55 protein-coding genes (1 of these 55 cut by a window edge) are annotated in these 57,109 nt (G+C 52.3%); 25 read left to right on the plus strand and 30 right to left on the minus strand.

All coding sequences use genetic code 11. The annotated features are described in order from the left end of the window. The 5 genes from J2I46_RS23040 to J2I46_RS23060 all read right to left on the minus strand — a co-directional run. The coding region (locus J2I46_RS23040) for an SdrD B-like domain-containing protein (RefSeq protein WP_207331437.1) at window positions 1-1,803 on the minus strand (1,803 nt) is incomplete at its 3' end. A gap of 925 nt (window positions 1,804-2,728) precedes the next feature. Further along, window positions 2,729-5,983, minus strand: a complete 3,255-nt coding sequence (locus J2I46_RS23045) for a hypothetical protein (protein WP_207331438.1) — start codon at window positions 5,981-5,983, stop codon at window positions 2,729-2,731. Window positions 5,984-6,022: 39 nt separating this feature from the next. Beyond that, window positions 6,023-7,084, minus strand: coding sequence for an NAD(P)/FAD-dependent oxidoreductase (locus J2I46_RS23050; protein WP_207331439.1), 1,062 nt, complete (start codon window positions 7,082-7,084; stop codon window positions 6,023-6,025). Further along, the gene (gene cmk / locus J2I46_RS23055; RefSeq protein ID WP_207331440.1) at window positions 7,081-7,797 is read right to left on the minus strand and encodes a (d)CMP kinase; all 717 of its coding nucleotides are present in this window, start codon (window positions 7,795-7,797) and stop codon (window positions 7,081-7,083) included. The genes J2I46_RS23050 and cmk overlap by 4 nt, the downstream gene beginning before the upstream one ends. 45 nt (window positions 7,798-7,842) lie before the next feature. Continuing rightward, on the minus strand, window positions 7,843-8,391 hold the full coding sequence (locus J2I46_RS23060) for a GNAT family N-acetyltransferase (protein WP_229379908.1): 549 nt from the start codon (window positions 8,389-8,391) through the stop codon (window positions 7,843-7,845). A 291-nt stretch (window positions 8,392-8,682) separates the two neighbouring features. Between J2I46_RS23060 and J2I46_RS23065 the strand changes: the two genes are divergently transcribed. Together J2I46_RS23065 and J2I46_RS23070 are read left to right on the plus strand one after the other, a co-directional pair. After that, complete coding sequence (locus tag J2I46_RS23065; RefSeq protein ID WP_207331441.1) at window positions 8,683-9,243, plus strand: cupin domain-containing protein; 561 nt, start codon at window positions 8,683-8,685, stop codon at window positions 9,241-9,243. Between the two features lie 13 nt (window positions 9,244-9,256). Continuing rightward, entirely contained in the window at window positions 9,257-10,102 is an 846-nt protein-coding gene (locus J2I46_RS23070) for a helix-turn-helix domain-containing protein (protein ID WP_207331442.1), read from the plus strand. A 69-nt stretch (window positions 10,103-10,171) separates the two neighbouring features. Here the strand turns inward: J2I46_RS23070 and J2I46_RS23075 are convergent, their stop codons facing one another. From J2I46_RS23075 to J2I46_RS23105, 7 genes are all read right to left on the minus strand, one after another. Then, the gene (locus J2I46_RS23075) at window positions 10,172-10,372 is read right to left on the minus strand and encodes a helix-turn-helix transcriptional regulator (protein ID WP_207331443.1); all 201 of its coding nucleotides are present in this window, start codon (window positions 10,370-10,372) and stop codon (window positions 10,172-10,174) included. Next, the gene (locus J2I46_RS23080; RefSeq protein WP_207331444.1) at window positions 10,369-10,809 is read right to left on the minus strand and encodes a hypothetical protein; all 441 of its coding nucleotides are present in this window, start codon (window positions 10,807-10,809) and stop codon (window positions 10,369-10,371) included. The genes J2I46_RS23075 and J2I46_RS23080 overlap by 4 nt, the downstream gene beginning before the upstream one ends. A gap of 121 nt (window positions 10,810-10,930) precedes the next feature. Continuing rightward, window positions 10,931-11,260: an L-rhamnose mutarotase gene (locus J2I46_RS23085; protein WP_207331445.1), complete on the minus strand. Its 330-nt coding sequence runs from the start codon at window positions 11,258-11,260 to the stop codon at window positions 10,931-10,933. A gap of 72 nt (window positions 11,261-11,332) precedes the next feature. Beyond that, on the minus strand, window positions 11,333-12,619 hold the full coding sequence (gene fucP / locus J2I46_RS23090) for an L-fucose:H+ symporter permease (protein WP_207331446.1): 1,287 nt from the start codon (window positions 12,617-12,619) through the stop codon (window positions 11,333-11,335). 111 nt (window positions 12,620-12,730) lie between these two features. After that, window positions 12,731-13,513: an L-fucose dehydrogenase gene (locus J2I46_RS23095; RefSeq protein ID WP_207331447.1), complete on the minus strand. Its 783-nt coding sequence runs from the start codon at window positions 13,511-13,513 to the stop codon at window positions 12,731-12,733. Window positions 13,514-13,561: 48 nt separating this feature from the next. Further along, the gene (locus J2I46_RS23100; RefSeq protein ID WP_207331448.1) at window positions 13,562-14,386 is read right to left on the minus strand and encodes an amidohydrolase family protein; all 825 of its coding nucleotides are present in this window, start codon (window positions 14,384-14,386) and stop codon (window positions 13,562-13,564) included. 82 nt (window positions 14,387-14,468) lie between these two features. Continuing rightward, the gene (locus J2I46_RS23105; RefSeq protein ID WP_207331449.1) at window positions 14,469-15,323 is read right to left on the minus strand and encodes a fumarylacetoacetate hydrolase family protein; all 855 of its coding nucleotides are present in this window, start codon (window positions 15,321-15,323) and stop codon (window positions 14,469-14,471) included. 114 nt (window positions 15,324-15,437) lie between these two features. Between J2I46_RS23105 and J2I46_RS23110 the strand changes: the two genes are divergently transcribed. Beyond that, complete coding sequence (locus J2I46_RS23110; RefSeq protein ID WP_207331450.1) at window positions 15,438-16,118, plus strand: hypothetical protein; 681 nt, start codon at window positions 15,438-15,440, stop codon at window positions 16,116-16,118. Here the strand turns inward: J2I46_RS23110 and J2I46_RS23115 are convergent. Further along, window positions 16,115-17,035 (minus strand): hydrogen peroxide-inducible genes activator, encoded by a 921-nt coding sequence (locus J2I46_RS23115; RefSeq protein WP_207331451.1) that lies wholly within the window; start codon window positions 17,033-17,035, stop codon window positions 16,115-16,117. The two genes, J2I46_RS23110 and J2I46_RS23115, sit on opposite strands and share 4 nt — an antisense overlap. Window positions 17,036-17,242: 207 nt before the next feature. Between J2I46_RS23115 and J2I46_RS23120 the strand changes: the two genes are divergently transcribed. The 3 genes from J2I46_RS23120 (at window position 17,243) to hemH (ending at window position 20,159) form a co-directional block, all read left to right on the plus strand. Next, window positions 17,243-18,004 (plus strand): hypothetical protein, encoded by a 762-nt coding sequence (locus J2I46_RS23120; protein WP_207331452.1) that lies wholly within the window; start codon window positions 17,243-17,245, stop codon window positions 18,002-18,004. 61 nt (window positions 18,005-18,065) lie between these two features. Next, window positions 18,066-19,034: a hypothetical protein gene (locus J2I46_RS23125; protein ID WP_207331453.1), complete on the plus strand. Its 969-nt coding sequence runs from the start codon at window positions 18,066-18,068 to the stop codon at window positions 19,032-19,034. 48 nt (window positions 19,035-19,082) lie between these two features. After that, entirely contained in the window at window positions 19,083-20,159 is a 1,077-nt protein-coding gene (gene hemH, locus J2I46_RS23130) for a ferrochelatase (RefSeq protein ID WP_207331454.1), read from the plus strand. A gap of 143 nt (window positions 20,160-20,302) precedes the next feature. Here the strand turns inward: hemH and J2I46_RS23135 are convergent, their stop codons facing one another. After that, a complete protein-coding gene (locus J2I46_RS23135; protein WP_207331455.1) occupies window positions 20,303-20,701 on the minus strand; it encodes a Dabb family protein in 399 nt (132 codons plus the stop codon). Window positions 20,702-20,791: 90 nt separating this feature from the next. Here J2I46_RS23135 and J2I46_RS23140 point away from each other — a divergent pair, with 90 nt between their 5' ends. Next, window positions 20,792-21,838 (plus strand): zinc dependent phospholipase C family protein, encoded by a 1,047-nt coding sequence (locus J2I46_RS23140; protein WP_229379909.1) that lies wholly within the window; start codon window positions 20,792-20,794, stop codon window positions 21,836-21,838. Window positions 21,839-21,857: 19 nt separating this feature from the next. Here J2I46_RS23140 and J2I46_RS23145 read toward each other — a convergent pair whose 3' ends face one another. Then, window positions 21,858-22,730, minus strand: coding sequence for a sugar phosphate isomerase/epimerase family protein (locus J2I46_RS23145; protein ID WP_207331456.1), 873 nt, complete (start codon window positions 22,728-22,730; stop codon window positions 21,858-21,860). 80 nt (window positions 22,731-22,810) lie between these two features. Between J2I46_RS23145 and J2I46_RS23150 the strand changes: the two genes are divergently transcribed. The 6 genes from J2I46_RS23150 to J2I46_RS23175 all read left to right on the plus strand — a co-directional run bounded on the left by J2I46_RS23150 (window position 22,811) and on the right by J2I46_RS23175 (window position 28,250). Then, window positions 22,811-24,025, plus strand: coding sequence for a class I SAM-dependent rRNA methyltransferase (locus J2I46_RS23150; protein ID WP_207331457.1), 1,215 nt, complete (start codon window positions 22,811-22,813; stop codon window positions 24,023-24,025). Window positions 24,026-24,134: 109 nt separating this feature from the next. Beyond that, a complete protein-coding gene (locus J2I46_RS23155; protein ID WP_207331458.1) occupies window positions 24,135-25,223 on the plus strand; it encodes an AI-2E family transporter in 1,089 nt (362 codons plus the stop codon). A gap of 97 nt (window positions 25,224-25,320) precedes the next feature. Next, complete coding sequence (locus J2I46_RS23160; protein ID WP_207331459.1) at window positions 25,321-26,169, plus strand: sterol desaturase family protein; 849 nt, start codon at window positions 25,321-25,323, stop codon at window positions 26,167-26,169. 98 nt (window positions 26,170-26,267) lie between these two features. Continuing rightward, complete coding sequence (locus J2I46_RS23165) at window positions 26,268-27,362, plus strand: Gfo/Idh/MocA family protein (RefSeq protein WP_207331460.1); 1,095 nt, start codon at window positions 26,268-26,270, stop codon at window positions 27,360-27,362. 147 nt (window positions 27,363-27,509) lie between these two features. Continuing rightward, on the plus strand, window positions 27,510-27,752 hold the full coding sequence (locus J2I46_RS23170; RefSeq protein ID WP_207331461.1) for a hypothetical protein: 243 nt from the start codon (window positions 27,510-27,512) through the stop codon (window positions 27,750-27,752). Next, window positions 27,753-28,250: a GNAT family N-acetyltransferase gene (locus J2I46_RS23175; RefSeq protein WP_207331462.1), complete on the plus strand. Its 498-nt coding sequence runs from the start codon at window positions 27,753-27,755 to the stop codon at window positions 28,248-28,250. A 5-nt stretch (window positions 28,251-28,255) separates the two neighbouring features. On the opposite strand, the gene J2I46_RS23180 is transcribed toward J2I46_RS23175, so the two are convergent. From J2I46_RS23180 to eno, 5 genes are all read right to left on the minus strand, one after another. Then, a complete protein-coding gene (locus tag J2I46_RS23180) occupies window positions 28,256-28,825 on the minus strand; it encodes a hypothetical protein (RefSeq protein WP_207331463.1) in 570 nt (189 codons plus the stop codon). A 105-nt stretch (window positions 28,826-28,930) separates the two neighbouring features. Beyond that, on the minus strand, window positions 28,931-30,505 hold the full coding sequence (gene gpmI, locus J2I46_RS23185; RefSeq protein WP_207331464.1) for a 2,3-bisphosphoglycerate-independent phosphoglycerate mutase: 1,575 nt from the start codon (window positions 30,503-30,505) through the stop codon (window positions 28,931-28,933). 127 nt (window positions 30,506-30,632) lie between these two features. Beyond that, the gene (locus J2I46_RS23190) at window positions 30,633-31,121 is read right to left on the minus strand and encodes a low molecular weight protein-tyrosine-phosphatase (protein ID WP_207331465.1); all 489 of its coding nucleotides are present in this window, start codon (window positions 31,119-31,121) and stop codon (window positions 30,633-30,635) included. 106 nt (window positions 31,122-31,227) lie between these two features. Then, a complete protein-coding gene (locus tag J2I46_RS23195) occupies window positions 31,228-31,536 on the minus strand; it encodes a septum formation initiator family protein (protein WP_207331466.1) in 309 nt (102 codons plus the stop codon). A 108-nt stretch (window positions 31,537-31,644) separates the two neighbouring features. Next, complete coding sequence (gene eno / locus J2I46_RS23200; RefSeq protein WP_207331467.1) at window positions 31,645-32,922, minus strand: phosphopyruvate hydratase; 1,278 nt, start codon at window positions 32,920-32,922, stop codon at window positions 31,645-31,647. A 222-nt stretch (window positions 32,923-33,144) separates the two neighbouring features. On the opposite strand from eno, the gene J2I46_RS23205 reads away from it, so the two are divergent. Continuing rightward, window positions 33,145-33,735: a Uma2 family endonuclease gene (locus J2I46_RS23205; RefSeq protein WP_207331468.1), complete on the plus strand. Its 591-nt coding sequence runs from the start codon at window positions 33,145-33,147 to the stop codon at window positions 33,733-33,735. Between the two features lie 12 nt (window positions 33,736-33,747). Here the strand turns inward: J2I46_RS23205 and recG are convergent, their stop codons facing one another. Continuing rightward, complete coding sequence (gene recG, locus J2I46_RS23210) at window positions 33,748-35,856, minus strand: ATP-dependent DNA helicase RecG (RefSeq protein ID WP_207331469.1); 2,109 nt, start codon at window positions 35,854-35,856, stop codon at window positions 33,748-33,750. Window positions 35,857-35,959: 103 nt separating this feature from the next. Between recG and J2I46_RS23215 the strand changes: the two genes are divergently transcribed. From J2I46_RS23215 to J2I46_RS23230, 4 genes are all read left to right on the plus strand, one after another. Then, complete coding sequence (locus J2I46_RS23215; protein WP_207331470.1) at window positions 35,960-36,862, plus strand: DUF1338 domain-containing protein; 903 nt, start codon at window positions 35,960-35,962, stop codon at window positions 36,860-36,862. Between the two features lie 395 nt (window positions 36,863-37,257). Next, a complete protein-coding gene (locus J2I46_RS23220; RefSeq protein WP_207331471.1) occupies window positions 37,258-37,695 on the plus strand; it encodes a c-type cytochrome in 438 nt (145 codons plus the stop codon). Between the two features lie 93 nt (window positions 37,696-37,788). Continuing rightward, window positions 37,789-38,619, plus strand: coding sequence for a sugar phosphate isomerase/epimerase family protein (locus tag J2I46_RS23225; RefSeq protein ID WP_207331472.1), 831 nt, complete (start codon window positions 37,789-37,791; stop codon window positions 38,617-38,619). Between the two features lie 118 nt (window positions 38,620-38,737). After that, window positions 38,738-40,858, plus strand: a complete 2,121-nt coding sequence (locus J2I46_RS23230) for a S46 family peptidase (RefSeq protein WP_207331473.1) — start codon at window positions 38,738-38,740, stop codon at window positions 40,856-40,858. Between the two features lie 97 nt (window positions 40,859-40,955). Here the strand turns inward: J2I46_RS23230 and J2I46_RS23235 are convergent, their stop codons facing one another. The 4 genes from J2I46_RS23235 to J2I46_RS23250 form a co-directional block, all read right to left on the minus strand. Beyond that, entirely contained in the window at window positions 40,956-42,650 is a 1,695-nt protein-coding gene (locus J2I46_RS23235; RefSeq protein ID WP_207331474.1) for a S41 family peptidase, read from the minus strand. Window positions 42,651-42,761: 111 nt separating this feature from the next. Then, complete coding sequence (locus J2I46_RS23240; protein ID WP_207331475.1) at window positions 42,762-44,729, minus strand: acetoacetate--CoA ligase; 1,968 nt, start codon at window positions 44,727-44,729, stop codon at window positions 42,762-42,764. Window positions 44,730-44,804: 75 nt separating this feature from the next. After that, window positions 44,805-45,386: a YcxB family protein gene (locus tag J2I46_RS23245; RefSeq protein ID WP_207331476.1), complete on the minus strand. Its 582-nt coding sequence runs from the start codon at window positions 45,384-45,386 to the stop codon at window positions 44,805-44,807. A 240-nt stretch (window positions 45,387-45,626) separates the two neighbouring features. Next, the gene (locus J2I46_RS23250; RefSeq protein ID WP_207331477.1) at window positions 45,627-46,049 is read right to left on the minus strand and encodes a DUF4783 domain-containing protein; all 423 of its coding nucleotides are present in this window, start codon (window positions 46,047-46,049) and stop codon (window positions 45,627-45,629) included. 130 nt (window positions 46,050-46,179) lie between these two features. Between J2I46_RS23250 and J2I46_RS23255 the strand changes: the two genes are divergently transcribed. Then, window positions 46,180-46,683, plus strand: a complete 504-nt coding sequence (locus J2I46_RS23255; RefSeq protein ID WP_207331478.1) for a phosphoribosyltransferase family protein — start codon at window positions 46,180-46,182, stop codon at window positions 46,681-46,683. 124 nt (window positions 46,684-46,807) lie between these two features. Here J2I46_RS23255 and J2I46_RS23260 read toward each other — a convergent pair whose 3' ends face one another. Continuing rightward, a complete protein-coding gene (locus tag J2I46_RS23260) occupies window positions 46,808-47,878 on the minus strand; it encodes a glucose 1-dehydrogenase (RefSeq protein WP_310589075.1) in 1,071 nt (356 codons plus the stop codon). Between the two features lie 78 nt (window positions 47,879-47,956). On the opposite strand from J2I46_RS23260, the gene J2I46_RS23265 reads away from it, so the two are divergent. Beyond that, window positions 47,957-48,916 carry an esterase-like activity of phytase family protein gene (locus J2I46_RS23265; RefSeq protein WP_207331479.1) on the plus strand — a complete coding sequence of 320 codons (960 nt, stop codon included), beginning with the start codon at window positions 47,957-47,959 and terminating at the stop codon, window positions 48,914-48,916. Window positions 48,917-48,966: 50 nt separating this feature from the next. Here J2I46_RS23265 and J2I46_RS23270 read toward each other — a convergent pair whose 3' ends face one another. Further along, on the minus strand, window positions 48,967-49,269 hold the full coding sequence (locus tag J2I46_RS23270) for a DUF4286 family protein (RefSeq protein ID WP_207331480.1): 303 nt from the start codon (window positions 49,267-49,269) through the stop codon (window positions 48,967-48,969). Window positions 49,270-49,349: 80 nt separating this feature from the next. Between J2I46_RS23270 and J2I46_RS23275 the strand changes: the two genes are divergently transcribed. Further along, the gene (locus J2I46_RS23275) at window positions 49,350-49,784 is read left to right on the plus strand and encodes a cytochrome B (protein ID WP_207331481.1); all 435 of its coding nucleotides are present in this window, start codon (window positions 49,350-49,352) and stop codon (window positions 49,782-49,784) included. Between the two features lie 192 nt (window positions 49,785-49,976). Then, the gene (locus tag J2I46_RS23280; RefSeq protein ID WP_207331482.1) at window positions 49,977-52,058 is read left to right on the plus strand and encodes an IPT/TIG domain-containing protein; all 2,082 of its coding nucleotides are present in this window, start codon (window positions 49,977-49,979) and stop codon (window positions 52,056-52,058) included. A 74-nt stretch (window positions 52,059-52,132) separates the two neighbouring features. Here J2I46_RS23280 and J2I46_RS23285 read toward each other — a convergent pair whose 3' ends face one another. Next, the gene (locus J2I46_RS23285; RefSeq protein ID WP_207331483.1) at window positions 52,133-53,524 is read right to left on the minus strand and encodes a vanadium-dependent haloperoxidase; all 1,392 of its coding nucleotides are present in this window, start codon (window positions 53,522-53,524) and stop codon (window positions 52,133-52,135) included. Between the two features lie 229 nt (window positions 53,525-53,753). Here J2I46_RS23285 and J2I46_RS23290 point away from each other — a divergent pair, with 229 nt between their 5' ends. From J2I46_RS23290 to J2I46_RS23300, 3 genes are all read left to right on the plus strand, one after another. After that, the gene (locus J2I46_RS23290) at window positions 53,754-54,716 is read left to right on the plus strand and encodes an alpha/beta hydrolase (protein ID WP_207331484.1); all 963 of its coding nucleotides are present in this window, start codon (window positions 53,754-53,756) and stop codon (window positions 54,714-54,716) included. Window positions 54,717-54,827: 111 nt separating this feature from the next. Next, window positions 54,828-55,595, plus strand: a complete 768-nt coding sequence (locus tag J2I46_RS23295; protein ID WP_207331485.1) for a type III pantothenate kinase — start codon at window positions 54,828-54,830, stop codon at window positions 55,593-55,595. A gap of 372 nt (window positions 55,596-55,967) precedes the next feature. Then, complete coding sequence (locus J2I46_RS23300; RefSeq protein WP_207331486.1) at window positions 55,968-56,618, plus strand: hypothetical protein; 651 nt, start codon at window positions 55,968-55,970, stop codon at window positions 56,616-56,618. Between the two features lie 4 nt (window positions 56,619-56,622). On the opposite strand, the gene J2I46_RS23305 is transcribed toward J2I46_RS23300, so the two are convergent. Both J2I46_RS23305 and J2I46_RS23310 read right to left on the minus strand, forming a co-directional pair. After that, window positions 56,623-56,841, minus strand: coding sequence for a type II toxin-antitoxin system antitoxin (locus J2I46_RS23305; protein ID WP_207331487.1), 219 nt, complete (start codon window positions 56,839-56,841; stop codon window positions 56,623-56,625). 97 nt (window positions 56,842-56,938) lie between these two features. Beyond that, window positions 56,939-57,109, minus strand: the final stretch of a protein-coding gene (locus tag J2I46_RS23310) for an SPFH domain-containing protein (RefSeq protein WP_207331488.1). Its footprint extends 693 nt past the window's final position; 171 of the gene's 864 nt are visible here — the last part of the coding sequence; its start codon lies off the right edge, out of view; the stop codon is at window positions 56,939-56,941.

Consider the following 57,109-nt stretch of genomic DNA (forward strand, 5'->3'; position numbering starts at 1 on the left):
TGTAGTTGTTGTTTGAACGGTCGTTCCATTTAGATAGAGCGTTACAACTACGCCAGGAATTGGCGTGTCTCCGGCATCCTGAACGCCATCCCGATTTTTATCATTGAAGACGTAGTCACCCAGTGAAGCAGGTTTGTAGAAACCGGCGTCCACCGTTGGGTTGAACTCATTCGCCGTCAGTGAGTAAACACCAGTTAAGCCACCTATACCAGCATCAGAATCAATGGCATCATTGGTTCCAACATTAGCTGCAGTTGGCTGGAAGCCCGCAGGCTGACCAAAACCAACTACATACGGTGTAGATGGGGTCAGACCGGTGAAGCTATACAGACCATTAGCATCCGTGGTCGTCGTGCCAATGGCTGAACCGCTTGTGTACAAGGTTACCAGCACACCCGGGATCGGCACGTCGCCGGCATCCTGAATACCGTTGGCGTTCTTGTCTTCAAACACGTAGTCGCCCAGACCCGCCGTTGGCTGGTAGAAACCAGCATCAACTGAGGTGTTGTTTTCACCACTTGTTAGTGTCAATCCGGCCGTTAGCCCTGTAATCGGGTCAGCGTCTGAATCAAGAACGTCGCTTCCTATGTTAGCAGACGTTGACTCAAAGCCTGATGGCTTGCCAAATCCTACACTGTAGGTATTCGACGTACCCGGCGTCAGACCTGTAAACGAGTATAGTCCATTTGCATCCGTCAGCGTGGTACCAACCGCACTGCCATTTTGATAGAGCGTTACTAACACACCCGGAATCGGCACATCGCCCGCATCCTGGATACCATCCCGGTTTTTATCGTTAAATACGTAATCACCCAACGAAGCTGGTTTGTAATAGCCAGCATCGAGGGTGGGGTTGTTTTCACCGGGAGCCAGCGTAACTGAGAGGCTACGTCCAGTGAGGGGGTCAGCGTTAGCATCTGAATCTTTCGCTTTGTCGGTGCCCGACAATGGCGTCGTCGTTGTGTATCCAGCCGGCGCCGTAAATCCTACACTGTAACTGATGCTCGTCCCCGGCGTTAGGCCCGTAAATGAATAAAGGCCGTTTGCATCCGTCGTCGTTGTTGCTATTGCCGATCCGTTATCGTACAGAGTTACCAGAACGCCCGGGATCGGCACGTCGCCTGTGTCCTGAATGCCGTTGGCATTCTTGTCTTCAAACACAAAATCGCCTAAGCTGGCCGTCGCCCCTGGGTTAACCAGAATGTTACAGCAATTGCTAACATCGCAACCATTCAGCTTTCCAGTAAACGAAAATATACCGGGTGCCTTAATCGTAAGGTTACCGGCAGCGTCAACACTCGCTTCTGTAGTTGTTCCTGAGATCGGATTACCATTTACTAACCAAGTCACTGCACTAAAACCGGCAGGCTTATCAACCGTGTACTCATCGCCGGCATACCAGGTCAATGGAACAGAGAAGCAGGCGTTGTCATAGTCATCTTCCGCCAAGGAGCCGTTACCCGGAATCGAGTTGGCATCCGTACCGTCCATCGACGCAACCTCGGCGGAGTTGAACGAAACACCTTCGCCATCAACCTTAGCCGAAATTAACAACGTTACTGTTTGACCCGGATTCACCGAGCCGATCGTCCAGCTACCGGTGTAGCTCGTTGTGTTGAAGGTAAACGAACCAACAGACGCTGTAGATGACAGGAACGTTGACAGACCAGCTGTCATCGACTCACTGACCACTACACTGGTTGCCGTAGCAGACCCGGTGTTGGTAACGGCTACCGTATAAGTAATTACGTCACCAAGAGCAGGGGATGCATTACTTATCGATTTCTCGAGTTTAAGATTCACGCCTGATGTTTGCGCAAAAGCGCCTGCCGTCAGGCCTAATAGCAAACAAGTTGCTCCGGCGACTCGTCGGAGCACTGATGCGCTACTCAGGGAAGCTGAACCAGTGTACTTATGCAAAAACGCGAGCAAATAAGCCCAAAAGGAGCTTATTCGGCGTAAGAACTGGTTTTGTAGAAATAGATCATTCATTGCAAGCGGGGGAATTTGTAAGCTGGATAGATTGCCAAACAGAGGATATCTGGATCGTTTATCAGGTGGTTCGGCCCATCTGGGCGGCCTCTCCAGCCGATTGCCCATTACAAGTTGCTCCGAAAACCAGACAGGTTTATGATCAATAGTGATTTGCAGGAATCGTGACGCAAAGGTCCACGTTGCAAGCATACAGCCTAGTTGGAGTACTAACCGTTCGAAAAAGTAGAGCAACTGACCTGTAAGGGCTGGCTGGGTACGTTCATTCCGAAGATTATCCGGGGCTGAATGCGGCTGTTTAAGGCCAGTTTTCAGTGTAGAAGTCACGTTCATCTGCGATGGAATTATAACGATCAATGGGGTACCTCAGCCAACAAAAGCGTACCTCCTGTTATCTGTTGCCCGTGAGAAACTTCACGAACACAGGATAGGATAGAAACTAGGCTATGGTACGCTCTTTTTTCATCTAAAACTATGCCAAAGGCAGCCATGATCCTGGCAAATACCCTTATACACAATGTTACGGGCAAGTGACTCCTGATATGTTGCCGTTTTTCAGAACTGAGAACCTATATGTATTCTCATTTGAGGGCATGCGCGGCTGAAGGCACGGTTAGCTAAAACTATGCCAAACAGCGGTTCACCTAAGCAATAGCACCTAAGCAGTATGGTCCAATCAGACAAAAAAAAACCCCGTAATAACGGGGTTAAATTACTGGACATGTACCAAAAAAAGTTAGAAATCGTATCCTAACGTTACATAAGCGATAGGCTTATTAGTGACTTTGTTCTCAAGGCCCCACGCATAATCAAACTTCACATAATAACCAAGCAGCATCGTGCGTGCCCCAACGCCATAACCAATCAGGAAGGGGTTTTTGAAGTTTGTTAAAGTGACCCGGAAAGGCGTTGGCGGCCCGCCGAAACGCTCGGTATTCAGACTGTTTTCACGACTGAACGGCCCACTTGTTCCGTTCCAGGCGGTACCTATATCGGTGAATCCAACAAATTGAAGATTCCGGAGAAAATTCGACGTGATATTACCGCGATACAGATACCGAATCAGTGGGAAGCGTAACTCTGCGTTGAATAACAAGTGACTGTTGCCCACCAATTTGCCTTGCCGAAAACCGCGTAACGGAGCGGCAAAATCAAGAAAGAATACATCTCTGATATTGTTACGAACCTCAGAAACGAGCAGCGGATTTGTATTTGTTTGTTCTTTCTGGTTATTGATCCAGTTCTCCATTCCCCCAACGGCGCTCTGTTTAGGCGCATCGCCGCCCGATTGACCGTAGGATAACCGCAGGGCAAGAACCAGATCGCGGTGTATATGCTGGTAATGTCTTATATCAGCCGTCAACCGATTGAACGACTCCCCTACGCCACGCAACCCTGTATAGTTTTCGTACTTAAGCTTAAGCCGGGTTCCTTCAATCATATTCATGCCATTGACCTTCGTATTGTCGAAGACCACTTCAGCCCGGGCCCCTGCATAGTCAGACACGGCGTCGGGTTGCCCCTGCCCCTGAAACGACAAATCGATCTGACGCGTCAACGCATAAAAAGGAGACAATGAAAAACGGGTATTCACCGAAATCGGGTAAGAGGCCGTCAGAGAAACTTTGTTGTACCGGAACCGCTGACTAAAATCACCTGCATCTAAAAACAGCGTCTGCCGATCAACGCGGACGCCATAATCGATCCGATATTTCAGATTCTGGTATTCAGCCCATAAGTCACTGTTTTTCAGATTCGTAGTAATAAACAAGCCAGCCTTAACGATATGATTTTCGAGCAGGTCGTTGAGCGCAATATTTTGCACATACCCAAAGCCTCGAATCGGGTCGATGCGCCAGTTTGAACTGGCATCGTTCATAACAAACAAGCCTTTATACGGGAACGGCCCACGCACTGTGACGCTTTCGCGACGACGGTTCCGGAGCAACGGTGCATTCAGGCCTGGAACGGTGGCTTGCGCCGCAGTGGCTGCAGCGCGGCGTTGCCGATACTCAGCCGCTTTCAAAATATCAGGGTCAAACTCATACTGATCCGTATCGACCTCACCAGGCAGTAATGACATCCGCCGAACAACAGGTGGTGCTACCGTTGCCGATATCGCAGGCGTTGTTCTGGCTGTATCACGAACAGCAGTTGCACTATCACGAATGGTAGTGGGTTTCGGAACTGATTTTGCCACCCTCAGCCCCAGGTTAATTGCCCGTTGTGTAGTGGGAAGCGCTGACTCCGACTCGGGCAGTTTCGACCGGAAACCAATGTATAGCGTACCATCCTGAATACTGCTGTAGGCAAAACCGCCATTGGCAGGCAGGTAATCATAGTGCAGAATCCCCGTTGGTAATGCCGTAACTGCCGTTTCAGTTTGCTCATCGATCAGCCGCTTGTAGAGATTACGGATACCCGTTTGCTCGCTGATGTAATACAACACATTCTCGCTGGATGCAATGGGGGCCACAGCCCGGTGCGTTGAATCAGTTAACCGACGAACCGACGTCACGCGTGGATTTCCCTCAATTGTATAGATGCTAAACTGATCACGGATCGACTTGTACGTCCCCTTATCAACATTCAGTGTATCAAGCAACCGGTTCGATGAAAACACGATCTGCCGACCAGACCGACCAATAAACCGGGGATGCAGATCATCGTACAGGTCGTTGGTCAGCTGCTGGTAATTATTGCGGTTCAGGCTGTAGAGAAACAAATCGTTCTGCCCTTTCCGAACGGCGCTAAACACCAGGCTTCCGCCATCAGCCGAAGCGTCCATACTGGTCACCTGCGCCAAGCCGCTAATGGCCTGACTCAGTACCCGCTTCGGGCGCTTTTCCAGATTCCCATATATATATAGGAACGGACGTCCCTTTTCTTCGAGCAAAACAACCAGTTGGTTATCACGCTGCCAGGCCACTAACGGCATGTTCGGCTTGTAGGCCAACCCATCGAGCCGGTAACCGCCCGACATCAGGCTGTATTTCTTTTTTGTGGCCGTGTTCACCACCTCAACGTCGTACTTACCATCACGTACGGTGGTATAGGCAAGCAGTGACTTGTCGGGGCTTAATTTCAGGCTATTTAATTGAACGGGCGTTTTTGAACTGGATAGACTGATCCGGAAATCGTCTGGGTTCGTTTTAAACGCGCCGGCAAATGGAGCCGCCTGGCCGGCGTAATACTCGCGCCAGTCGCGCAGGAACCGGTTATACGGAATGCCTAGTGTGCTCTGAATACTATTTTGCTCATTTCGGATGATCCGGGTGAGGTTCAGGATATTAGAGATATTATCCCGACCATATTTCTGACCAATGTAATTCCAGATCGACTGCCCAACCCGCTCGGCATCCATACCGGTTAATGTCGACGGCTTACGAACGGGATCATTGATAGAGGCGTCGCGCATGTAATCATCCAGCTCGGGGCTCCAGCCTTCGGCTACATAGGCAGCCATACCGGGCATAAACCAGTCGGGCAGGGTTAGCAGCAACGAACTTTGCAGGGCATCTTTCAGGCTACCGCCGTAAAGCATGTCATACACAAAGAGCATCGTGACGTTACGCAGCAGTTCTTTCCGAAAACTGACCTGATCGCCCGAGAAGGCCAGTTCCACCCGCGACTTCGACAAGTCGAGTTCACGACGGGTTAGTTCGCCCAGCGTTGTAACGCCAATATTGCTCTGGGCGAGTTCCTGCGGTGAGTTGTAGAGGAAGATCTTGATCCGGTTGTAGGGGGTGTACCCAAGCAGCTCGGTTATCCGGTCGAAGTCAGATTCAGCATATTGAGCGGCCAGATTTGCCAGCTGCTCACCGTCTTCGTAGAAATAAATCTCGAAGTTCGACGTGCGCACCGTTTTCCAGCCGAACGTGCGGTATTGGATCCGGTTCTTGCCAAATTGTTCGAGCGACGGGTAGTTCTGAGCCACAGCCGACGTACCCAGCCCCAAACACACTAATGAAAGGATATATAACTGACGCATAAGCATCTTGAGAAGGAAACAAGTCAAACAAACTGCACTTTATAACGAATGAAAACGGCTAATATTCACGGCCGGATTGATTTCTTTACCCAATAGCAAATGGTCAGCGAAATCATGAGCAAGATACGGAGCCAATGACACGCCTTTTGTTCCCATTCCACCAAATATACCAACAGCCGGGTACGTTTGATGCCAACCTACAAACGGCCGACGGTCGATCGTTGACGGGCGGATACCGGCCTGCTGGTCAATGACCGTAAACGGAATTTTCAGCAACGCACGAGCCTTCATTTCTAAGAACGACCGGCCTGCATCGGTTGTTTTCCAGTCCAGTTCATGCCACGAATAGGTTGCTCCAATGCGAATTCTCGTCTCCGAGACGGGCATCACAAAAATACCCTGATTGACAATGTTGGTAAGGGGGTAATCGACTACCTCGGCGGTCAGAATTTCGCCTTTCACTACGTTGTAGGGGAGCGCGCTAAAGAAAGCATTTTCCTGCCCATGCGGTCCTTCGCAAAAGATGACGTACCGGTATGTGTTTCCCAGGTACGTTACCGAATCGGGTTCTACAGCCAGGTCTCCGGCAAGTACCTGACCAATCGTAAACTGCTGTTTATCAGAAAAGTAGCCCCGCACGGCTTTGGTAAAAGCGGGCAAATCAACCCAACCAGCCTGCGTGACCTGAATACCGCCAAATGGATTGCTGATCACGGCCGAATACGCGCTTTCGCTGACGGCTGGCTGAAAGTAGGGTTGTAATTCCGGGTCGGCAGCGATGGTCTGGTACAGCGTTCGCTCCTTGGCATCGCGGTAGGGGCGGTACACATCGAGCGACGTAAAGAACGGGGTATTTAGCTGGCTTTCCAGGCCGGTATAGAACCGATGCAGGTACGGAAAGAGCCGATCGGCCTCCCACGTTTTAACGAGTTTCCGGCCCGTCAGCGGATTCACGATACCAGCCGCCACCGTAGACGCCGATGGCAAGGTAGGCGATGATACAATGTGTACCGACAGCCCCCGCCCTTGCAGGGTCAGGGCCAACACCGAACCGGCCACACCCTGCCCAACAATCAGCACATCAGCGCTGCCAATGCTCATGCGCGATTATGGCCAAAATGACCATGCCGGTGCAATTCGGCAATGCGACGGTCGGCGAGTTCAATGACCCATTCAACCTGTTCATCGATCATCATAAACGACGTGTCGAGCAGCACCGCATCGGGGGCCTGAGTAAGAGGACTTTCTGAACGGGTGCTATCGATGTGATCGCGTTTTTCAAGGTTACGGACAATCTCGTCGAGGTTGACCATTTCGCCTTTCTCAAGCAGTTCAACCTGTCTCCGTTTTGCCCGAATAAAGGTATCGGCAGTCATGAACACCTTCACTTCGGCATCGGGGAAAACCTTCGTGCCAATGTCGCGACCGTCCATAACAACGCCGCGTTTCCGGCCCATGCGCTGCTGTTGCGCTACCATGGCCCGGCGTACTTCCACAATGGTGCTTACCTCGCTGACCATATTGGAAATGTACATTTTCCGTATCTCTTCTTCTACGTTGAGGCCATTGAGACAAGTCTCGTTTCTGCCCGTCTTCTCGTTGAAATTGAACGACACGTGCAATTTTTCGAGTGCTTCAGCTACTTCTTTCGGATTCGTGTAGGTAACACGATTCTGGTGAAAGTACAAACTCACCGCCCGGTACATGGCCCCGGTGTCGATGTAGGCGTAACCCATTCGGGCGGCAACGGCTTTAGCCGTGGTGCTCTTCCCGCAGCTCGAATATCCGTCTACGGCAATGATGATTTTCGACATGCAAAAGGGGCTAATGGTCCTGCAAAGAAACCACAATCGGGGCGTTTATGAAAGTTGGTTTTTGCGCGCACGGTACTCTTCGCGCAAGATGGCATAGATATGTTCGTCCAGAAAATGGTTGTTTTTAACGGCTGCTTTCCGGTGAATGGCCTCGTGCCGGAAGTGTGCCCGCTCCAGCACCCGCATCGACCCTTCGTTACCTTCTAACACACAGGCATAGATGCGATTAACTTGTGAATTCTTGAAAATATAATCGACCAGAACCGGCAAAACTTCCGAGATAATGCCCCGCCCCCAGTACTTTTCCGACAGCCAGTAACCAACCTCGGCGTTGAAGCGGTAGATGTCGTCCCGAACAGTGAAACCGACGTTACCAACGGCCTCGCCATCAACTTCAATAGCCAGATTGTTAGGCAGTTGAGACGTTCTGTTTGAACGTACCCACGATGAAGCATCACGAATACTGTAGGGATAGGGAAAAAAGTCGCGCACCCAGTTCCAGATGTTCCGGTTACTGGCATGGCGGGAAAGGGGTTCCTCATCACCTTCGCGCCAGGGGCGAAGCAAGCAGGTGGTTAATTGAAAGTGCGTCAAAAGGCAGTGGATTTTCGCCTAAACTACAAGTTTATCAGGCGAATTAACAACGGTAAAGCCGCTTTGTTGGCATAACCTTATCGTAGCCAGCCATCAACCATTACCCAATAGGCCTGTGCAGATAGCTATACGGCAACTACTCCGTTGCGCAATCGAGTTGGCAACGTACCTGAAACCTGCCTGTGGAACGCCCCAACATAAACCACAGCAAGACGAAAATCCACCGATTTTTACCACTAAAGAGGCGGCAATCCAAGTCAATTTTGTGCATCACTTAAACACATTAGCAGGATGAAACGCAGACAATTTCTGACAGCCAGCATCGCTTCTACCGCGCTGGGCACCGCGGTAACGAACTCCCTTGCCGGACAACCAACGACACCGCCCCCGACAGGATTTATTGTTAAAGCAGGCGAGGCCCGCTTTGGCCAACACACGCCATTTAAAGGCATAAACCCAAACGACCTTAAACTATCGGCGAAAGACACTAACGGAGCCCTGGCGATGTTTGAGTATACCGGCAATGAAAAAACCGGGCCATCGCTTCACGTCCATCTCGATCAGGATGAGACTTTCTACGTTATAGAAGGCACGTATCGGTTTCAGGTTGGTACTGAAACGCTGTTGGCCAGGCCCGGCGATACCATATTTGGGCCCCGCAACGTACCCCACACCTGGATTCAACTATCTGATACAGGGAAACTTGTATATTCGGTGCAGCCTGCCGGAAAGCTGGAAGCCTTTTTTACGCTGATGAGTCAGATGACCAGCCCGCCAACCGCCCAGGAGAGCGAGACCATTCATCGGGCACATGGTATGAAAGTGCTTGGCCCGCCGCTGTCGCTCAAGTAAACCCGACCTGTTTATGCTTGTTCACTACTTTCCGCCCAGCCCTGCTCTGCGTGAATACGTCAGGCTATTTCAGATTGTCCACTTCGTTTTTGATGACAAGACCGTTCTGCCGGTCAAACCGTACTGGCCACGCCCCGAACACTGTCTGGCGTTTTATACCCGTCATACCGAAACGGTCAGGTACGTTGGCAGCGATATTCAGATCGACAAACCCCGGTCGGCACTGATTGGGCAACCGTCTATCGTTACCAATCGGCATGTTGGCCGGGAGTTTTTGCTGTTCCAGGTCGTTTTTCAGCCCGGTGCCCTGTTTCGTCTCACGGGCCTTTTGGCGCATGAACTCACTAACCGTTTTTTGGATGCTGAAACCGTTTTCGGCGCTGAACTTCGGCTGGTAAACGAGCGCCTGAACAGCACCGCCAGCTACACCGAGATGACCAGCATTGTTGAAACGTTTATGTACTATCTGATTGCCAGACGCAGCGCGGCTGTGTCCAGATTCAGCCTCAGGCCCATCGATAAAGTAAGCCGGTTTATGCTGGACAGCCCCAGTCAGGTTTCGCTGGATTGGCTGGCTGGGCAGGCTTGCTTGAGCACCCGGCAGTTTTACGAAAACTTCATGCATCGAACAGGAATCAGCCCCAAACTTTACAGCCGTATCATTCGCTTCGACAGTGCCATGAGAGTCAGTAATGCCCAGCCCAACAAAGATTGGTTAAGCATTGCGCTGGAAGTCGGTTATCACGATTATCAGCACATGGTGCGTGATTTCAGGGAATTCACATCCCTCACCCCTACTGAGTTCTCTCGACAGGAAAGCCAGGCTCCCGAACGTGCCTTCGGTATCGTAGAAAAGTGAGTGATAGAGTAAGCGTTATCCATCACCGGCCCGCCCGAGGGTGAGTATGTACACAGACCCACGTATGAGCTAGTCGGTCTCTTCCAGACTAAACAGCACGTCGACTGGTTTGGCAAATACAGCGGCCAGCTTCAGCGCCAGCACCGTTGAGGGAACGTACCTGCCCGTTTCGATAGAGTTGATCGTTTGTCGGCTAACGCCAATTCGCTCGGCCAATTCGCCCTGCGACAGGTTGGCTTCGGCCCGTGCTACTTTCAGTTTGTTCTTCATGCTGCAACCAGTTGGTCGTTTCTGTAAATCAGCCAGCGAAAGCGCCCTATGAATACCAGTAGCATTGTAAACATGTTGTAGACCATCACGTTGAAGAAGTCAGAATCGTAGAAGAGCAACATAGCGATTGCCAGCACAGCATAATTGGCGTACACGCTCCATTGAAGCGCTTCGAGCCGTAATTGGTTGATCATCTCATCTTCTAACCGTTCTTCCGAAAAAGCAGCGAGTACCAGACCAATGATGGCCCCTATGCCGGCCAGCTCGTTCGTCATATTGTTCTGTGCAATACCGAAGACGGAATCGATCGTACCAAATTTCAACCAACTGATCTCGTAATCAGCATACATAGTAGCCAGCCCCAAAATAGCAGACGGGACAAAAATGATCCAGCCGATTAGCCGAAAGCGATGCGGAAATAGCAAGCGTGTTGTCATGATGATGCAACGTTTGTTTGACAGCACAAGTATCAAGCAAACTTTTCATATTGTCAAGCAAACTTGTCATTTAATTGATAAAGAAAGGGCCTGACAACCTGTATCTGCCAGACCCTTTCGTTTAAGACAGCGAATAGATCTGGTCCATCAGCACCCATTTCTCGCCGGGTTTCGCACCGGGAACGGGTTGCTGGTAGCCCCACATGAGTTGCTCCCAGACCTGCACAGCGGGGTTATCGGCATCCATCTGGGCTTTTCGCCCGAAGGAAAACGTATCGTCGGTTTCCATGATCATGAACAGCCGGTTACCAAACCGGTAAATGTTCATGGCCGTAACACCCGCCTCCCGAATACTGGCCTCAATCTCGGGCCGCGGGTTGGCATGGTATTGTTCATACTCGGCAATCAGCGTCGCGTCGTCTTTAAGGTCAAGGGCAAGGGCGTAGGTCATAATTCAATGAAGTAGCGCATGAGCGAATGATTGGTCTGTTTTATGGATGTAATACGTAAGCAGAACATTCACTCATTCATTAATCTGTTCATTAACAATGTGCCCTTTCCAGCCATACCAGGCGATGACCGTCAGGCAGAACATGGGTACTATGTAGGCTAATTGAATATTGGTTTTGTCGGAGATCCAGCCCATCAGCAATGGGCAGAAAGCGCCGCCGGCAATGGCCATTACCAGGAGCGAAGAGCCTAACTCCCGGTCCTCGTTCAGGCGGTTGATGGCCAATGCGAAGATGGTCGGGAACATGATAGACAGGAAGAACGGGACGGCAAACAGCGCCCATACGGCTACCTCTGAGTGCGATGAGAGCGCTACGGCGAGCAACACCATGCAGATAACGGCATAGATGGTCAGCAGGCGGTTGGGGGCAATGTACCGCATCAGGAACGTACCTGTGAAGCGGCCAATCAGGAAGCCCAGCATGGCGAAACCCAGCAGCTCGGCCGCTGCTTTTTCGGGGATGTCACTGGTGTATTTAGCAAACCGGATAAAGAAACTCGTTACACAGACCTGCGTGCCCACGTAGAAGAACTCGGCACCGATACCGCCAACTAACTGCCGGTGTTTCAAGGCAGTACGCAGGGTCGACACTCGCTCGCTCACATGCGTATGCACAGTTGGTAACTTAATGAACACGAACAGAAGCAGTACAACCAGTACCAGTCCGGCGATGATCAGGTAAGGCATTTTTACCGAGTTTGCTTCGAACTGCAGGTACGTATCCAGTTGCGCTGGTGTCATAGCGGCCAGTTCGCCCTGAGTGTGCTCGATACCGCTCAGAATCAGTTTCCCGCCTATCAACGGGGCCAGGAATGAACCCAGCCCGTTGAACGATTGGCTCAGGTTGAGCCGCGTTGTGGCCGACTCGGGTGGGCCAAGCAAAGTAACATACGGATTGGCTGCTGTTTCCAGAAACGCACAGCCCGACGCAATGATGAACAGCGCGCCCAGAAACAGGCCATAAACCCGGGTATTGGCTGCCGGCACGAACAGTAATGCACCCAGCGCATAGAGAGCCAGCCCCATCAGAATACCCCGCTTATACCCATACTTCTTCATGACCAGCCCAGCCGGAATGGCCATCAGGAAATAGCCCAGATACACGGCCGAATCGATCAGTGCCGATTGTAGATCAGAGAGTTGACATGCTTTTTTCAGGTGAGGAATCAGAATGGGTTCCAGGTTATGAACAAAGGCCCACAGGAAAAACAGGCTCGTCACCAGCGCAAACGCCAGCGTATACGATTCAACCGGAGTACCCGCCGGTTTGGCAGGTGGAGTAACAGGAATTGCAGCCATTGAAAGAGAGTTTAGGAGGTTACTGTTTACCGTTTACTGCTGCTTCGCTCCATGAAGGCTACATACTCAGGCAGCGCAACAGTAAACGGCAAACAGTAAACGGTAAACTTTTTACGAAATTGACCGATCAAGGTGCGTATACCCACCGTCGACGTAGACTAGCTGACCGGTTGTATGACTGGAGGCCGAAGAGAGCAGGAACGCGACGGCATTGCCTAGCTCCGTGGTCGTAGTCATGCGGTGTTCGAGCGGAATCTTGCTCGTAATTTTTTGGAGGGTTTCGTCCGGGTTTGGAAGCGTTTTAATCCAGCGCTCATAGAGTGGTGTCCAGGATTCGGCCACAATCACGGCGTTTACTCGAATACCATATGGCAGCAACTCTACCGCCCATTCACGCGTGAGCGCATTCCGCCCACCGTTCGACGCGGCATAGGCCGATGTGTTTCCCTGACCTGTGGTAGCCACTTTAGAGCCGATGTTCACGATGCTCCCTTTCGATGCTTTCAATGCGGGTAATGCATGGTGCGCCATCAGGAAATAGTGTATCAGGTTCTTATGCAGCGATGACATGAACCCTTCATAACTTCCGTTTTCAAGGCCTACTCCATCATTCTCACCCGCGTTGTTGACCAGCCCGTCAATGCGGCCAAACTGGTTCATTACCTGCTCAACAGCCTGTTTGCAGGCCTCCGGGTTCGTCAGTTCAGCAACGACGCCAAACGCTTTACCCCCAGCCTGTTCAATGTTGGCAACTGTGGCATCATTATTACCTGCGCTACGGCCAACAATTGCCACGATAGCGCCTTCGGCCGCCAGCACCTGACTGATACCTTCGCCAATGCCTCTGGCACCGCCTGTAACGATAATGACTTTGTCTTTTAAGTTGAGATCCATGAATTCAGGATGAAAGATTTGGATTTTGGCCTTTGAAAGGCCAAATCTTTATAAGCTATAAAACTTAACTGCATTGCCCCCGAAAACCTTGGCACGCACTTCGGTACCCCAGGGCGATACGTATTCTTCAATCACCGTTTTCACCTGCGTATAATCAGCGGCAACAAGGCAAACGGGCCAATCGGAGCCAAACAACAGCCGATCCGGGCCAAACTGCTCGAATACCACGTCCAGATACGGAAACAGGTCTGCCTTGCTCCAGTTTTGCCAATCAGCCTCCGTTACCATGCCCGATACTTTGCAGGATACATTCGGCTGCCTGGCAATCTCGGCCATGAAGTTCGACCAGCGGTTTATCTCCCGCTTCCGAATTACCGGCTTGGCCATATGGTCGATCACGAACTTCACGTCTGGCGCAGCCCGAACCAGATGTAATGCCGCTTTCAACTGCGACGGATAAATCAGGATATCATAGGTAAAGTCAAAAGCAGCGAGTTGGCGAATACCTTTGATCACGTCCGGGCGCATCAGAAAATCGTCGGGCTCGGCCTGCGCCACATGCCGGAAACCCCGAATTTCTTCAAACTGCGAATACGCTTCCAATCGATCATACAGGTCATCAGCCTGCAAATCGACCCAGCCAACTACACCCTTTACGATGTCGTATGCCTGCGCCATACTGACCAGAAACATGGTCTCCTCGTCAGACTGCGATGCCTGAACGGCCACGCAGCCCTCTATGCCGTTGGCCGCCAGTACTGGTTCGAGGTCGGCAGGCAGGAAATCACGGCGAATGGTTGCCATGTTGTCGGTAATCCAGCTATCACGTTCCGGATTATACACCCAGAAATGCTGATGCGCGTCTATTGTCATAGCAATACAGTTATCAATTACCAGCTATCAGTTGTCATCGTTGCTTCTCCTTCAGCGCTGGTAACTGATAGCTGGTAACCGTTCATTGATAAGAGACCGCTACTTGCTTTTGCTCGCCCAGTCCTTCGATACCGAGTTCGACAACATCACCGGGCTTGAGATAGCGAGGTGGTTTCAGGCCAAGGCCAACGCCGGATGGGGTACCCGTTGAGATCACGTCGCCGGGAAGCAGCGTCATGAACTGGCTGATGTAGCTGACCAGGGTAGGTACGTCGAAAATCATGTCGTCGGTGTTCGAATCCTGAAGTTTCTCGCCGTTTACCGACAGCCACAGGTTCAACGCGTTGGGGTTGGGTACGTCCTCCCGAGTAACCAGGTAAGGCCCCATCGGTGCAAACGTGTCGCAGCCTTTACCTTTGGCCCACTGACCGCCACGCTCCAGTTGAAACGCTCGCTCACTGTAGTCGTTGACAACGGCATAACCGGCCACGTACTCCATCGCCTGGTCGAGTTCAACGTAGCTGGCCCGCTTGCCAATGACAACGGCCAGTTCAACCTCCCAGTCTGTTTTCTCCGACCGTTTCGGAATCACTACATTGTCGTTGGGTCCACAAAGCGATGTTGTCGATTTGAAGAAGAGAATCGGTTCGGCTGGTGGGGTTGCCCCCGTTTCGGCAGCATGTTTGGCGTAATTGAGCCCTACGCACACAATCTTCGATGGCCGTTTGATACAGGGGCCAAACCGGGTATCGGCCGGAACCGGTGGACATTGGGCGGCATGAGCGGTGAGCCAGTGGGCCAGCCGTTCCGGGCCGTCGGTAGCGAAGAAGATTTCGTCGTAATCGCCACCGAAGTGTGTAACGTCGAGGTGGCTACCATCCGGCATCAATACGCCGGGGTGCTCGTGGCCCTCAGGGCCGAAGCGAAATAGTTTCATGCAAAAAAGCTTTGCGGTAAAAGTAGCCAACGGTTTCGCACTACTCCTATCTAACTGCCTACTTTTCGCACACCTGCATATACGACCTGCCCAACTCGGGTCGTTGTTAGGGCAATGTCTTCACATCCAGCTTCATTTCGCATCTCCTCGGCGCCCGGTTTTCTCACCGTTGGCCTGTTAATCGGCCTTTCTGCCTGCCAGCGTCCTGTTGCGCACTTTCAGCGCAGCCAACGGACCGTTTTCTATTCGCCTGCGCCCAAGTTGTTGAGCCCGGAAACCTCCGCCAACGTACCTGACGATTCGAGCGCCAACGTACCCGGCGAGCAGGAACATGCTCAGGCTATACTACCATTGTCGCCTGCGAAGCCAATCGCCTACGCGCGAGCCAGTCGGCCGGTTGAGCCGACTAACGCACCAGCAAGTGGGCCTGTTCAGAGCACGTACCCAGTGGCCGAACGGGTTCGTCAGCATCAGGACAATGCGCGCCGGTTACTGACACCCGCAGCGGCAACCGATACGCCTATTCCGGTTAGCGAACACCAGCCGGGGCCAAAACCCAAAAAGACCCTGCGGGAAATTCTGGGCCTGCCGCCACGCAGGAAACTGAACTGGTGGCAACGAATTTCGTGGCAACTAAAAGCGTCAGTTATTATCATACTGATTGCTGTTGTATTTGCCATCCTGGGCATCACTCTTTTATCCATCGTCTTCGGCGTTATCGGTGCTCTGCTCCTGATTCGCGGCCTGAAGAAATCGTTTAAGGTACGGCGCGGCATTTTCGGGTTAGGCGGCTAAACAGGCTGTTGCCTCTGGCTCCGCAACTCAGTCGGAAGATGCGTCAGAATCTCCCGTTTCAGCGCATTGATCAAACTTCGTTTCAGAAAGCTGCGGTGCATCACCAGACTAACCTCACGCACGGGCGGAATGCCTGCAAATGACCGTAACTGCTTTTTCCGGGCCGTATCAAAATCGAGCGTAGCCAGATATGGCAACAAGGTGAAGCCATCCTGCCGATCGATGAGCTTGACCAGCGTTTCCAGCGAACCCGTCTCGTAACGCAACGCCGAACGCCCCTGATGGTTACCACCGCACAAATTCACCACCTGGTCGCGAAAGCAATGCCCTTCCGATAGTAACCAAAGCCCTTCGCCGGTCAAATCGGCGGGGTTGATAGTGGTCTTTTTCAGTAGTGGATTTCCGTTCGCTGCATACACCATAAATGGCTCGTTGAACAGCGGAATATCGGTCATGTTATTCTCGCGAAGCGGCGTTACCACAATCCCCACGTCGAGCAAACCGTTTCGTAATCGCTCTACGATCTGCTCGGTCAGCAGTTCCTGCAACTGGATAGTTACGGCCGGGTAGCGCGCCATAAACGCTCCGATGAAATAAGGCAGTAGGTACGGCGCCAGCGTTGGAATAATACCCACCCGAAGTTCGCCGCCCACCTCATCGCGCGATTCTTTCGCCAGTTCGGGAATACGCCGCGCCGCCTGTAACACTTCGCGGGCCTGAGCCACAATGATCTGCCCCGTTTCGGTTGGAACCACCGGATGCTTCGACCGGTCGAAGAGTAACACGCCCAGCTCATCTTCCAGCTTCTGAATCTGCATGCTCAGCGTAGGCTGCGTTACGTGGCAATGTTCAGCGGCGGTAGCAAAATGCCGGTGGGTGTCAATGGCAACAATGTAATCGAGTTGAGTTAGCGTCATGGTCGTCTATCCTCAGTCCTCCGTCTTCTGTCCTCTGTTGCATTGCTAAGTCACCTATTTCTGAATCAGCAACGCAACAGAGGACAGAAGACGGAGAGCTGAGGACTATTTTTATCAATGGATTCGATACAAAACTAAATCGCATTGATGAGAGAAATGGCCTGAATGGGCTTTCTTTGTCATATCGTTCAAACCCAGTTATCATCGATGAACATCTATCGTCCTCTCCTGCTGCTGCTGCTAGTTACGTCGCCCTTACTGGCGCAAAAGAAAACCAATAATCCTGCCGCGAAGGATTTCGACATGGCTGGTTCTGACGCCCGCGCCGTGCAGATTGCCGACGAGGTAATGGCCGCGCAAGGCGGACGAAAAGCGTGGGATAACACCCACCACATTGCCTGGACGTTCTTCGGAGCCCGACGCCTTCACTGGGATAAATGGACCGGCGATGTACGGGTCGATAATCTTAAGAATGACCAAACCGTATTGCTGAACATTAACACCGACAAAGGGCGTGTTTTTCGGAATGGCAAAGAAGAAACCAACCCTGACAGCGTGGCGAAGTTCGTTAAGTCGGCTAAAGGTGCCTGGATCAATGATTCGTACTGGCTACTGATGCCCTACAAGCTGAAAGATTCGGGCGTGACGCTGAAAGACCTCGGCACCGCCAACACCGAAGCCGGCCAACCCGCCGACCTGATTCAGCTCACCTTCAAAGGCGTGGGCAATACCCCCGACAACAAGTATCATGTTTGGGTCGACAAAACCACACGGCTTGTATCGCAGTGGGCCTATTACCCGAAGTTCACCGACGAGAAACCAGGCTTCATCCTACCCTGGACCGACTACCAAACGCTGGGGAAAATCAAGTTGTCGGGCAAACGTGGCCCGCGCGAACTATCTGACATTAAGGTATTTGATTCATTATCAGACGCCGTTTACACGTCTTTCGACCGGCCTAGCCTCTAAGCTAAGGCTCTCTTTGTCATCCCGGAGCAGGCGTGTTTCGGGATGACAACCTCATTCCGTTATGAATCGTCAATTCACGGTTGCCTTACTGGGTACGTTGCTGTGCGTTACGGTAGCTTACGGACAAACCGAGCCAACCAGGGTTGAATCAACTACGCAATTGGCATCGGCTGATTCCGTTCGTTTTCAGAATCACCGGTACAACGAATTCTTCCGGGGAAACCGCGACTTCTCGTATGTTTCGCCAAGCGGTGAATTGGGAGCTCCCGGTAGGTACGTCATCAACGGCGAACTGATTGCCAGTTATTTTCTGCTGGCAAGCCAAAAATCACGTCTGGCGATAGCCGTAACGCAACGATTCATGGCCCGCACCCGCACCGATCGATCGTCGCCGATTCGCACGCCAAGTTTCCGGCTGGGAACGCAGGTCTTTTACCGGCTCAGTTCAAACGTGACCCAGTACAGGTACGTTGAAGCTCAGTTTTTCCATCATTCCAACGGTCAGGATGGGCCGGTATTCCGCCCGAATGGCACCTACAATACCGAAACAGGCGATTTTTCGACCAACTACCTGCAGGCGACTTACAACTGGGGAACTCACCTCAGCAAACGGCACGGTACTTATTACAGCCTCGGTTATCGCTGGCACGCCCCTGTTTTCAACAGTTCTGAAGGGTTGGCTGGCAACTACGGTTTCGGGCGAGTACTTGGCCAGGCTACGTACCGGATTTTTTCCAGGACCAACGACGAGCCGTTGCCGGTAACGACCGAACGCCTGCGGGTCACGCTGCAGGCTTCCTACGCAGTCAATAAACTGGATAACTGGCTGCTGGCTGCTGCCCAACGCCGAGTAAATGCCGAGTTAAGTGTGTGGTATATACCCTCTTTTAGCCGCGATGCTGGTATTTTTGCAACGGCGGGCTACTATGGTGAAGACCCGTACAACATTTATTTCAATGATCGTTACGCCTTCGTACGGTTCGGCATCGCGGCAGGTTTTACCCGCTATACCGACGAACCGCGAAAGTGAACGATTCCCTACCGTAAACCGATTTCGGCCAAAAACCGTTACGCCTTAATGGAAGCCACTGCTTTACAATCTCCCCATACAACAGCCACCGAAACCACGTCGAAACCCGTTGGAAAAACCGGTGTTCTGCTGGTCAATCTGGGTACGCCCGATAGTCCAAGTGTACCCCACGTCAGGAAATACCTGCGCGAATTTTTGATGGATGGTCGCGTTATCGACATTCCGTATATTCCTCGTTTTCTGCTGGTTAACGGCATTATTGCTCCGTTTCGGGCCCCCAAATCGGCTAAGATTTACCGTGAACTCTGGAATGAGAACGGTTCGCCGCTGAAGCACTACGGGTACGTGGTAACGAAGCTGGTGCAGGAGCAGCTTGGCGATGACTATGTGGTTCAACTGGCCATGCGTTATCAGAGCCCCAGTATCGACGCTGGTCTGGCTCAGTTTCAGCAGTTGGGTCTGAACAATATTGTGGTGGTACCTTTCTTCCCTCAATATGCATCTGCGTCGACCGGCTCTGTTTATGAGAAAGTGATGGACATTCTGAAAACGTGGCAGGTTATTCCGCAGGTACGTTTCGTTAACCGCTTCCTGGAGCACCCCAAATTCATTGAGGGATTCGCCGAACGCGGGCGGAAATACATGAACGAGCGGGAGTATGATCACTACCTGTTCAGCTATCACGGCCTGCCCGAACGCCAGATCCGCAAAGGCGACGTAGACAAGACGGTTTGTAAGTTCGGCGAGTGCTGCGCGTCGCTACGCCCTGACAATCAGCACTGTTATCGGGCTCAATGCTTCGAAACAACCCGCCGTTTAGTGAAAGAACTGGGTATTCCGGAAGGCAAATACACTACCAGTTTTCAGTCGCGGCTGGGCAACGACCCCTGGATAAAACCCTACACCGACGATGAGATCAAGTTATTCGCAGGTAAAGGTATCAAGAGCGTGCTGGCATTTTCTCCGGCTTTTGTTGCCGACTGTCTGGAAACAACCATCGAAGTAGGTGAAGAATACAGAGAGTTGTTCGAAGAACATGGTGGTGAACACTGGCAATTGGTCGAAAGCCTGAACGACAGTCCACTCTGGATCGAAGCCGTTGTTGATATGGTTAAGAAGTCGTAAGTCGATAGTCGATAGCCGCTCTGCTACATTAGACCGCTCCAGGTAGCAGAGCGGCTATCGACTATCGACTATCTTTTCAGGCTAAAAAGCAGAAGGCCGAACGTGATCACGTTCGGCCTTCTGCTTTTTAGCCTGAAAAGAGTTTATGGCTGTATCTCTGCGTTCACCACCAACGTCTTATCCCAGCTGTCTTTGTTTTCGCTGACAAATTTTTTGTAAGCTGGGTTTTGTTCGAAGGCCTTCATGTCTTCTTCGTTCTGAAAAGTCAGATAATGCATGACATCATACTCGGCATCGGCTTTTCCAACCAGAAATGTCTTTCCAGCCGTGTAACCAACGACCTGTGGAATTTCGTGCCGCAGGGCAGCAAAATCGCGCATATGCTTGTCAACTGCTTTCGGATTTGCCTCATTTGTGAATGAAAAACAGAAAATCTGCTGTTTCTGGGCTTTACGGGCGGGTGAATACGCTCCGTAGATTAATAAACCGAGGATGCAAAATAGACCTACAATGAGGGCATATCCTTTAGTTTCGCGTTGCATTGATTTGGAATTTATATCGTTTGACAAAATATTGTTTGCTTTTGATCGAGGTTTTATTTGTTACGTCTTATTGAGTCTTCAAATAATACCATGACTGAACAAATGTACAAGAATAGAATTTGGTTGGGTATTATTTCAGGAAAATATTTTCTGACCGTCATATATGGCTCTTTTTTCTTCCTGTCAGGTACGTTGCTTCCGGCCCGGCCACAGCCCGACCGTATAGCACCGAAATGGGGGTTTTATGCGCATCAGCAGATCAACCGGCTAGCCGTATTCACGCTCCCGCCCGAGATGATGCCGCTCTACAAAAGCCGGATTCAGTTTCTGACCGACAACGCGGTGAATCCCGATAAACGCCGCTATGCCGTTGCGGGTGAAGCACCCCGCCATTTCATCGATCTCGACGCCTATGCCGATACCACCCGCGAAACCCTGCCACGAAGCTGGAGCGCGGCCGCCGACCGGTACGGTGCCGATACGTTGGCCCTGCATGGCATTGTTCCCTGGCATATCCAACTGGCCAAATACCAGCTTACCGAAGCATTCAAAGAGCGGAACGTACCCAGGATTCTTCGCCTCTCTGCCGATATTGGTCATTATATTGCCGACGCCAACGTGCCGCTTCACACAACGCGTAATTATAACGGACAGCTGACGGGCCAAACGGGTATTCACGGTTTCTGGGAGTCGCGGTTACCGGAGTTATTTTCAGGAAATTACGATGTGATTGTGGGCGCCGCCGAATACATCGAACACCCCCAGCAACGGGCCTGGCGGGCGGTGTTCACCGCTCACGCCGCGCTCGACTCCGTGCTGGCTATCGAACGCGACCTTACCGCCGAAGCAGGCGACAGCCACAAGTGGAATTTTGAAGACCGAAACGGGCAAACCGTAAAGGTCTACTCCGAGGCCTTCGCCCGGCAGTACCACGAACGCCTGCGCGGGCAGGTAGAGCGCCAAATGCGCGCCTCCATAAAAATGGTGGGCGATTTCTGGTACACCTGCTGGGTTGATGCTGGTCAGCCAGACCTGAAGAAACTGGCTCGCCAGCTACCCGACGAAACCGAAAAAACAGAAACAGCCGCCGAGCAACAGAGTTGGCTCAAGCGGCTGTTTAAAGTGCGAGAAGAGTGACCTGACTTATCCTGTGCGGTTAGATCTTCAGCGTTTTCATATAATCGGCGTCAGCTTTCAGGCTCACCATCGATGGGCCGGGGTATTCTTCCTGTTCAATCAGGAAATACTTCATACCGCTTTTCCGAGCCTGTTTCAGAATGGCTTTGTAGTTCACAATGCCTTTGCCCATATCCTGCTGAACAACCTTGCCGTTTGCCTCTTTCTTGTAGTCTTTGATATGGCAAAGCTCATACCGGCTACCGTACTGTTTCAGGTGCTCAACGGCGCTCTGGCCAGCGGCTTCAATCCAGCACATGTCTAGTTCAAACATCACATTGATTGGGTCGCAATGGGTCAGGAGGTAATCCTGTGGCAGTTTACCATCCAGTGGGCGGAACGAGTAATCGTGGTTGTGATACCCGAACTTCAGACCGCCGTTGCGAACGGCTTCGCCCACGCGATTGAAGCTGTCGGCCACACGTTTCCAGTCGTCCCAGGTTTTCTGAGGACCGATGTAGGGGCAAAGCATATAGCTCAGACCCGCGCCATTGGCCATATCGATGTATTTCTGAAGCGTATCGGCATTTTCCGAGGCACCTTTAAAATCGAAGTGAGTACTGACCATTTTCACGCCAATGTCGTTCAGAAACGACTTCATAGCGGCCGGTTCCATACCCCACAGAAACCCTTTATCGCCCTGATAGCTTTCAAACTGCTTATAGCCCATCTTGGCCAGCTGAGTCATAATACCCTTAGGATCAGCCGGCAACACGTCGCGAACACTGTATAGCTGAAGGCCATACGTTTTGATTGATCCGCCCAACACGTCAGTAAGCGTTGAACTAAGTGTAAGTGCACCCGCAGACAGAAGACCTGCCTGTTTCAAAAATTCACGTCGATTGGTTTGCATTGGTTGATTGATTTGACTCATGAAAGTAGCTCAATCATTGTATTTACCAATGCCCGCCGCTGCTTCATTACCTTTGCCTTATGAATTACCCCAAGATTTTTTTGCAGAAAGGTCGCGACGAAGCTGTGCGGCGATTCCACCCCTGGGTCTTCTCAGGTGCCGTTGCCCGTCGTGAGAGTGCATCGCCAGACAATAGCATAGATGACGGCGACATAGTGGAGGTATACACCAACAAGGAAACGTACCTGGGAACGGGCCATTTCCACGATGGCAGCATCCAGGTACGTCTCTTTTCGTTTGCCGCCCATACCAACGGTCAGCCGATCGTGCCTGATGTAGCTTTCTGGGAACAGAAGTTCATCCAGATACGCTCAGTTCGGGCCAGCGTAATTCCCCCGCAGACCAACTGTTACCGGCTTATTCACGGTGAAGGCGATGGCTGCTCAGGCCTGATCATCGATATGTATGATGGCGTAGCCGTGTTGCAGGCTCACTCAATTGGTATGCACCGGCAGCGGCAACCCATTGTGGAGGCTCTACAACGTGTATTCGGGAACGAACTCGTGGCCGTATACGATAAAAGCGCCGAAACCCTGCCCGATCAATATGCGGCGGGTGTGCAGAACGGCTACCGATACGGCAGGGCCGAAACACCGCGTGCCGTTCGGGAAAACGGCCATACCTTCCTGGTCGACTGGATCACGGGGCAGAAAACCGGCTTCTTCCTCGATCAGCGTGATAACCGGCAACTGCTGGCCCGCTACGCGCCCGGCAAAAGCGTACTGAATGCATTCTGCTATTCGGGTGGCTTCTCGGTATATGCCCTTGCGGCTGGTGCATCGGCAGTTCATTCGGTCGATGTCTCGAAAAAAGCGATCGACCTGACCAACCAGAACGTTGCGGCCAACCCCGGCTTTGCTGGTACCCATGAATCCATCGTGGCCGACGTCATGGACTATCTGAAAGAACCAGGTACGTTGCAATACGACATTGTGGTGCTTGACCCGCCCGCCTACGCCAAGAGCCTGTCGGCGCGGCACCGGGCGGTGCAGGGCTACAAGCGCCTGAATGTGGAGGGGTTGAAGAAAGTAGCACCGGGAGGTATTCTGTTCACTTTCTCGTGTTCGCAGGTAGTAGACCGGGAACTGTTCTATAATACGATTGTAGCGGCAGCCATCGAGGCTGGTCGCCAGGTACGTGTATTGCATCACCTGAGTCAGCCCGCCGACCACCCCGTAAGCTTATTTCATCCCGAAGGCGGCTACTTAAAAGGCCTGGTACTGTGGGTTGAATGAACAATTCTTAGTGGATGATGTATAATGGATAATGCACAGTGATTTTGCTTATGTGTGCTACCCGGCAAATCGATTGGCAGGATTCATTATACTTTATCCATTGAAACCTATGGCTTCATCTACCATTTACACGCCCAAACAGCAGCGTATATTACTCATTGCCAGCCTATTGATACTAGGCGGCTTTATCATAGCCGGCCTTCGCGGGTATGTGTCTGCTTTCTTCGGAGCAGGTATTTTATACGTGATTTTTCGTCCTCTTTTTTATGGGCTGGTCCACCGTAAAAAGTGGAACCGTGCGCTGGTAACAACAGGAATTATCATATTCTCGCTGTTTGTCATCGTATTGCCGTTTCTGGTACTGAGCTTCCTGCTTATCGACCGAATTCAGTATTACGCACAGCACACCGACCAGATTCTGGGGCTGGTGAAACAGGCCGAGGAATTAACCGGCTTCAAGATTACCAGCCAGCAGAACGTTCAGAAAATGCTACAGCAGGGGGGCTCCTTTGCTTCGCAACAATTGCCCTCACTGGCGGGCGGTGCGCTGGATTTTCTGGTCATCATCGGCCTGATGTTCTTCACGCTGTTCTATATGTTTACAGAAGAAGAGTCATTTCTGGAAGGCCTGCGCAAGCACCTGCCGTTTAAACGTGACACCCTGAAAGAGCTGGGCGAACAACTTCGCAATAACGTGAATGCCAATGTATTAGGACAGGGGATCGTTTCGTTGGTACAGGGTATCCTGACGGGCCTCACCCTGTTGATTTTCGGTGTTCCTGACGCTGCTTTCTGGGGAACGGTCGCTTTCTTCCTGGCATTTATTCCCGTGCTTGGTACCCCGCTGGTCTGGCTACCGGCCGGTCTGATTCAGCTCTCGCAAGGCAATACAACCGATGGCGTTGGTATTCTGGTTGTCGGCGCCGTTGTTATTACCAACATCGATAACCTATTGCGCATCATGCTGGCCAAACGTATGGGCGACGTTCACCCGCTGGTTACACTGGCCGGTATCGTGATCGGTGTACCCATCTTCGGCATTCTGGGTCTGGTAATCGGACCAACGATTCTATCGTTCTTCATTGTGCTGATGCAGGTATTCGCCAAAGAAAATAGAGAATCGCGCGCCGAAGCTGTTCAGGACGAAGCCAATGTAGCCGAACACGCCGAAGTGCAGGCTGAGAAAGTGGCGAGGTAGATCCTGTTTCAAGTGCTCTGCAAACTGACTTACAGAGTACTTGAAACTATTTTTTTGTTCGTATTTTGTGATTTAATCGTACAAAAACTAGATCACAATGGAGCGTATCGTTGATTATTTCGAGCATATCCCTTCCGCTCACCGGAGCTTATTACTGGTTGGTGGTATAGCCTTTTTCTGGCTGCTGGAAAGTATTGTTCCGCTGGTTCGCTTCGATTATCACAAACCCCGACATGCAGGCATCAACCTGTTCTTTACCGTAACGACCATCCTTGTCAATTTTACGCTGGCTTTCGTTCTCGTCAACACCAGTGATTGGGCCGTCGCCAGGCACCTTGGCCTGTTGCAATGGGTGCCGATGCCCCTCTGGGTGCAGGCAATTACCGGCCTGCTCCTGCTCGACCTGATCGGAGCCTGGCTGGCCCACTGGACGGAGCATCATGTAAAGTGGATGTGGCAGTTCCATTCCGTTCACCACTCCGACCAGTATGTAGATACAACCACGGCCAATCGGCACCATCCCGGCGAGAGCGTGATCCGGTTCTTGTTCACCACACTGGCGGTTATTGTCGTGGGTGCGCCCATGTGGCTGGTGTTTATGTACCAGGCTTTCTCGGTCCTGCTTTCGCAATTTAACCACGCCAATATTGAGTTGCCCCGCTGGGCCGACAGGGCAATTGGCTGGCTGGTGGTAACGCCAAACATGCACCACGTTCATCATCATTATGTACTGCCTTACTCGAACACAAATTATGGTAACATTTTCTCAATCTGGGATCGGCTGTTTAGCACCTACGCCACTCGCTCGGGCAAAGACCTTGTCTATGGCCTCGACACACATCCCCATCCACGGGAGCACAGCCACATTGGTGGTATTCTGAAAGTTCCTTTTCAGCCCTACAGAGCACCCGTTGGCGAGAAAGAAAGTAAACTGTCGGAAGTTTGATGTTTTGCGTTTAATCAATCTGTTACTTCGGTATCGCTGGCAGGAAGTACCTGCGCGTACCAGCCGAAAACAGAAAACAGTAAACCATACACTCTCTTATGACCTCTCGTCGTACTATTCTGCAGACATTGTCGCTGGCGTCGGCCTCTACACTGGTGTCGCCGCACACGTTACTGGCAGCCACATCGCCCAAGAAAGATAAATTGGGCGTGGCGCTTGTTGGCCTTGGTTATTACAGCACCGATTTGCTGGCTCCCGCGCTTCAGCAAACCCGGAATTGCTACCTGGCGGGTATCGTAACGGGTACGCCCGCTAAAGCTGAAACCTGGAAAAAGAAATACAATATTCCTGATAAGAATATCTATTCATACCAGACCTTCGATCAGATTGCCAACAATCCTGATATCGACGTAGTGTATGTTGTGCTGCCGCCTTCGATGCACGAAGAATATGTGGTGCGGGCCGCCAAAGCGGGTAAACATGTCTGGGTGGAGAAACCAATGGCCGTAACGGCCAGAGAATGCCAGAATATGATTGATACCTGCCGGAAAAATAAGCGCGTGCTGACGGTCGGTTACCGTCTTCATCACGAACCCAATACGCAGGCCTATGTCAAATTTCTGCGCGACGGAGGCATTGGTAAAATTAATCTGGTAAACTGCGCCGCTGGCTACTACGATGCCCGCACCGACCACTGGAAGCAGAAAAAAGAGATGGGCGGTGGCGTTATGTATGATATGGGCGTGTATGCCATTCAGGGCGCTCGCCTGTCTACCGGTGAAGAGCCGGTTGCGCTGACCGCCCAGCAGTACACCACCCGGCCAGACGTGTACAAAAACGGCCTCGACGAGACCAGCCTGGTTCAGCTGGAGTTCCCCAGCGGTGCGCGGGCAGCCATTCAGAGCAGTTACGGCATGAACATGAATTTTCTGCACGTAACCGGGCAGAAAGGGCAGCTGGAAATGGAGCCTTACTCGGCTTATAATGGCGTTAAGGGGGAAGGGAGTAACGGTTTTAAGATCGATGTGCCCTACAAAATGCCAACCCAGCAGGCTATGCAGATGGATAACGACGCCAAAGCGATCATGACGAACTCGCCGGTACTGGTTCCTGGCGAAGAGGGCCTGGCCGATATCCGCGTAGTAGAAGCGATCTACAAAGCGGCTAAAGAAGGAAAGCGGGTAACCCTTTAAAAAAAGTCTTCTGTTTGCCGTTTACTGTTTTCTATTGCTTTGCGCTGATAGTCAAGCCAGAATGCGAAGCAGCAGAAAACAGTAAACGGCAAACAGAAGACTTTTTTAATTCCCTTGTTCTATCTTCGCTATGAAATCGCTCTTTTTATGACACCAGCCCACTTTACCAGCCTCGATACCGACGACCAGTTGAACGCCTTGTATTTCGAAGCAAGCATTCTGGCCAATCGGTACGAAGACGATTTCATCTACCTTCTCTACAGCCTCGACTCGTTTTACGTGGAAGTTCGCCACGACGCCTACACCAACAAGGTGAAGCAGATTTCGGCGTTCAAATCAACGGATAAACTGGAGCCATACCTCCCCTATCTGACTGAGGCAGCTCAGTAAATGGCAGCAACCACTATTCGCCTGCTTACCGAAGCAGACTTAGCCGTTTATCGTGCGTTGCTGATGTCGGGTCTTGAACAGGATGCCGACAGCTTTCGCATTGCCCCGGAAGACGAGCAGCATGCCCCTTTTCCAACTCAAAACCGCCCGGACAGTTTCACGATGGGTGCGTTCGTCGGCGAGCAATTAGCGGGCGTCGTCAGCTTTCAGCGCGACGGTGCCGAGCGGGTCAAACTACGCCACAAAGGGCTGTTATTCCGAATGTATGTCTCGCCCAATGTCCGGGGGCAGGGGCTGGCGGGTCTGCTCATTCAGGAAGTAATTGATCGGGCACGCCAACTTGATGGTCTGGAACAGCTTGTTCTGACCGTAACAACGACCAACCCTGCCAAGCGTATCTACGAACGCTTCGGTTTCCGATCTTTCTCGCTGGAAGAAAACGCTATGAAGTGGCGGGGAACGTACCTGACCGAAGAGGCCATGAAACTGATGCTGTAGGTACGTTACCGAACAACCGTTCCTTCAACGTCGAAGGTGTGCTTGTCTGAAATACTCAGATGCTGGAAGCCATTCAGGCGGTAGTGCGTCACGCCCCATTTGTTACCCGGCTGAGGGCCACTTTCCAGGAAAATCGTTCGTTCTGCTGTATACAGTGGGTTTTCGGTTGTCAGTACGGCGTCGATCCGGCGAGGTTTGTGCGTTGCCGAATCGAGTTTAACCGTCAGTGAACGCACCGTCAGGTTCTTCTCCGTTGGTTTCAACGTGTACTGATACGTTAGTGAATCGGGACGAACAATAGTATAGCTATTGCGAAGAGCCGGCTTATTAATGTCGGCCTGCGTGAACAGTTCCAGCTCGCGGCTCCAGTTGATGGTTCGGGTCGTTTGTTTTTCCAGTTTCTCCCCCATCTGCAAGCGCTTTATTACGCCCGGCTTTTGCTTCGACAGCGCGTCGATCTGGCTCTTAACGTACCCGGCCACATCAAAATAAACCGGCTTCTCGTTACGTTGGGCGGTATCAGTAGAACAGGCAGTGATTGACAGGGTAGCCAGCAGCAGGAAAGCGTATTTCATAGACAAAAAAACCGCCCGCAGCAGAGTAGGCTACGGGCGCGTTAATAGAACGTGCTGCAAAGTAACAGCGGGTAGATACGTTGCGTTCAGCGAATGGCGGTAGGCCTACGCCAACAGGCTGGTGCCGGTCATTTCGTAGGGTTTCTCGATGCCCATCAGCGCCAGAATTGTAGGCGCAATATCACCCAGTTTACCGTTCTTCAGCGCAGGCTGGTAGTCGTTATCAACCAGAATGCAGGGTACCAGACTCGTTGTATGCGCCGTATTAGGCGTACCGTCGTCGTTCAGCATGTAGTCGGCGTTACCGTGATCGGCAATGATGATCGATGTGTAGCCGTGGGCCAGGCCGGTCGTCACCACGTCGCGCGTGGTGGCGTCGACGGTTTCGGCGGCTTTTACTACAGCGTCGAAGACGCCTGTATGGCCAACCATATCAGTGTTGGCAAAGTTGAGGCACACGAAATCGACGTCGCCTTTTTCCAGTTCTGGCAAGATCGCGTCGCGAATACCAAAAGCCGACATTTCGGGTTTCTGGTCGTACGTTTTCACCGGAATCGTGATCGTTTCGCCTTGCTCGTTCGTCACCGTCATTTCTTTCGGTGAAGGCACCAGCAACCGCGATTCGCCAAAGAAAGGTTCTTCCCGCCCGCCCGAAAAGAAGAACGTTACGTGCGGGTACTTTTCGGTTTCAGCAATACGGATCTGCTTCCGGTTAGCCGCCGCCACGACCTCTCCCAGCGTTTTCGACAGATTATCTTTTTCGTAAATGACCTTTACGCCCTTGAAATCGGAGTCGTAGTTGGTCATCGTGATGTAGTCAAGGTCAAGCTTGTACATCTGCTGTTCCGGAAAGTCTTTCTGCGTCAGCGCAATCGTGATTTCGCGGCCACGGTCGGTACGGAAGTTGAAACAGATCACTACGTCACCGTTCTCAATTTTTGCTACAGGCGTATGATCGTCGTTTTCCATTACGATCGGGTTGATGAATTCGTCGGAAACACCCGCCTCGTATGAGTCACGAATTGCCTGGAATACACCATCACCCTGCGCGCGGTCGCCCACGGCATTCACCATGGCATCGTAGGCTATTTTCACGCGTTCCCAGCGGTTATCGCGGTCCATGGCGTAGAAACGGCCAATCACGGTAGCGAGCTTGCCGGTCGTCTGGTCCATATGTTCCCAAAGCTCGGTCAGGAAACCCAGCCCACTCTTCGGATCCGTGTCCCGTCCGTCGGTGAAAGCGTGCACAAATACGTCTGAAAGACCTTGTTCGTGGGCAATGGTCAACAGCCCTTTCACATGGTTGATATGCGCGTGAACGCCGCCATCAGACACCAGGCCGATCAGGTGCACTTTTTTACCGGTTGCTTTAGCATACGCCAGCGATTCGGCCAGAACAGGCTCTTTCTTCAGGGTATCGTGTTCAACAGCCAGGTTCACTTTCACCAGATCCTGATACACGATCCGACCGGCGCCGAGGTTCATATGTCCCACTTCCGAATTACCCATCTGACCGGCAGGCAATCCTACCTGCAGGCCCGAGGCTTCGAGTGTGCTGTGCGAATAACGGTTCCAGGCGTCTGTAACAAATGGCGTTTTAGCCGCTGCCAGGGCCGACCGGTCGTTCTGGGTGGTAATGCCCCAGCCGTCCATGATGAGGAGAATGACTTTCTTATTCATAGCGAGTGAATGAGTGGATGAGCGAAGGCGTGAATGAGCGAATGTTTGGATCGCTTTGCAATTGACTTATATACATGCGTGCTTCCAAACATTCACTCATCCGCGCATCCACTCATTCACTCATTAATTAAAGGTTATGCCGCTTCTGCAGGTACGTTAGCAGTTCCTCACAGCAGCGGTGAACAATCTGGTAAACCTCTTCGAAAACCTCCGGGCCTTCGTAATACGGATCGGGTACGTTGGGCTGATCGCTGACGGCAGGGTCAAATTCGCGCAGGAGAAACACAGTGTCGTCGTGAACGAGACCGACCGATCGTTGGCTGAGTTTCATGACAGCCTCAAAATTGGCTTCGTCCATCGTGATGATGTAGGTGAATCGAGCCAGGTCTTCGCCGGTCATTCGGCGGGCACGATGGGTCAGTGTCAGATCGTGAGTGAGCGCATTCTGACGGGTACGCAGGTCAGGCAACTGCCCGATATGGTAGGACGACGTACCTGCCGAATCGCATTCGATCTTCCCCGAAAGTCCCGCCTTATCAACCACCTGACGAAACACGCCCTCTGCCACAGGCGACCGACAAATATTTCCTAAACAGACGAAGAGAAGGGAGATCATGTGGTTGAATTAAGAATTAAGCGTGTAGAGTTAAGAGTTGCGCTGCACTGCGAACACATTATTCATCTAGCAGCGCAACTCTTAACTCTGCACGCTTAATTCTTACCTATTTTTCAATCGGTTCACCGTTTTCATCAACGAGTACGTAAACGTCTTCGTTACGCTTTTTCATCAGGTACTTTTCCCGGGCGTATTTAACGCGGAGTTGTTGGCTACCCAGCACTTCTTTGCGCTCGGCGCGAACAGCTTCGATCTGTTCCTGAAAATACGCTTTTTCGTCGTCCAGTTCCTCTGCTTTCCACCAGTTACGGAATTGCGAGCGCAGGTCATTGGCGTCGAAAAACAGCATCCAAAACAAAAAACCCACACCCGTCAGAATGTAGAAACGATAGCGGCTGTTGAGGATACGATTCATGGGCGTTAGGAGTTAAGAGTGTAGAGTTAAGAAGTAAGAGTTGCCCTGCTATGTGTCAAGCACACGCTAAGGCAGGGCAACTCTTACTTCTTAACTCTACACTCTTAACTAAAATTTAAGTCCTGGGAAATAGGCCATTTCACCTAGTTCTTCTTCAATGCGGAGCAGTTGGTTGTACTTCGCCATCCGGTCTGAACGTGAGGCAGAACCGGTTTTGATTTGGCCGGTGTTCAACGCGACCGCCAGGTCAGCGATGGTCGCATCTTCAGTCTCGCCCGACCGGTGCGACATGATGTTTTTGTAGCTGTTACGTTTCGCCAGATTTACCGTATCGATGGTTTCTGTCAGCGAACCGATCTGATTTACTTTCACCAGAATCGCGTTGGCAATACCCTTGTCGATACCTTCCTGCAGGCGGGTTACGTTCGTTACGAACAGGTCGTCACCCACCAGTTGGGTCTTCTTGCCAACCAGTTCGGTCTGGAGTTTCCAGCCAGACCAATCGTCTTCCGCCATACCATCTTCAATCGACATGATGGGGTATTTCGACACCCAATCAGCCCAGTACTGCGCCATTTGAGGTGAAGTCAGCTTATCGCCGGTCGATTTCTTGAAGTGATACTCTCCGGTTTCGGCGTTGTAAAACTCCGACGCAGCCGCATCCATTGCGATCCAGACATCTTCGCCCGGACGGTAACCCGCCTTCTCGATTGCCTCGATCACGATCTGGATCGCCTCTTCGTTCGAACCGATGTTCGGGGCAAAACCACCTTCGTCACCAACGTTGGTACTCATGCCTTTGCCTTTCAATACTTTCTTCAGCGTGTGGAAGATCTCGGTACCCATCCGAAGTGCTTCGGCGAAGGTTGGCGCATTGGCCGGCATCACCATAAACTCCTGAAAGTCGATTGAGTTATCGGCGTGTGAGCCTCCGTTCAGGATGTTCATCATCGGAACGGGCAGCGTGTTGGCATTGACACCACCGATGTACCGATACAGCGGCATGCCGCAATCGATCGCAGCGGCTTTGGCAACGGCCATTGATACGCCCAGGATGGCGTTGGCACCCAGACGACCTTTGTTTGGCGTACCATCCAGATCAAGCATGATCTTATCGATCATTCCCTGCTCGAACACCGAAATGCCTACCAACTCAGGGTAAATCAGTTCATTCACGTTTGAAACAGCTTTCAACACGCCTTTACCAACGTACACTTTATTGTCGTCGTCGCGCAGTTCAACGGCTTCGTGCGTGCCTGTCGAGGCACCCGATGGCACAGCAGCGCGGCCCAGGGCACCGGTTTCGGTACGTACGTCGACCTCAACGGTCGGGTTGCCGCGCGAGTCAAGAATCTGGCGGGCATGGATGCTTTGAATGGTACTCATTGTGATTTACGAACAAAAATTTAGATTAATCTCTTATCAACAACCGAAATAAGGCCGAATGCCCTTTTTCACGACACAAATAAACGGAAAAGCCGGGGAATGAGGAGGATTGTCATCTGGGCTTTCGTGTTACGGAATCATGTAGGGTGCTCAGAGTAGCGGCATTTCAAAGGCACCTGCTACATTCATGTGTATTTTTGACAGTCAACTAATCTTATTTCCATGATCACTGACCTTTCGCAACTCGACCCTAATAGCACCTATACGTATGCCGATTACCTTAAATGGCAGTTTGAGCAAAGTGTCGAACTGATTAAGGGAAAGCTCTACAATATGTCGCCCGCTCCCAGGGCAGGACACCAGCGTATTTCTATGCGAATCACCGGCGAGTTGTACAATCATTTCCGGGAACGTACCTGCGAAATTTTTCCAGCCCCTTTCGATGTTCGTCTGCCTAACCCTGACTACGAACCAGGGTTTAACAACAAAGTCCACACAGTGGTACAGCCTGACATTTGCGTCATCTGTGATCCCGCCAAAATCGATGAATTTGGCTGCGTTGGTGCGCCCGACTGGATCATCGAAATCACGTCGCCGTCGACACATAAGAAAGATTTTAACGAAAAATTCGATCTCTACGAATCAGCAGGAGTACGTGAATATTGGATTGCGGTTCCGAAAAGCGCCGAAATTTACACCTATACGTTGGTGGGTATCCAATATGAAGAAACGGCCGTTTATGAAAAAGGCAGCCGCCCTACCTCGTCGCTATTTCCAGAACTTAGCTTGGATATTGACTGGATTTTCGGGTAATCGGCAACGTACCTAGCTGATACGGCTCCAGTCGGATTGAGTACGGCCAATAGCATCGATGTGGTTGCGGATGGCGGCGTGTTCGGGTAAGATGAGGTTGGGGTCGGTTTCCAGAATGATCTGGGCCGATTCGCGGGCGGCAGTCAGTACGGCACCATCTTTGGCTAGATCAGCGATTCGTAAATCCAGCAAGCCGCTTTGCTGTGTACCGGCCAGGTCACCGGGGCCACGGAGTTGCAGATCAACGTCGGCAATTTCGAATCCGTTATTGGTGCGCACCATCGTTTCCAGACGGACTTTAGTATCGGCGCTAAGTTTATAGCCAGTCATCAATACGCAGTACGATTGATCGCTACCCCGACCAACGCGCCCCCGCAACTGATGCAATTGCGACAGACCGAAGCGTTCGGCACTTTCAATGACCATAACACTGGCGTTGGGTACGTTCACCCCTACTTCGATAACCGTTGTAGCGACCAAAATTTGCACTTCTCCGTTTGCGAAACGCGTCATCTCGAAATCTTTGCTGTACGAATCCATCTTACCATGCAGAATGCCCACCTGGTATTTAGGTTGCGGAAACGCACGCTGAATACTCTCATGGCCGTCTGTCAAATCCTTGTAATCCAGCGTCTCCGACTCTTCGATCAGCGGATACACCACGTACACCTGTCGGCCAAGTTCGATTTGCTGACGCATGAAGCCAAACACCTCGGCCCTGTGCTTATCGGTTTTGTGTACTGTCTTGATCGGCTTCCGGCCGGCAGGCATCTCGTCGATGATCGAAATATCGAGGTTACCATAGAGCGTCATCGCCAGCGTGCGCGGGATAGGCGTAGCCGTCATCACCAGAATATGCGGGGGTACAACCGGGTTCTTGGCCCACATTTTGGCGCGTTGTGCTACGCCGAACCGGTGTTGCTCGTCAATGATACACAGGCCCAGGTTCCGGAACTGCACCACATCTTCGAGCAGCGCGTGTGTACCCACCAGAATATGCATTTTCCCGGTTAGCAGTTCCTCGTGCAGCACCCGGCGGCGTTTGGTGCGGGTGCTACCGGTCAGAATCCCAAGGTTCAGGCCCATCGCATCGGCGAAGGGTTTCAGGCCATTATAGTGCTGATCGGCCAGGATTTCGGTGGGGGCCATCAGGCAGGCCTGCGCACCGTTATCGATCGCCAGCAACATGGTGATGAACGCCACAATGGTTTTACCGCTACCCACATCGCCCTGCAAGAGGCGGTTCATTTGCCGACCCGTCAGGCAGTCTTTATGAATCTCGCGCAAGACGCGTTGCTGCGCCCCCGTGAGCGGGAAAGGCAGCAGCGTTTTGTAGAAATGCGATAACAGGCTCGTTTTCTGAAAGATCTGGCCGGGATGCTCTTCTTTCTGAATCAGTTTGTTCGAGATGAGCCGAAGCTGATTGTAGAAGAGTTCCTCAAATTTCAACCGCCGTTCGGCCTGCCGCAGCCAGGCGGGGCTTTGGGGCAGGTGGATGTTCCAGACGGCCTCGCGTTTACCCACCAGTCGGAACTTCTCGATCAGGCTGGCGGGCAGCGTTTCGTGAATGTGCGGCCAGGCCAGTTCGAGCAGCGACCGCATCGCTTTGGCCATCACTTTATTATCGACGAAGCGTTTGCGGAGCTTATCTGTCAGGTTATATACCGGCGACAGCGTGGCTTCGGGTTCTACATCCGGGCGAACCGGATCAAGTTCGGGATGAACGATACTGAACTTGCCCTGAAACTCCTGCGGCTTGCCGAAGGCAATGTATTCACCATCGCGCCGAAGCGATTTTTCGAGCCACGAAATACCCTGAAACCAGACCAGATCCATCGTGCCAGTGCCATCGGTAAAATGCCCGACGAGCCGTTTCTTGGGGCCTTCTCCCTCGGTGTGCCAGTCGCGAAGGCGTCCACGTATCTGCGCCGAGGGCATCGACTCCAGCAATTCGCTGACGGTGTAGAAGCGCGTACGGTCTTCGTACCGGAACGGATAATACTGAATCAGATCGGCGGCCGTGAACAGGTGCAGTTCTTTATTCAGCAACTCAGCCCGTTGGGGGCCAAGTCCTTTCAGGTATTCCAGGCGGGTATCAAAGAAGGTGGTACGTTCGGTCATGCGGGCAATGGGGCAGCTAGGTAGTAAAAATAACAGTTTACGGCTTGATGTTTGCGGTTTCGTGTTCGTAGTTTGTGGTACATTAACCATCAACCAAACAGCCATGACTCCACTTGATACCGTATTGGCCGGCCTGATGCGCCGGTACACCGAGCGTGTTCCCGACGTCAAGAATATCCTGTACGCGCTTCAACAACAGGGAGTCATCAATGCACCCGAAGACATCGAGAACGATCATATCGCCTTCCGCACGATGGGCGTTCCGCACCTCGGCATTGCTTCGTTCGAGAAAATCTTTTTGCATTACGGCTACGAAAAACGGGAGCCGTACAACTTCGCCGAGAAGAAGTTGAACGCCTACTGGTACGCCCCGCCAGCCGATCGTGCCGCCGACAACCTGCCCCGCATTTTTGTCAGTGAACTTCGTGTAAATGACCTCTCAGAAGAAGCCCAGCAGATTATTCACAAATACACAGATACCGTTACCAGCGACCCAGTCGATTCGCTTGACCTGAACGATGGCCAAGCGGTGGATGCCTTTCTGCACCAGCCCCTTTGGAAAACGCCTGCCCTCGCCGACTACAAAGCGTTGTTGGCCGAGAGTGAATATGCCGCCTGGGTGATCTACAACCGCTACTACCTCAACCACTTCACCATCAGCGTGCATAACCTGCCCGAAGGCTACAATACCATTGACGAATTTATCTCGTTTCTGGAGCTACGGCGCTTTAAACTGAATTCGGCGGGTGGCATTATCAAGGTTAGCCCCGACGGTGGTCTGCGGCAGGCATCGACGGTAGCACAGATGGTCGATGCCCAGTTTACCGGCGGAGACACCTTCCGCATTGCAGGTTCCTACGTTGAGTTTGCCGAGCGCCGTGTACTACCCGAGTTTGCCGATTTGCCCGCCGACCAGATCACCCGCCAGCACCGCCGCGACGGTTTTGAAGCCTCCAACGCCGACAAAATCTTCGAAAGCACGTTTACAAAGCAGACGGGCCATTAGCAGTCGAGAAACTTGATAGCTTTGTGAAGAAAGATGGGTTCGTTTGATCAGCAGATCACTTAACTGTCTCGAAGACGCAAAACTCATCTGTCAATCCGGCAGATATACAAGTGTTCCTGATCGCAGTAACGCATTTTCGATGCCGCAATTGCGTTACTGCGATCAGGAACACTTGTATGCTAATTCACATCGTACAGCTAAGAACAGATTCAGCGAGCTCTTCCTCAAACCTGGTCTAACGTTACGAAGCGAATATCTGGTCGGAAAGCTGCCTGGAACTTCGTCAGTCAGGCGGTTTCGACTTTGACTGAAGGACGCACGAAAGAGAATTCAGTTTGCATCATCTTTCATTTTATACGCTGAAGCGTATGTACACACGTTATCACTTTTCACAAATGATTCGGTCTAAAGTTGCCATCACTATTTTGTTGATTTCCAGCGTTTGCTGTTCACTTGCTGCCCAATCCAAGAAGCCAGCCGGTACCACACCGGCGAAGAGCCAGACGGTAGCGGCTGCGCAGCCCGGTTTAGCGATTTATAAGCAATACTGTCTTACCTGCCATCAGGTCGACGGGGGCGGTGTGCCTAATATGAATCCACCGCTACGGGGTACCGACTGGGTGAATGGTGATAAGGCCAGGCTCATTGGTGTACTTCTGAAAGGACTGAAAGACGCGGAAGTAGAGGGCGAACCCTACGATAACGTGATGCCCGCCCACGATTTCCTGACCGACCAGCAGATCGCCGACGTGCTGACGTTCATCCGGAGCAATTTCGGCAACAAGGCCACGGCTATTTCGGCGCAGGACGTGAACCAACAAAGGGGTAAGTAGGCTCTTACCGGGGGCTTATGGGCTCCTATGATTCGCCATCGATTATGCGGTAGAAATAGCTACTTTTAAGCGCTAAACCCTGAACCGAGCCCTATGAAAATTCTACCTCTTTTACTCACAACACTGCTAACAGCCAGCGTATTGGCTCAGCCTGCTCCGGTAGGTCTTGAACTGTATAGTTTCAGAGACCAGTTTAAAACCGACGTCCCTGGCACCATGAACAAAGTGAGGCAGATGGGATTCCGCGAGGTAGAGGTGGCTGGTACCTACGGCCTCACCCCAACCGCATTCCGGCAGGAACTTGACAAAAACGGAATCAAAGCCGTTAGCCTCGGTGCCGATTTCGATGACCTGGAAATGAATATCCCGAAGGTTATTGCAGAGGCTAAAGCGTTAGGTGTCAAATACATTGTTTGCGCCTGGATCCCGCATACGGCCGACCTGTTTACAATTGGCGACGCAGACCGGGCCATCGAAACATTCAATACGGCTGGTCGACTACTGGCCGATGCCAAACTGACGTTCTGCTACCACACCCACGGCTATGAATTCCAGCAAATGCCAACTGGTGCTACCTATTTCGACTACATGGTTCAGAATCTGGACCCTAAATACGTAAACTTTGAAATGGACGTATTCTGGGTAAAATCGCCTGGGAAAGACCCTGTGCAGCTTCTGCAGCAATACCCGAAACGCTTTTTACTGGCTCATCTGAAAGACCGTAAACCCGGCACACCCGACACCATGACCGGCCACGCCGATGTTGAATCGAACGTGGTCCTGGGGGATGGTGATATTGGTATCGCGGCGTTTATGCAGGCGGCAAAAAAAGCGGGTGTCAAGCATTATTTCATCGAAGACGAATCATCCCGGTCGATGGATCAAATGCCCAAGAGCCTGGCCTTTTTGCGGAGCTTGAAATAAGCAATGTAGTACGTTACCTGTTACCATTTTTTGTCAATCCTCCTCTCGCCGGAATAACAAAATAGCCTTTTAATCTTAACCCACAGCCGTGTAAAAACGGCTTTTTTTTTCTGTCTCTATGATCTCCTTTCCGCACCATCGAATACCGTTCGCAGGTACGTTGCTGGTTGGCCTGTTGGCCACATCGCTCGGATGGGCGCAGGCCCCTTCGGCTACATTAAATCCCGATACCGTTCAGGCTGGGCCGTTTGATATGGGTAAGATGTGGACGTTCGACACGCCGCCTACCGACTACTTCAGGAAGACCTACAACTTCACACCCGACGCCAACTGGTTCAGGGAAGTTCAACTGGCGTCGTTACGCTTCGCCGACTATTGTTCGGCTTCATTCGTATCGGCCAACGGGCTGGTGATGACCAACCACCACTGCGCCCGCGAGTCGGGAACGGGGGTGGCTCGTCGGGGCGAAAATTTGAACGCCACGGGCTTCTTTGCCAAAACTGCCGCCGAAGAACGGAAAGTAGACGGACTGTTTGTGGATCAGCTGGTAAAGATCGAGGACATTTCGAAGCGGGTGCAGGATGCGGTAGCTGCGGCAGGTGCCGATGAAACAGCCCAGGTGCAGGCCCGCGAAAAAGCATTTTCCGACCTCAAAGACGAGTATACTACCAAAGCCGACTGGAAAGGGCTGGAATTACAGACAATCACGTTTTACGACGGCGGCCGGTATGCACTATACGGCTTTAAGCGCTTTACCGACGTTAGGCTGGTGTTTATGCCTGAACTGAATCTGGGCTTTTTCGGTGGCGATCCCGATAACTTTACGTACCCACGCTACGCCCTTGATTGCTCGTTCTTTCGGGTTTACGACAACGGGAAACCACTGAAAACAACGCATTTTTTCAAGTTCAATCCGAATGGGGTTCGCGAGGGTGAGCCTACGTTCGTGACGGGTAACCCCGGCAGTACCGAACGCTTGAAGACGGTTGCCGAACTGGAATACGACCGCGACCTGCCATTCCCGCAAACGCTTACGCTGTTTCGCAGTCGCTCGAATGCCTTGCAGGCGTACAATGCCACGGTAAAAAGCGACAGCGTCCTGAACGAGATTTTCAACCTGGAAAACAGTTATAAAGCCAGCAGCGGTCAGCTTGCGGGTCTTCGTGATCCGTATCTGCTGGCGCGTAAAGCCGCTTTTGAGCGGAAATTCAAAGCTGACGCGCAAAGGAAAGGTATCTCACTGAAGACCTGGGATGATATTGCCACGAACGTAGCGGCCCTCCGTAAAACCTTCAACGACTACACGTACCTGGCGCCCAACCCGATTTCGCTGGGCGAGACGATGACATTTGCCATGACGCTGGGCTTCATCAGCGAGGCCGTTGCAGCCAACCCAGCTATTTGGGAACAGGCTAAAAGTGTATTGGATGATATACCGACCCCAAAGAGCCGGGCATTGGAAGAAGCCTTTCTGGCTGCTCATTTCGCCGAAGCGCAGGCAGCATTAGGTAGTGATGATCCGTACGTAAAAGCAGCGCTGACCGGCCCCAATGGCCAGGTACGTTCCCCCCGCGAAGCCGCCGCCGCTTTACTGGCCGCCACCAAACTCACCAGCCGGTCGTTCGTGAGCATGCTGATGGATGGTGGTGCTGTAGCACTTGGTTCAAACAACGACCCGTTGTTGGCTTTAGGACGAATTGGCGGAAAGCGGTTCCTGGCTGTAAACACAGTTGTACGCGACCTCACCACCCGGCAACAGGTTCTGCGGAGCCAGCTGGGGCGTGCGCTGTATGATACCTACGGCACGGCAATTCCGCCCGATGCGACCTTTTCGTTGCGTATCAATGATGGCGTGGTGAAAGGCTATCCGTATAACGGAACGCAGGCTCCGATCATTACCACGTTCTCGGGTTTATACGATCGCAATTACTCGTTTGGCAATAAAGACCCGTGGAAGTTACCCGCCCGCTGGGCTAATCCGCCTGCGGAGCTGCTGAAACAACCGATGTGCTTCATTTCGACTAATGACATTATTGGCGGCAACTCAGGCAGTCCGATTATCAATAAAAATCGGGAAGCCATAGGCCTGGCCTTCGATGGCAACATGGAAAGCCTGCCCGGTTCGTTCATCTTCGTTCCCGATGCCAATCGAACCGTTTCCGTTCATACCGGAGGCATCATCGCCGCCATGCGCTACATCTACAAAGCCGACCGGCTGGTGCAGGAATTAACAAAATAAGTTTACAGTTTGCGGCTTACAGTCTTCTGTTGCTCCACATTTGAACGAATCCTTAATTAGTGAAGCAGCGGAAAACTGTAAACAGCAAACTGTAAACTTATTTTTTCCCCACCGCTTTGGGGCCGAACTCAAGTTCCTGCGCCTTATCAAATAGCGTTAGCGCTTTCACGTACGTATTATCTGCGGTGTTCATGACGCGGTAGAATTCATTGTTCTGACCGCCTTTGTTCGCTTTCTGATAGACGTACCTGGCAATGAGCGCTTTTGTCTGGGTACGTATATAATTCTTCGAGCGGGCAAATTCGGCGGCGTTGAACTTCACGCCTTCAGCCGTAGCTGCTTTATTCATAGTGCTTAGCTGCTCGTCGGTCAGGTTCACGGCTTTATCAAACTCAGCGAACGGCATTTTCTCCAGACGGGCGCGATTATCGTTGGCGTATGAAAGGGCATATTCGCGGATAATGTTCTTGGCGTATAACTGACCCAGATAAGCTGTTTGCCAGCTCGAATCGCGAGGCACGAAGTAATCGGGTGTGATACCACCGCCCCCGTAGACCGTGCGGCCTTTATCTGTTTTGAATACGTTCTTCGGGTCGTTCTTGATGCTGTCGGCCACGTAATATTCGCCCCGTTTTGAGCGTAGTTCGAGCTCTTTTTCGTAATCGCCCTCCTGGCCAGGTACGTATGGTTTCTGGATGCTCCGGCCAGTGGGTGTGTAATAGCGCGAAATGGTCAGGCGGAGTTCTGAACCGTCAGACAATTGAACGGGCATTTGCACCAGCCCCTTACCGAACGAGCGGCGACCAACGATATACCCCCGGTCGTGGTCTTGCAGGGCACCCGCCAGAATCTCTGACGCCGATGCGCTGCCTTCGTCGATCAACACGATCAGGGCGCCATCTTCAAACTGACCATTCAGTTTGGCAAAGTATTTCCGGTCGTAGCGGTCATCTTTCCCGTCGGTATACACCAGCAACTTGTTTCCGTCGATGAACTCGTCGGCCATGTTAGTGGCCCGATCAAGATAGCCGCCGGGGTTATTGCGCAGATCGAGCACCAGTTGTTTCATACCCTGCTGTTTCAGACCGGCCAGCGCATTTCTGAGTTCTTCATAAGCCGAATCAGAGAAGCGGTTCACTTTCAGGTAGCCCGTTTGGGCGTCAGTCATGTAGGCGGCGTCAACAGCATACGTTGGAATACGGTCGCGGGTGACGGTTACAACGCGGGGTTTCTGACCTTTAGAAAGCACCGTCAGGCGTACTTCGGTGCCGCGTTTACCGCGCATGGCCTTATAAACCGCACTGTTGTCTACTCCCTTCGATGTGAGGGATGTATCATCGACTTTCAGGATCTTGTCGCCGCTACGGATACCGGCCGTTTCGGAAGGGCCACCAGCCAGCGGCGTAACCACATAAACGGTGTCGGCAAAGATGTTGAACTCGACGCCAATGCCATCGAAGCCGCCCTCCAGCTGCGAGCGGGCCGCTACGGCATCTGTCGGGTTCAGATAAGCCGTATGCGGATCAAGCTTTTCCAGCATTTTGGTGATGGAGAAGTCGACCAGATCATCGGTGTTCACCGAGTCAACATAGTTATTTTCAATCAGTTGCAGAATCTCTTTATACTTGGTATACCCCCGGCCAATGGAGTTCAGGCCTTTGGTTCCGCCAAAAAAGGAAGCACCAATCAGCACCCCGCCGGCCAGGGTAAGCCCCAACAGCATAGGCAGCCGAACGATGGTCCGGTCATTAGAAATCCGTTCGGGCGTTGGAGTAGAATCGTTCAGTGCCATTGAGGTGTTCGTCAGATTGTTGCGTATGCAGGAGTAACACTAATGTAGTTCATTAATGTTTGCCCGGAGCGGATAAAATGAGCGAAAATCAATGGTATTATCTAAAGTCGATCAAATATGTTCGAAGGCCGTTAGTGCACCAGGATTTCGCATGGTATCGGGGCTGGCAACACGGTTGGCCTGCTGCCCCATCAGAATTTTTTTTACGGGTGTTTCCATCTTCTTCCCGCTGATCGTATAAGGTACCTCGGCAATCTGATAGATGTTATCAGGTACGTGCCGGGGGCTATATTGGATTTTAAGTGTTTGCTTGATTTTATTGATTAGCTCGTCGGTGAGCGCATATTCGTTACGCAATACCACAAATAAGGGCATCCGGTAGTTGCCGTCGGGTAGTTCAATGCCTACCACCAGGCTGTCGGCCACTTCAGGCAGGCTTTCTACTGCCGAGTAGATCTCTGCCGTTCCAATTCGTACGCCATCCCGGTTGAGGGTAGCATCTGACCGGCCGTAGATGATCACACTACCCCGATCGGTAATCTTGATCCAGTCGCCATGCCGCCAAATATCGGGGTCGTTCTCGAAATAGCTGTTCCGGTAGCGTTCATTGTTGGGGTCATTCCAAAAGTAGATCGGCATAGACGGCATCGGTTCCAGAATCATCATCTCGCCCAGGGCTTCCCGTACGGGTTCACCATGTTCGTCGTAGGCCTCTACCTTACACCCCAATAGTCGGCACTGAATTTCGCCCGCCACCACCGGAGCCAGCGGATTCCCACCCACAAAGCCACTGCACACATCGGTACCGCCACTAAATGAGATGAGCCAGACATCAGAACGAACCGATTCATAAACCCAGCGGAAGCCTTCAGGCGGTAAGGGTGAGCCGGTGGCGCCAATGGTTCGGAGCGATCGCAGGCCAGTGGTTTTGCCGGGTGTCAGTCCTGCCCGCATACAGGCCAGAAAGTAGGCGGCCCCGCCACCGAAATGCGTGATCTGCGCCTGTTCAATGAATTGCCAGAGCCGGTTGATATCCGGGTAAGCCGGTGATCCTTCGTAGAGTACCAGCGTTGCGCCGACAAGCAGCGAGGCCACCGAAAAATTCCACATCATCCAGCCGGTAGTCGAGTACCAGAAATATCGTTCGCCCGGGTGCACATCCTGATGCAGGGCCAGCGTTTTCAGGTGTTCAATCAAACAACCGCCAACACTGTGGGTAATGGCTTTGGGTTTACCGGTAGTGCCCGACGAGAATAACACCCACATGGGGTGGTCGAAGGGAACAGGCGTGAAAACCAGTTCAGTAAATGGTGTTCTGATGACTTCTTCCCACAGAATGACGCCGGCGGGTGTTAAGGCACTGGGGTTCAGGAAGGGCACCCAGATTATTTGCTGCACGGTGGGCAGGCCCTGACGTAACGTACCCAGATCAGCTAGTTTATTAATGGCTTTGCCATTGTAGGTGTAGCCATCGGCCATGAGCAGCACCTTCGGCTCGATCTGCCCGAACCGATCGAGTACGCTGGCGGTGCCAAAATCGGGTGAACAGCTAGACCACACGGCTCCCAGCGACTGTGTAGCCAGAAACCCGACCACGGCCTCAGGTACGTTAGGTAACAGTGCCACCACCCGATCGCCAGCGCCAACGCCCTGCTGGCGCAAAAACTGCGCCAGTGCGCCTACCTGGTAGGCCAGTTCGGCCCACGACAAAGCGCGTAACCGATTTTTTTCTGACGCAAACAGTAATGCCGGGTACTGCGTGTTGGCGTTGCGGAAAATATGTTCGGCATAATTGACCGTGGCACCGGTAAACCAGCGTGTGCCAATCATGCCATGCCGGGGCCGAATCAGGATGTCCTGATAGGGCGTGTGGAACTGAATCTCGAAATAGGCGGCAACAGCTTCCCAGAAATCATCGAGGTTCGTAACTGACCAGTTCCACAGGTCATCATAATGACGCAGATAGAGACCATGTTTGACGAACAGATGATCAATGAAGTGTTTTAAACGCGATTGATGCTGGAAACGGGCACTGGGCGTCCAGAGGGCGCCATTAGGCGAGGCGGTGGGTTGGATCATGGGCAAAAACAGAACGGGCTTCGGCGTTCCTGAGAAGGTAACGCCGAAGCCCGTTCTGTTCGCGTATGGCTTATATTATTTGGTCTCTTTCACGTCTTCGAGCAGTAGCCCTTTTCGGCGTAACAGCAGGTCCATGAAGCGCTGATCGCTTTCGCTGGTGAAGATCGAAAACGGCAAATACAGGAATTGTGCCCGGCCCATCTGTTTCGCCAGGTATTTCATAAAGAAATTCATGGTGGGCGTGTTGGCACCATCGAGGCCGTTACCCAGCTGAAGTACGTAAGCGTTTTTATCTTTCACCGCCGCCTTAATCATATCCCATTTCAGCATACCGCCCTCTTTAGCATTCAGCTTCATCATGATATGGCGGCTATCTATTTCATAAACGTACTTTTCAAACATCGGCTTGAACTGCTCCGACTGCGAAACGCCCGTGAACTGCACGGCCCAGAACAGCACGTAAATGATGGTGAGTAGAATAACGACAACGTATATCCAGTAGTTGGGATAAACACCCGTCAGGTTTAGAATGGCGTTGATCAGAATCAGAGCCAGCGGTACGCCGCTCCATAGCCAGTTGTCACGTACCCACTGCCGAATAGCTAAATTGATGTACGTCTTTTGATCTAAAGCGTATTTCTTGGTTTTAATGGTCATTGCGAACTTCCATAGAGAAAGTGCAAAGATAGTACTAAGTCGTAAGTGTATTTAGTCATAAGTCGCAAGTCCGGTGCTTATCTCAACAACAGCCTGCCACATAAAGGAGAATTTCGGATTTTGGAATTGATGTTATAAAGCGAAACAGAGGCCAGGCTGTGTTCAGGTAAGCCAGCGTACGATAGACCTTGAGCCACACTAAACCTGCCGTAATCCGGCGGCCGATGGCCTGTGTCTTCCTTAGTCGTTCACCAGAATCGAGTGAATCAGATAATGGCCGGGGGTTGTCTGGTGCATCAGCACATTAACGTGAAAGGAGCGCGAGCCAGACCAGTAGGTACCAGTAGTGTATTTAAGGTGCGGTGTATTACCTTGGTCTACTGTTTGGAAACGGTTCGGCGGGTATTTCCTAAAAAAAGAACGCATGATCATTTCAGCCTGGTTAGCCTGTATCGATGGGAAATTAACTCCAACCGGATCAATGCGTAATTCCAGATCTTTGTCGAAAAGAGTAGCCAGTTGGCGGGCTTCGCCGGTCTGCATCGATACACCGATGGCCTGAGCAGGATCTAGTGTATTGGTAAAACAGGATAACGTAGCCCAAAGTATTCCAATAAGCAAACCAATCGATTTTGCCTTTAAAAACATGATAATGCGAGTCATTGTAATGAGGTTGTTTCTGGATGGGTATACAGCTATTGGCTAAAACTGTGCCAAACAAATCGCATAAACCCATGTTAATTTCCTCATTTTTGCAGCCATTTTATTGCCTGGTTTGGCCGGGTCTTTGCTAATGAATCCCACACAAATTTTATCGGCCGACCAGATCCGCCAGAAGGTCCGCCGCATTGCCAGTCAGTTGTATGAAACCAACTTCGATGAGGCCGCCCTTGTGCTGGCCGGCGTAGCGGGTGAAGGCTACGAACTGGCCCGCCGCCTGGCCGACGAGCTTAAGCAGATTGCCCCGTTCTCGGTAACACTGGTTCAGATTGATCTCGATAAGTCGCAAAAGGCCCAGCCTGTCATTGAACTTCCGGGCAGTTCAGGTACGTATACCGACCGGGTGGTAGTTCTGATCGACGATGTGCTGTACTCAGGCCGGACGCTGGCATTTAGTCTCCAGCCGTTTCTGTCGGTGCCGGTTCGCAAAATTCAGGTAGCCGTGCTGGTGAACCGGAACCACCCCCGCTACCCAATTGCAGCCGATTTCATTGGCCTGGAACTAGTCACTACGCTCAATGAACACGTCGACGTGATCCTGAGCGATTCAGCCCGCGAAGGCGTGTATCTACGTTAGATTCGGGACCTTACTGATCCGTTTTTCAGTAAAAAAAGTCGTAGGCATACGCAACCTGTTTGCTGGTGCGTATGCCTACAACTTTTTTTGTTTCCAGGCAGAAAAGCATACCCGACTAACCGACTTACACCATTGGTTTACCGCCCGTTACGCCGTAGATCATGCCTGTGATAAAGCTGGCCTCCTGCGAGGCGAGCAACACATACACCGGCGCGAGTTCAACTGGCTGAGCAGTGCGGCCAAACAGGGTATCGGCCCCGAATTTTTCGTATTGTTCTTTAGGCATTGTGGTCGGAATGAAGGGCGTCCAGACAGGGCCGGGGGCTACGGCATTTACCCGAACACCCTGCTCAATGGCTTCTTCGGCCAGGGCTTTGGTGAAGTTGGCGATGGCGGCTTTGGTGGCAGCGTAGGCCAGCAGTTGTGGCTTTGGCTGGTAACCCTGAATGGATGTGGTATTGATAATGGAACCGCCGGGTTTCAGGTGAGGCATTGCCGCCTTGCAGAGATAGAACATGGCAAACACGTTGGTACGGAACGTCTGGTCGATTTCCTCGGCCGTGATCTCCGTAATTTTCTCATGCGTCATCTGATAGCCGGCGTTGTTCACCAGAATATCCAGCTGGCCGAACTCGTCCAGCGCCTTCTGTACCAGTTGCTGGCAATGGCTTTCCTGCTGAATATCACCGCTCATCAACACGGCCTTCTGGCCCGATTCTTCCACCAGCCGGGCGGTTTCGCGGGCGTCGCTCTCTTCGTTCAGATAGGAGATGAGCACATCGGCTCCTTCACGGGCGAAGGCCAGCGCTACCGCCCGGCCAATCCCGCTGTCGGCACCCGTAATGAGCGCTTTCCGCCCCGTTAGCTTACCACTGCCTTTATATGACTGCTCGCCATAATCGGGTTTGGGGTTCATGGTGGCGTCTTGCCCTGGTGGTTGTTGCGGTTCCTGCTGGTCGTAGGGCGGGGCCGGATATTGGTAACGGGGGTCCTGGGGTTTCGAAAGGTCGATGGTTGTCATTTGATTCGTGGTTTGAACGCCCCGAAACGGCCGTTTTCTGGCCTGGATGCCTGATCGGCACAGCAGCGGAGCTTTCTTGGTAACCCAACTCATCAGGGATGAGCCCGAGCCATGTGCCCGACAGTTAGCCAATGGGTCTATTCCCCTGGCCAGGTACGTTGCCCTGACTGACATTTCGCAGGTTTACAAAAACGTATATTTGTCTGGCACTGGATACGTTACCTCGCAATTTCCTACCAAACCACACGCATCATGCTTATTCCCGTTTACCGAAAAAACCTGCTTGTACTGCTTGGTTTTTGCCTTGCCAGCCTACCCACGCTGGGCCAGATTTTCCGGTTAGACACCGCGCTGAACGTTCCCAAAGAGGCTGGCCTTCATACCATCTCCGGCCTTGATTTCATCCCGGAGGCGGGTGTCTGGCAACTGGTTGGCGACCGGGGCGAGCAGTGGCGAACGCCCAGTCTGACCCACTACGAGCAGGCCATGCGAGGCCCCAATACCGGTTTGCAACTGGAAGCGCTACGGTATGATGCTGCCAGTCGCACGTATTTCGGCACCGTTGAAGAAAACGATGCAGGGAGTAGCTACGCGTTTTTCTGCCACGATTCGCTCCCCCGGGCTGATCAACCAAAGTCAATCACGGTATTCAATCGGATCACCCCCCTGCCTTTTCATAACAAAGGCATAGAGGGTCTGGCCCTGGGCGCCGACTCAACGGTTTGGCTGGCACCCGAAGCAGGCTGGGCACCCACCGATGGTAACCAGCCGACCGTACAGTTTTACCGCTACAACTGGTCAGGTACGTCGTTGAGCAACCCAAAGCAGTTTGGCTACCCCCGCGACCAAATGCCAGCGTTGGCATCTTCAGAGCGATACGGAGGTATCTCCGAAATTCTGTGGTCGGGCAGAAATACGCTGCTGGTGCTTGAGCGCTTCTACGACGGCAGTCGGGATTCCTCGTTTGCCAAACTATATGAGGTCACGTTTGTCGAAAACACCTCGCTGGTTGCGCCAGCCAAAAAGCTGGTATTCGATTTCAACACCATGCTCAAGGGCAGCCGAATCGATAATCTGGAGGGAATGGCCTGGATGCCCGCCCAGTTGGACAGGCAGAGGCTCGTTATCATCTCTGACGACAACGGCGGGGATTGCCCCCGGGAAAAAGGCGGAAAATGCCAGTACACTCAGTTGATTTTCCTTAGCAGATAACGGTTAACTGGTTGCCTGGTTATCCAGTAACCAGTTAACCAACTCCCCAACTAGATTTCTTCCAGCAGCGTGCGGAAAGAGACATACCGGTTGGCGTAGCGGTCGGCTACCTGCTGTTGCAGGGCAGGCTGGTGCAGGCTTTGGTAGGTCACAAAGTCTTCCATGGTCTGAAACCAATACTGAAACGTGTAGGTAGCCCCACCGTTTTCGATTTCGGTCAGGAGTTTCAACGCGTTATTCTGCATGGTCAGGCCTGTGGCAACAACGGCAGGTACGTGCTCGTCTTTCATCCAGCGTAGCCACTCCCGCTCGATCTGCTGGTCGATATTGTAGGTGATATTGTAAAGAATCATTGAATCGTTGGGTAGTTGGGGCATGAATCAGCCGTTTGTCTGTTTCTTTGCACCAACATTAATTTTGATAAACCTACACTATGTATACCGGATTAGTTCATGCCCATTCGGGGCTTCGCTGGGTCGCGCTGGTACTGTTGCTGGCGGCTGTTTTCGTGTCAGTTAGTCGCTGGATGGGAAACAAATCATTCACCGAAGGCAACCGCAAACTGTATCTGTTCACTCTTATTTCTGTGCATACCCAACTGGTGATTGGCCTGATTCTCTACTTCATCAGCCCGAAAGTTGATTTCAGCGGCATGAGCAATCGGGTTGTTCGGTTCTACAGCGTAGAGCACATCACCATTATGCTACTGGCTATCATTGCCATCACCATTGGTTATTCGCGCTCGAAGCGGGCCAGTGGCGATACGCAGAAGCACCGGCTGGTGGGTTTGTTTTACGGCGTCGGTCTGATTCTGATTCTGGCCGGCATTCCCTGGGCATTCCGCAATCTGGGAGCCGGTACGTTTTAAGAAACAGGGCTGAGTGCGTCGGCAAACAGGCTGCTAAATGGCGTTGACGATACCTTTCGGGGATTCGGCAACGCCATTTATCGTTTTGGCGTATTCAACCGGAGGGTACGGCGGTAGTATACATTATTCATTAATCTTCGGTTTTGCAGCAGGCTGGATGTTAATTTTGTAAATTCGATACAAAAGGCGTAGATGAGAGACTGTGTACAGAAGAAAAAGGGGTGGCGATTCGCCGTTGGCGTAGCGTTGGTGATGATGGCCCTGGGGTGCAAAGTCGAGCAGTTTCCGCCCGAACTCTGGAGCGTCAGCCCGAACCGGTACGACATTGGCCGCCCGGTTGAGTTGCGGGGTGCCCAGTTTGGCAGCAGTCCGCTCGTTACGTTTGGGCAGGCAGAAACGGCAGTACAGGCTACGGTTCAATCCAGTTCAGATGGTAGCCTGGTGGTTCTTGTGCCCCGCATGCCCACCGGCCCCACTCAGGTTCAGGTAGCCAATAGTCAGGGGATGGCTCCACCACTGAGTTTCACCGTTATCCAGCCGCAGCCTACGCTAAACGCCGACAACGCCGTTTTACCAACAAACGCCGCTCCCGGTGCCACTATCCGTATCAACGGTAATAATCTGGACCTGCTTCAGACGGTTCTGTTCGATACTACCCGTGCTTCCTCGTTCACGGTTGTCTCACCAGGCGAAGTGCTCGTTACGATCCCGCCGAAGCTGTCGCGTGGCTTTGTTAAACTGAAGGTGGTTACAGAGGGCGGCACAACCAATGAGTTGACCTACCTGGTGGCTGGCACGCCTGAAATCACGGGCTTTTCGCCCAAACGGGTTCGCGTTGGGCAGGAGATCACTATTCAGGGCCGCTATCTGTCAGATGGTCTGCTTCGCATCAACCGGGCGGCTCCCGACCCCACCACTACCCGCATTACCGACACCGAAATTAAAGCCATTGTCCCCGTCGATGCCACCAGCGGGCGACTCAGCGTAACGGTTTTCGAGCGACTGGTTGGCCTTAGTGCCGATAGTATCTATGTAGCCGGTACCCCGGTCATAACGACCAATCCGAGCCCGATGGAGGGAATCACCGGCGATAAGATTCTGCTGACAGGCCTGAACCTACGCGACATTACGAGCGTGTCGTTTGGCAACACAGCGGCCCAGTTTCGTATTCTGAGCGATACGCAGATTGAGGCTACTGTACCTGCCCGCAGCCAGGACGGCGAGATCACAATTAGCCTGAACGGCCTGGGTGGTAGTGTGTCTATTTCTCAGCCATTTATTTATATTCTCCCCCCATCCAACCTGGTTTTCACCCCGTTGCGGCGAGGAATCAATAAACTCGTGGTTGTAACGGGGCAGAACCTCCGGCGCATCCAGCAGGTAAGCCTGAATGGTAAGCCTGTCACGGTGAACGCACGCAACGAAGGCACTGATTTTCAGTTTTTTGTACCGAGCGATGCTACTACCGGCCCTATTATAGCCACCAACCGGGCAGGCGCGGCTACGTCGGTGCGCTCGCTGACGGTGGTTCAGGCACCAGTTGTAACAGATTACCCGCGCCGCTGGCCTGCCGGTGGTCGAATGGTCATTAAAGGCAATTGGCTGCGCGACGCCGTCGTTCAGTTTACCGGTGCGGCAAACCCGGCCACCAATGACGGGCGCAACGACGATACAGAAATCTGGGTACGCGTTCCCGATGACGCACAGCCCGGTCAGTTCCGCCTTACCACCGACTCGCCAACGGCCTTCACCTCTGATGCTTTTACGCCTGTTCGGCCTGTGTCGGGCGTTGTTTTCACGCCTACAAAAGGCCGGGTTGGTGACGAGATTACGGTAACAGGTCAGTTTCTTGAAGACGTTACCGACGTTCGGTTTGGCGGGGGTGCTTCATTGGCCGCTACGTTCCAGCGCCTGGGTAACGGACAAATGAAAATCATTGTACCGGCCAACGCCGTTGATGGCACCATTTGCTTCACCAATCCGGCTGGCTTTGCCTGTACCACGGCGCTATTCGATGTGCAGCGGGTAGTGGCGGGCGTGACCTTTACCCCAAAAACAGGTAAGGTGGGTACAGACGTTACCTTCACCGGTCAGAACCTGAGCGACGTCGTAGAGGTGCGCTTTGGTGGGGGCGTTTCAACGGCAGCCCGGTTCCGCCTTGTTGGCAACACGCTGATTGCCACCGTCCCTGCCGACGCCCTCAGCGGCACAGTCTGTCTGACCACTGATTCTGGCACGGTATGCACTACAGAGTCATTTGTTGTGACAAAGTAATCAGCAACGTACCTGCCTAAAAAAAAGGTTGCCGTTCATCTGGCAACCTTTTTTTTAGGCAGGTACGTTGCTGATTACTGGATGCGTTTCCAGCGAAGTGCATTGATATTCTGACCAATGGTACGCCCTTCTTTCAGGCCCACTTCATTATCTTGCCGGGTATGAATACCGCCCAGAAAACGCGAATACCCTGATTCTTCGGCGGCTTCCCAGAACGAACGAAACGAACGGGCCTTAAAGTCGGCATTGCGTTTTGTATCGCGAACGCGGCCAACGTGTGAATCATCGGTAAAGGCAAACGCAGAGCCGTATAGATCAGTCAGCACAATGGCAGCGGCAGCTGATTGCGTGGAGTGCCCCGATGCAAAGCCGGGGAAAGGCGGTGCAGGCCAGAATGGAACCCAGTTTGGGTCGATGGCCCGGCGCACGAACGTGTATGGGCGTTCATTGTTATACACGTATTTACACTTCCAGCAGGCGATGAAGGCGTCTGTAACGGCAATACCCACACGGGCAAACGTTTCGGCTGCCTTACCAAGCCCAACTTTATCGGTCTGAATGGCAATGCGCGCCAGGTTGTACGAGTGACCGGGCGGGGTAAATGTTTCGCTCGGATCATCGGCCCACCAGATAGACGTTTCTTTCTCTGCCTGCGAGAGGTTAATGTTCTTGGCGTACACTTCCAGGTACTGCGCAAAATAGGGCGAAGTTACCTGCGTTGAGATGGGTAGTGGTACCGGCATAGGCATCGCTGCAGTACTGGCTAGCATGGTCCGGTTTTTACCCCAATACGGTTGCATCGGGATAGCACGGCCATTTTCAGTTGGACGCCACGTACCTGGCTCGGTAGAAGGCACAAAATCAGCAGGAAAGTTGCGGTTATACCCCTCGTGCCCGCCATCCGTCTTCGACCATTCGAAAATGGCTTGAGCTACGCTTTTTCCGTACGCTGCAGACCGGTTGCTGGCTACGGCATCTGTGCCTTTGTACTGGTTGAAGATAACCGTTTCAAGCGAATCGATTTTGGTTTTATAAGCGGCGGTGGTATTGGCAAACAGCCCACGCAGGATTTCGGCTTCGGCAGCGTTTGCACTTATTGCCCAGTTGTAGGTTTGCCCCGACTGCACAGTTGGCAACGTAGCTAGCCCCTGCAGTTGGCCAGCCATCGACTGGTTTCCGGGCATCCCCGCCACCAGCGATTCATACATGGCAAGACCAGCGTAGCTAAACGTACGCGAAGCAACCGGAGGCGTTTGGCCAGGGCTATTCCGAACCAGTTTCAGGTGCATGCTGCTCCACTGGAGCGCTACGTCGTTGCTATACGAGTCGGCTGTGTTGGCTTGCGGAGTTACCGCCGTCTGATCTTCGTTGGGGCGGCAGGCTTGTAGCGCCGTTACGGCCAGCAGGGCGATGAAGCCATGCCGAATCGGGATGTTTAAGCGTACACGACGTAAAGAGAAAAACATCGGTATGGGTGATAGCATAAGCAGATGAAAGGAAGAAGTAAATTCTTGACGAGGAGGCTGTTAATCTCCCGACTACCACGCAAAAACGTTGCCAATTTTTGACCTCCATTTTCAACATATGATAAAAGCCGCTGACTAACAGACCGATTTCCCTTGATTTTTCTCTGTGTTCCGTTTATTTCGACCAAATATGATAGCTTACAGCTCGTCTTCTCCAATTTTTGCTTTTATGAAATCCAGCTCATTTCTGCTATTTCTCCTGGCCCTGGTCAGCCTGTCTTCTGTGGTACAAGGGCAGAACCGCCGACGGCTGAATGCGAATGTTCAACCCTTGCCCACTACCGGTTCGCCGCTGCCGGTGATGATGGCTCCGCAAGCGCATTTGCTCGAAAGTGTTACTATGAGCAGTTCACTGATGAACCGGAGCGTTCGGTACTCGATCTATCTTCCACCCGATTACTACGTGTCTAACCGCCGCTATCCGGTGGTCTATCTCCTCCACGGCTACACCGATGACGAAACCGGCTGGACCCAGTTTGGCGAAGCAGATCGGATCATCGACGAGGGTATAAAGGCAGGTACGTTGCCGCCGATGATTGTGGTTATGCCCGATGGCGGCGTGACCTGGTACATGAATGACTACCTGAACAAAACACGGTACGAAGACATGTTTGTGACAGAATTCATCCCGCACATCGACTCTACCTACCGCACCCGTACCAAACGGGAATATCGGGGCATTTCGGGGTTGTCTATGGGGGGGCACGGATCACTGCTGCTGGCCATGCACCATCCCGACCTGTTCGGCTCCTGCGCGGCCCTGAGCGCGGCCGTTTTTACCGACGAAACCATGAAAGCCATGCCCGACGACCAATATAATAAGACGTTCAGCTTCCTGTTTAGCGGCCCCGTGAAAGGCGACGAACGGATAACGGCCCACTATAAACGCAACAGCCCCTTGACGCTGGCAACGTCTGCGCCGGAAGGTGACCTGAAGAAAGTACGCTGGTACCTGGATTGCGGCGACGACGACTTCCTCACCGCCGCCAACGCACAACTACATATGGCGCTCATCGGCCGGAAAGTTCCGCACGAGTACCGCGTACGCGATGGTGCCCATACCTGGACATACTGGCGCACCGGCCTGCCCGATGCCCTGAAATTTATCGGCTCGCAATTCCATCAACAATAAGCTAGTCTTCTGTTTACCGTTTACTGTCTTCTGTTGCGCTGCTTGTTAGAACGGTACGTACCTGAGCAGCGTAACAGAAGATAGTAAACGGTAAACAGTAAACTCCTTTCCATGACCCTTACTCTCGATATTGGCAATTCCGATGTGGTGTTTGGCCTGTACGACAACGACACCTGGCGCCACATCTGGCGAACGCCCAGCTCACCCATGCAGCCAGCTGCTTTTTATCAGCGCAAACTTCGGCTCTGGCTACTGGAAGCCAATCTGACCCTAAGCCAGATTACCCAGGCTACGATCAGCAGCGTGGTACCGGCCCTAACGGCCAATGTGCGCGAAGCAGTGGGCGATCTGTTCGGCATTGAGCCCGTGGTTGTTAGCCCGTCTGTATATGATCAACTGCCTGTAACTGTCTTACGGCCGCAGGAAATTGGTACGGACCTGGTTGCCAATGCCGTTGCTGCCCATACCCGCTACGAGCGACCCTGTATAATTGTTGATTTCGGCACAGCCCTAACCTTCACTACGGTAGGTGCCGACGGAAAAATTCTGGGCGTGGCTATTGCGCCGGGATTGAAAACCGCCATCCGTTCGCTATTTGCCAATACAGCCCAACTTCCCGAAGTTCCCATTGAGCTTCCCACATCGGCTCTTGGCCAGAATACAGTTCATGCCATTCAGGCGGGCGTCGTGATGGGCTATGAGGGCCTGGTGCGCAGTCTGATCAACCGAATACGCAGAGAGGTAGGCGGTGAATGCCTTGCTGTGGCAACAGGCGGCCTGTCGAAAGCAATCCCGTCATTACACGATGAGTTCGTTGAGGTAATTCCGTCGCTTACCCTCGACGGGATCCGACTGATTGGCGATTATGCGCGGCGATGAAAAATGACCGCTGCCGGTACATTTCGCTGTAGATATAATTCCTCATCTGGCTGTTATCCAGGCAACTAGCAGTTTTTCTTTTTCTTAGTGACCGCAAAATGAGGCAATGGCTGTACAGGCCACCCAACGGCGAATAACAGACAAAAAATTAGCTGACCGAACCGTCGGCCAAATTTTATAGAGCCAACGGCGGCCAATTCTGATATATTAATGTTTTTACATATATAAAATACCTATTCAAAACCGGCGTTGGAGGGCGGCTCCATCTGCTGCTGTGCCGTTGGCATGATATTCATTCAGGTTGGATAGACCCGAGCCGGAATTGCCCTGAAAGCGATTCAGGAACAGTTCAAACGGGTCTTATCCAACGTTATGAAAAAGGTACTATTTGCCGTTCTGATTACAGTAGCGGTCAGCGTTGAACTGCTGGCGGGCTCGCCCACCTGGAATACCGGGTACGTTATACTCGCTGATGGCCGCAAGGTTGAAGGCAAGCTCAGTTATAACTGGAAAGTTGAGGTAGTGCAGGTACGGCTAAACAACGGGCTGGTGAAGGCCTATTCGGCAGGGAATGCGGATTCATTTGCTTTTTATGACGCAAACCAGCAGATACTCCGTCGATTTAGCTCGGTAGAGCTGCCTAAACCGGAACAGTTTAGCCACCCGGTTTTTCTGGAAGAACTGGCAACCGGCCCGCTGACCGTTTACCGTCGGCTACGGCATGCCCGCGAGTTTATCAAAATTACCCGCCCATCCATATACAGCGATGACACTGAGCTCATGAAAGACATCGATAACTTCAATTATATGGTGGTTAATCGGGATGGCCAGTTTTTCGACCTGGCCATGTTCACCGCTGATCTCTGGCCCATGATGGCAACCTACCAGGAGCAACTCTCTGACTACATCAAAAGCCGTGATGTCGACACGTCGACAACCCTGGCCCGGCTGCTGCTGATCAATCAATACAATTACCTGAGCGCCGACAAAAGCGCTTCACTGAAAACCAGCAGGGCCGACTGAACCATCAGGGCTCCGGGCTGGTATTACCGTCTGGCTCTGACTTACCGTCTGGCTCTGACTTACCGTCTGTCGCTTTCTGGGTACGTCGCCGTTTTTTCAGCGCGTCGTTCAGCAGGTATTCGATCTGCCCGTTTACGCTTCGAAATTCGTCTTGTGCCCACCGCTCCAGCTCGATCAGCATCTCCGGACTGAGCCGCAGTAGAAATCCTTTTTTTTCTGCCATAGCAAAAGACGCACAGCCCCAAAGACATATGGCAAAAGGGGCGCTCATCGATCTTCATCGAAGCACCCCCTCGCCCAATGTTCTTCGCCCTGCGCTTTTAATAAATCGACCCGGCGTTTACGACCGGACTAACGTTCTTTTCGCCGCAGAGAACAACCAGCAGGTTACTGACCATGGCGGCCTTACGTTCTTCGTCGAGGTGTACCACGTTCTTCTCGGCCAATCGGGCCAGCGCCATCTCAACCATTCCCACAGCCCCATCGACGAT

Origin of the sequence: Fibrella forsythiae (genome assembly GCF_017353175.1) — a bacterium.
Lineage (GTDB): Bacteria > Bacteroidota > Bacteroidia > Cytophagales > Spirosomataceae > Fibrella > Fibrella forsythiae.

What these genes read in the sequence shown, in the direction of transcription:
- J2I46_RS23045 (WP_207331438.1), bottom strand. Translation starts at nt 5,983, where the DNA reads ATGCGTCAGTTATATATCCTTTCATTAGTGTGTTTGGGGCTGGGTACG.
- J2I46_RS23050 (WP_207331439.1), bottom strand. Translation starts at nt 7,084, where the DNA reads ATGAGCATTGGCAGCGCTGATGTGCTGATTGTTGGGCAGGGTGTGGCC.
- cmk (WP_207331440.1), bottom strand. Translation starts at nt 7,797, where the DNA reads ATGTCGAAAATCATCATTGCCGTAGACGGATATTCGAGCTGCGGGAAG.
- J2I46_RS23065 (WP_207331441.1), top strand. Translation starts at nt 8,683, where the DNA reads ATGAAACGCAGACAATTTCTGACAGCCAGCATCGCTTCTACCGCGCTG.
- J2I46_RS23070 (WP_207331442.1), top strand. Translation starts at nt 9,257, where the DNA reads ATGCTTGTTCACTACTTTCCGCCCAGCCCTGCTCTGCGTGAATACGTC.
- J2I46_RS23075 (WP_207331443.1), bottom strand. Translation starts at nt 10,372, where the DNA reads ATGAAGAACAAACTGAAAGTAGCACGGGCCGAAGCCAACCTGTCGCAG.
- J2I46_RS23080 (WP_207331444.1), bottom strand. Translation starts at nt 10,809, where the DNA reads ATGACAACACGCTTGCTATTTCCGCATCGCTTTCGGCTAATCGGCTGG.
- J2I46_RS23085 (WP_207331445.1), bottom strand. Translation starts at nt 11,260, where the DNA reads ATGACCTACGCCCTTGCCCTTGACCTTAAAGACGACGCGACGCTGATT.
- fucP (WP_207331446.1), bottom strand. Translation starts at nt 12,619, where the DNA reads ATGGCTGCAATTCCTGTTACTCCACCTGCCAAACCGGCGGGTACTCCG.
- J2I46_RS23095 (WP_207331447.1), bottom strand. Translation starts at nt 13,513, where the DNA reads ATGGATCTCAACTTAAAAGACAAAGTCATTATCGTTACAGGCGGTGCC.
- J2I46_RS23100 (WP_207331448.1), bottom strand. Translation starts at nt 14,386, where the DNA reads ATGACAATAGACGCGCATCAGCATTTCTGGGTGTATAATCCGGAACGT.
- J2I46_RS23105 (WP_207331449.1), bottom strand. Translation starts at nt 15,323, where the DNA reads ATGAAACTATTTCGCTTCGGCCCTGAGGGCCACGAGCACCCCGGCGTA.
- J2I46_RS23110 (WP_207331450.1), top strand. Translation starts at nt 15,438, where the DNA reads ATGTCTTCACATCCAGCTTCATTTCGCATCTCCTCGGCGCCCGGTTTT.
- J2I46_RS23115 (WP_207331451.1), bottom strand. Translation starts at nt 17,035, where the DNA reads ATGACGCTAACTCAACTCGATTACATTGTTGCCATTGACACCCACCGG.
- J2I46_RS23120 (WP_207331452.1), top strand. Translation starts at nt 17,243, where the DNA reads ATGAACATCTATCGTCCTCTCCTGCTGCTGCTGCTAGTTACGTCGCCC.
- J2I46_RS23125 (WP_207331453.1), top strand. Translation starts at nt 18,066, where the DNA reads ATGAATCGTCAATTCACGGTTGCCTTACTGGGTACGTTGCTGTGCGTT.
- hemH (WP_207331454.1), top strand. Translation starts at nt 19,083, where the DNA reads ATGGAAGCCACTGCTTTACAATCTCCCCATACAACAGCCACCGAAACC.
- J2I46_RS23135 (WP_207331455.1), bottom strand. Translation starts at nt 20,701, where the DNA reads ATGCAACGCGAAACTAAAGGATATGCCCTCATTGTAGGTCTATTTTGC.
- J2I46_RS23140 (WP_229379909.1), top strand. Translation starts at nt 20,792, where the DNA reads ATGACTGAACAAATGTACAAGAATAGAATTTGGTTGGGTATTATTTCA.
- J2I46_RS23145 (WP_207331456.1), bottom strand. Translation starts at nt 22,730, where the DNA reads ATGCAAACCAATCGACGTGAATTTTTGAAACAGGCAGGTCTTCTGTCT.
- J2I46_RS23150 (WP_207331457.1), top strand. Translation starts at nt 22,811, where the DNA reads ATGAATTACCCCAAGATTTTTTTGCAGAAAGGTCGCGACGAAGCTGTG.
- J2I46_RS23155 (WP_207331458.1), top strand. Translation starts at nt 24,135, where the DNA reads ATGGCTTCATCTACCATTTACACGCCCAAACAGCAGCGTATATTACTC.
- J2I46_RS23160 (WP_207331459.1), top strand. Translation starts at nt 25,321, where the DNA reads ATGGAGCGTATCGTTGATTATTTCGAGCATATCCCTTCCGCTCACCGG.
- J2I46_RS23165 (WP_207331460.1), top strand. Translation starts at nt 26,268, where the DNA reads ATGACCTCTCGTCGTACTATTCTGCAGACATTGTCGCTGGCGTCGGCC.
- J2I46_RS23170 (WP_207331461.1), top strand. Translation starts at nt 27,510, where the DNA reads ATGACACCAGCCCACTTTACCAGCCTCGATACCGACGACCAGTTGAAC.
- J2I46_RS23175 (WP_207331462.1), top strand. Translation starts at nt 27,753, where the DNA reads ATGGCAGCAACCACTATTCGCCTGCTTACCGAAGCAGACTTAGCCGTT.
- J2I46_RS23180 (WP_207331463.1), bottom strand. Translation starts at nt 28,825, where the DNA reads ATGAAATACGCTTTCCTGCTGCTGGCTACCCTGTCAATCACTGCCTGT.
- gpmI (WP_207331464.1), bottom strand. Translation starts at nt 30,505, where the DNA reads ATGAATAAGAAAGTCATTCTCCTCATCATGGACGGCTGGGGCATTACC.
- J2I46_RS23190 (WP_207331465.1), bottom strand. Translation starts at nt 31,121, where the DNA reads ATGATCTCCCTTCTCTTCGTCTGTTTAGGAAATATTTGTCGGTCGCCT.
- J2I46_RS23195 (WP_207331466.1), bottom strand. Translation starts at nt 31,536, where the DNA reads ATGAATCGTATCCTCAACAGCCGCTATCGTTTCTACATTCTGACGGGT.
- eno (WP_207331467.1), bottom strand. Translation starts at nt 32,922, where the DNA reads ATGAGTACCATTCAAAGCATCCATGCCCGCCAGATTCTTGACTCGCGC.
- J2I46_RS23205 (WP_207331468.1), top strand. Translation starts at nt 33,145, where the DNA reads ATGATCACTGACCTTTCGCAACTCGACCCTAATAGCACCTATACGTAT.
- recG (WP_207331469.1), bottom strand. Translation starts at nt 35,856, where the DNA reads ATGACCGAACGTACCACCTTCTTTGATACCCGCCTGGAATACCTGAAA.
- J2I46_RS23215 (WP_207331470.1), top strand. Translation starts at nt 35,960, where the DNA reads ATGACTCCACTTGATACCGTATTGGCCGGCCTGATGCGCCGGTACACC.
- J2I46_RS23220 (WP_207331471.1), top strand. Translation starts at nt 37,258, where the DNA reads ATGATTCGGTCTAAAGTTGCCATCACTATTTTGTTGATTTCCAGCGTT.
- J2I46_RS23225 (WP_207331472.1), top strand. Translation starts at nt 37,789, where the DNA reads ATGAAAATTCTACCTCTTTTACTCACAACACTGCTAACAGCCAGCGTA.
- J2I46_RS23230 (WP_207331473.1), top strand. Translation starts at nt 38,738, where the DNA reads ATGATCTCCTTTCCGCACCATCGAATACCGTTCGCAGGTACGTTGCTG.
- J2I46_RS23235 (WP_207331474.1), bottom strand. Translation starts at nt 42,650, where the DNA reads ATGGCACTGAACGATTCTACTCCAACGCCCGAACGGATTTCTAATGAC.
- J2I46_RS23240 (WP_207331475.1), bottom strand. Translation starts at nt 44,729, where the DNA reads ATGATCCAACCCACCGCCTCGCCTAATGGCGCCCTCTGGACGCCCAGT.
- J2I46_RS23245 (WP_207331476.1), bottom strand. Translation starts at nt 45,386, where the DNA reads ATGACCATTAAAACCAAGAAATACGCTTTAGATCAAAAGACGTACATC.
- J2I46_RS23250 (WP_207331477.1), bottom strand. Translation starts at nt 46,049, where the DNA reads ATGACTCGCATTATCATGTTTTTAAAGGCAAAATCGATTGGTTTGCTT.
- J2I46_RS23255 (WP_207331478.1), top strand. Translation starts at nt 46,180, where the DNA reads ATGAATCCCACACAAATTTTATCGGCCGACCAGATCCGCCAGAAGGTC.
- J2I46_RS23260 (WP_310589075.1), bottom strand. Translation starts at nt 47,878, where the DNA reads ATGTCAGTCAGGGCAACGTACCTGGCCAGGGGAATAGACCCATTGGCT.
- J2I46_RS23265 (WP_207331479.1), top strand. Translation starts at nt 47,957, where the DNA reads ATGCTTATTCCCGTTTACCGAAAAAACCTGCTTGTACTGCTTGGTTTT.
- J2I46_RS23270 (WP_207331480.1), bottom strand. Translation starts at nt 49,269, where the DNA reads ATGATTCTTTACAATATCACCTACAATATCGACCAGCAGATCGAGCGG.
- J2I46_RS23275 (WP_207331481.1), top strand. Translation starts at nt 49,350, where the DNA reads ATGTATACCGGATTAGTTCATGCCCATTCGGGGCTTCGCTGGGTCGCG.
- J2I46_RS23280 (WP_207331482.1), top strand. Translation starts at nt 49,977, where the DNA reads ATGAGAGACTGTGTACAGAAGAAAAAGGGGTGGCGATTCGCCGTTGGC.
- J2I46_RS23285 (WP_207331483.1), bottom strand. Translation starts at nt 53,524, where the DNA reads ATGTTTTTCTCTTTACGTCGTGTACGCTTAAACATCCCGATTCGGCAT.
- J2I46_RS23290 (WP_207331484.1), top strand. Translation starts at nt 53,754, where the DNA reads ATGAAATCCAGCTCATTTCTGCTATTTCTCCTGGCCCTGGTCAGCCTG.
- J2I46_RS23295 (WP_207331485.1), top strand. Translation starts at nt 54,828, where the DNA reads ATGACCCTTACTCTCGATATTGGCAATTCCGATGTGGTGTTTGGCCTG.
- J2I46_RS23300 (WP_207331486.1), top strand. Translation starts at nt 55,968, where the DNA reads ATGAAAAAGGTACTATTTGCCGTTCTGATTACAGTAGCGGTCAGCGTT.
- J2I46_RS23305 (WP_207331487.1), bottom strand. Translation starts at nt 56,841, where the DNA reads ATGGCAGAAAAAAAAGGATTTCTACTGCGGCTCAGTCCGGAGATGCTG.